The organism is Kitasatospora sp. NPDC051702 (assembly GCF_040681575.1).
Lineage (GTDB): Bacteria > Actinomycetota > Actinomycetes > Streptomycetales > Streptomycetaceae > Kitasatospora.
The window spans coordinates 1-56,383 of sequence record NZ_JBFAZB010000043.1 but is presented as its reverse complement, the minus strand read 5'-3'; the positions used below and the strand labels follow the sequence as shown (position 1 = coordinate 56,383).

The 56,383-nt window shown below is 75.3% G+C and carries 48 protein-coding genes and 1 pseudogene (1 of these 49 cut by a window edge); 24 read left to right on the top strand and 25 right to left on the bottom strand.

Going from position 1 to position 56,383, the window contains the following annotated elements:
• Positions 1 to 268, bottom strand: partial view of a glycosyltransferase family 4 protein gene (locus AB0N04_RS29405; RefSeq protein ID WP_360222289.1) — the start only. 878 nt of this gene lie to the left of the window's left edge; only the first 268 of its 1,146 coding nucleotides appear in the window; its start codon is at positions 266 to 268; its stop codon lies off the left edge, out of view.
• Positions 269 to 646: 378 nt separating this feature from the next.
• On the opposite strand from AB0N04_RS29405, the gene AB0N04_RS29400 reads away from it, so the two are divergent.
• The 3 genes and pseudogenes from AB0N04_RS29400 to AB0N04_RS29390 all read left to right on the top strand — a co-directional run.
• Positions 647 to 1,861, top strand: coding sequence for a glycosyltransferase family 4 protein (locus tag AB0N04_RS29400; RefSeq protein WP_360222292.1), 1,215 nt, complete (start codon positions 647 to 649; stop codon positions 1,859 to 1,861).
• Positions 1,862 to 2,084: 223 nt separating this feature from the next.
• Positions 2,085 to 2,759, top strand: coding sequence for a thiol:disulfide interchange protein DsbA/DsbL (locus tag AB0N04_RS29395; RefSeq protein ID WP_363365572.1), 675 nt, complete (start codon positions 2,085 to 2,087; stop codon positions 2,757 to 2,759).
• Positions 2,641 to 2,976, top strand: a pseudogene (locus AB0N04_RS29390) (alpha/beta hydrolase); the annotation flags it as partial. The gene AB0N04_RS29395 and the pseudogene AB0N04_RS29390, both read left to right, overlap by 119 nt.
• A 53-nt stretch (positions 2,977 to 3,029) precedes the next feature.
• Here AB0N04_RS29390 and AB0N04_RS29385 read toward each other — a convergent pair.
• Positions 3,030 to 3,776, bottom strand: coding sequence for a class I SAM-dependent methyltransferase (locus AB0N04_RS29385; protein ID WP_360222295.1), 747 nt, complete (start codon positions 3,774 to 3,776; stop codon positions 3,030 to 3,032).
• A 78-nt stretch (positions 3,777 to 3,854) separates the two neighbouring features.
• Positions 3,855 to 5,003, bottom strand: coding sequence for a glycosyltransferase (locus AB0N04_RS29380; RefSeq protein ID WP_360222298.1), 1,149 nt, complete (start codon positions 5,001 to 5,003; stop codon positions 3,855 to 3,857).
• Positions 5,004 to 5,060: 57 nt separating this feature from the next.
• On the opposite strand from AB0N04_RS29380, the gene AB0N04_RS29375 reads away from it, so the two are divergent.
• Entirely contained in the window at positions 5,061 to 5,834 is a 774-nt protein-coding gene (locus AB0N04_RS29375) for an aspartate/glutamate racemase family protein (protein ID WP_360222301.1), read from the top strand.
• Between the two features lie 1,399 nt (positions 5,835 to 7,233).
• Here the strand turns inward: AB0N04_RS29375 and AB0N04_RS29370 are convergent.
• Complete coding sequence (locus AB0N04_RS29370) at positions 7,234 to 8,316, bottom strand: polysaccharide deacetylase family protein (RefSeq protein WP_360222304.1); 1,083 nt, start codon at positions 8,314 to 8,316, stop codon at positions 7,234 to 7,236.
• 349 nt (positions 8,317 to 8,665) lie between these two features.
• Between AB0N04_RS29370 and AB0N04_RS29365 the strand changes: the two genes are divergently transcribed.
• The 3 genes from AB0N04_RS29365 (at position 8,666) to AB0N04_RS29355 (ending at position 10,227) form a co-directional block, all read left to right on the top strand.
• On the top strand, positions 8,666 to 8,938 hold the full coding sequence (locus AB0N04_RS29365; protein WP_360222307.1) for a hypothetical protein: 273 nt from the start codon (positions 8,666 to 8,668) through the stop codon (positions 8,936 to 8,938).
• Positions 8,939 to 9,163: 225 nt separating this feature from the next.
• Positions 9,164 to 9,712 carry a sugar transferase gene (locus AB0N04_RS29360; protein ID WP_363365569.1) on the top strand — a complete coding sequence of 183 codons (549 nt, stop codon included), beginning with the start codon at positions 9,164 to 9,166 and terminating at the stop codon, positions 9,710 to 9,712.
• Between the two features lie 26 nt (positions 9,713 to 9,738).
• Positions 9,739 to 10,227: an NUDIX domain-containing protein gene (locus tag AB0N04_RS29355; protein ID WP_360218614.1), complete on the top strand. Its 489-nt coding sequence runs from the start codon at positions 9,739 to 9,741 to the stop codon at positions 10,225 to 10,227.
• 168 nt (positions 10,228 to 10,395) lie between these two features.
• Here the strand turns inward: AB0N04_RS29355 and AB0N04_RS29350 are convergent, their stop codons facing one another.
• Complete coding sequence (locus AB0N04_RS29350; protein WP_360218617.1) at positions 10,396 to 10,932, bottom strand: PTS fructose transporter subunit IIA; 537 nt, start codon at positions 10,930 to 10,932, stop codon at positions 10,396 to 10,398.
• A gap of 317 nt (positions 10,933 to 11,249) precedes the next feature.
• Between AB0N04_RS29350 and AB0N04_RS29345 the strand changes: the two genes are divergently transcribed.
• From AB0N04_RS29345 to AB0N04_RS29335, 3 genes are all read left to right on the top strand, one after another.
• Positions 11,250 to 11,489, top strand: coding sequence for a DUF397 domain-containing protein (locus AB0N04_RS29345; protein ID WP_360218712.1), 240 nt, complete (start codon positions 11,250 to 11,252; stop codon positions 11,487 to 11,489).
• Positions 11,490 to 12,358: 869 nt separating this feature from the next.
• Positions 12,359 to 12,853, top strand: a complete 495-nt coding sequence (locus tag AB0N04_RS29340; RefSeq protein ID WP_360218620.1) for a hypothetical protein — start codon at positions 12,359 to 12,361, stop codon at positions 12,851 to 12,853.
• A gap of 317 nt (positions 12,854 to 13,170) precedes the next feature.
• A complete protein-coding gene (locus AB0N04_RS29335; protein ID WP_360218623.1) occupies positions 13,171 to 14,631 on the top strand; it encodes an acyl-CoA dehydrogenase family protein in 1,461 nt (486 codons plus the stop codon).
• A 10-nt stretch (positions 14,632 to 14,641) separates the two neighbouring features.
• Here the strand turns inward: AB0N04_RS29335 and AB0N04_RS29330 are convergent, their stop codons facing one another.
• Positions 14,642 to 15,856, bottom strand: coding sequence for a phosphotransferase (locus AB0N04_RS29330; protein WP_360218626.1), 1,215 nt, complete (start codon positions 15,854 to 15,856; stop codon positions 14,642 to 14,644).
• A gap of 471 nt (positions 15,857 to 16,327) precedes the next feature.
• On the opposite strand from AB0N04_RS29330, the gene AB0N04_RS29325 reads away from it, so the two are divergent.
• Entirely contained in the window at positions 16,328 to 17,809 is a 1,482-nt protein-coding gene (locus AB0N04_RS29325; protein ID WP_360218629.1) for a hypothetical protein, read from the top strand.
• Between the two features lie 123 nt (positions 17,810 to 17,932).
• On the opposite strand, the gene AB0N04_RS29320 is transcribed toward AB0N04_RS29325, so the two are convergent.
• Positions 17,933 to 18,574, bottom strand: coding sequence for a hypothetical protein (locus tag AB0N04_RS29320; RefSeq protein ID WP_360218632.1), 642 nt, complete (start codon positions 18,572 to 18,574; stop codon positions 17,933 to 17,935).
• 288 nt (positions 18,575 to 18,862) lie between these two features.
• Here AB0N04_RS29320 and AB0N04_RS29315 point away from each other — a divergent pair, with 288 nt between their 5' ends.
• On the top strand, positions 18,863 to 20,350 hold the full coding sequence (locus AB0N04_RS29315; protein WP_360218635.1) for a HEAT repeat domain-containing protein: 1,488 nt from the start codon (positions 18,863 to 18,865) through the stop codon (positions 20,348 to 20,350).
• A 223-nt stretch (positions 20,351 to 20,573) separates the two neighbouring features.
• On the opposite strand, the gene AB0N04_RS29310 is transcribed toward AB0N04_RS29315, so the two are convergent.
• From AB0N04_RS29310 to AB0N04_RS29300, 3 genes are all read right to left on the bottom strand, one after another.
• Complete coding sequence (locus AB0N04_RS29310; RefSeq protein ID WP_360218638.1) at positions 20,574 to 21,419, bottom strand: undecaprenyl-diphosphate phosphatase; 846 nt, start codon at positions 21,417 to 21,419, stop codon at positions 20,574 to 20,576.
• Positions 21,420 to 21,604: 185 nt separating this feature from the next.
• Positions 21,605 to 22,453, bottom strand: coding sequence for a class I SAM-dependent methyltransferase (locus AB0N04_RS29305; RefSeq protein ID WP_360218641.1), 849 nt, complete (start codon positions 22,451 to 22,453; stop codon positions 21,605 to 21,607).
• A gap of 66 nt (positions 22,454 to 22,519) precedes the next feature.
• Entirely contained in the window at positions 22,520 to 23,056 is a 537-nt protein-coding gene (locus AB0N04_RS29300; RefSeq protein ID WP_360218644.1) for a PadR family transcriptional regulator, read from the bottom strand.
• Between the two features lie 175 nt (positions 23,057 to 23,231).
• On the opposite strand from AB0N04_RS29300, the gene AB0N04_RS29295 reads away from it, so the two are divergent.
• Positions 23,232 to 24,023 carry an alpha/beta hydrolase gene (locus AB0N04_RS29295; protein WP_360218715.1) on the top strand — a complete coding sequence of 264 codons (792 nt, stop codon included), beginning with the start codon at positions 23,232 to 23,234 and terminating at the stop codon, positions 24,021 to 24,023.
• Between the two features lie 55 nt (positions 24,024 to 24,078).
• Positions 24,079 to 25,005 (top strand): aminoglycoside phosphotransferase family protein, encoded by a 927-nt coding sequence (locus AB0N04_RS29290; protein ID WP_360218718.1) that lies wholly within the window; start codon positions 24,079 to 24,081, stop codon positions 25,003 to 25,005.
• A gap of 115 nt (positions 25,006 to 25,120) precedes the next feature.
• Here AB0N04_RS29290 and AB0N04_RS29285 read toward each other — a convergent pair whose 3' ends face one another.
• The 5 genes from AB0N04_RS29285 to AB0N04_RS29265 all read right to left on the bottom strand — a co-directional run bounded on the left by AB0N04_RS29285 (position 25,121) and on the right by AB0N04_RS29265 (position 29,472).
• Entirely contained in the window at positions 25,121 to 26,011 is an 891-nt protein-coding gene (locus AB0N04_RS29285; RefSeq protein ID WP_360218647.1) for a biotin-dependent carboxyltransferase family protein, read from the bottom strand.
• Positions 26,012 to 26,026: 15 nt separating this feature from the next.
• Positions 26,027 to 26,665 (bottom strand): 5-oxoprolinase subunit PxpB, encoded by a 639-nt coding sequence (pxpB, locus tag AB0N04_RS29280; RefSeq protein WP_360218650.1) that lies wholly within the window; start codon positions 26,663 to 26,665, stop codon positions 26,027 to 26,029.
• A complete protein-coding gene (locus AB0N04_RS29275) occupies positions 26,662 to 27,438 on the bottom strand; it encodes a 5-oxoprolinase subunit PxpA (RefSeq protein ID WP_360218653.1) in 777 nt (258 codons plus the stop codon). Before AB0N04_RS29275 ends, pxpB begins: the two co-directional genes overlap by 4 nt.
• Positions 27,439 to 27,570: 132 nt before the next feature.
• On the bottom strand, positions 27,571 to 28,143 hold the full coding sequence (locus tag AB0N04_RS29270; RefSeq protein WP_360218656.1) for a hypothetical protein: 573 nt from the start codon (positions 28,141 to 28,143) through the stop codon (positions 27,571 to 27,573).
• Between the two features lie 291 nt (positions 28,144 to 28,434).
• Positions 28,435 to 29,472 carry an IPT/TIG domain-containing protein gene (locus AB0N04_RS29265; protein ID WP_360218659.1) on the bottom strand — a complete coding sequence of 346 codons (1,038 nt, stop codon included), beginning with the start codon at positions 29,470 to 29,472 and terminating at the stop codon, positions 28,435 to 28,437.
• 183 nt (positions 29,473 to 29,655) lie between these two features.
• On the opposite strand from AB0N04_RS29265, the gene AB0N04_RS29260 reads away from it, so the two are divergent.
• From AB0N04_RS29260 to AB0N04_RS29245, 4 genes are all read left to right on the top strand, one after another.
• A complete protein-coding gene (locus AB0N04_RS29260; RefSeq protein WP_360218721.1) occupies positions 29,656 to 31,185 on the top strand; it encodes a hypothetical protein in 1,530 nt (509 codons plus the stop codon).
• A gap of 145 nt (positions 31,186 to 31,330) precedes the next feature.
• A complete protein-coding gene (locus AB0N04_RS29255; RefSeq protein ID WP_360218661.1) occupies positions 31,331 to 32,206 on the top strand; it encodes a hypothetical protein in 876 nt (291 codons plus the stop codon).
• A gap of 37 nt (positions 32,207 to 32,243) precedes the next feature.
• Positions 32,244 to 36,827 carry a hypothetical protein gene (locus tag AB0N04_RS29250; RefSeq protein ID WP_360218664.1) on the top strand — a complete coding sequence of 1,528 codons (4,584 nt, stop codon included), beginning with the start codon at positions 32,244 to 32,246 and terminating at the stop codon, positions 36,825 to 36,827.
• A 104-nt stretch (positions 36,828 to 36,931) separates the two neighbouring features.
• Positions 36,932 to 37,696, top strand: coding sequence for a metallophosphoesterase (locus AB0N04_RS29245; protein ID WP_360218667.1), 765 nt, complete (start codon positions 36,932 to 36,934; stop codon positions 37,694 to 37,696).
• A gap of 52 nt (positions 37,697 to 37,748) precedes the next feature.
• Here the strand turns inward: AB0N04_RS29245 and AB0N04_RS29240 are convergent, their stop codons facing one another.
• Entirely contained in the window at positions 37,749 to 38,102 is a 354-nt protein-coding gene (locus tag AB0N04_RS29240; RefSeq protein WP_360218670.1) for a hypothetical protein, read from the bottom strand.
• A gap of 205 nt (positions 38,103 to 38,307) precedes the next feature.
• The gene (locus AB0N04_RS29235; RefSeq protein WP_360218673.1) at positions 38,308 to 39,003 is read right to left on the bottom strand and encodes an FCD domain-containing protein; all 696 of its coding nucleotides are present in this window, start codon (positions 39,001 to 39,003) and stop codon (positions 38,308 to 38,310) included.
• 154 nt (positions 39,004 to 39,157) lie between these two features.
• Between AB0N04_RS29235 and AB0N04_RS29230 the strand changes: the two genes are divergently transcribed.
• Positions 39,158 to 39,712 carry a gluconokinase gene (locus AB0N04_RS29230; RefSeq protein ID WP_360218676.1) on the top strand — a complete coding sequence of 185 codons (555 nt, stop codon included), beginning with the start codon at positions 39,158 to 39,160 and terminating at the stop codon, positions 39,710 to 39,712.
• Positions 39,712 to 41,100, top strand: a complete 1,389-nt coding sequence (locus tag AB0N04_RS29225) for a gluconate:H+ symporter (RefSeq protein WP_360218679.1) — start codon at positions 39,712 to 39,714, stop codon at positions 41,098 to 41,100. The genes AB0N04_RS29230 and AB0N04_RS29225 overlap by 1 nt, the downstream gene beginning before the upstream one ends.
• A 163-nt stretch (positions 41,101 to 41,263) precedes the next feature.
• Here the strand turns inward: AB0N04_RS29225 and AB0N04_RS29220 are convergent, their stop codons facing one another.
• Positions 41,264 to 41,884 carry a TetR/AcrR family transcriptional regulator gene (locus AB0N04_RS29220; RefSeq protein ID WP_360218682.1) on the bottom strand — a complete coding sequence of 207 codons (621 nt, stop codon included), beginning with the start codon at positions 41,882 to 41,884 and terminating at the stop codon, positions 41,264 to 41,266.
• 61 nt (positions 41,885 to 41,945) lie between these two features.
• Between AB0N04_RS29220 and AB0N04_RS29215 the strand changes: the two genes are divergently transcribed.
• Positions 41,946 to 43,166 carry an amidohydrolase family protein gene (locus AB0N04_RS29215; protein WP_360218685.1) on the top strand — a complete coding sequence of 407 codons (1,221 nt, stop codon included), beginning with the start codon at positions 41,946 to 41,948 and terminating at the stop codon, positions 43,164 to 43,166.
• Positions 43,167 to 43,467: 301 nt separating this feature from the next.
• On the opposite strand, the gene AB0N04_RS29210 is transcribed toward AB0N04_RS29215, so the two are convergent.
• The 5 genes from AB0N04_RS29210 to mmuM all read right to left on the bottom strand — a co-directional run bounded on the left by AB0N04_RS29210 (position 43,468) and on the right by mmuM (position 49,665).
• The gene (locus AB0N04_RS29210; protein ID WP_360218688.1) at positions 43,468 to 45,063 is read right to left on the bottom strand and encodes a glycerol-3-phosphate dehydrogenase/oxidase; all 1,596 of its coding nucleotides are present in this window, start codon (positions 45,061 to 45,063) and stop codon (positions 43,468 to 43,470) included.
• A 152-nt stretch (positions 45,064 to 45,215) separates the two neighbouring features.
• Positions 45,216 to 46,736, bottom strand: a complete 1,521-nt coding sequence (glpK, locus tag AB0N04_RS29205) for a glycerol kinase GlpK (protein WP_360218691.1) — start codon at positions 46,734 to 46,736, stop codon at positions 45,216 to 45,218.
• A 90-nt stretch (positions 46,737 to 46,826) separates the two neighbouring features.
• Positions 46,827 to 47,546, bottom strand: coding sequence for an MIP/aquaporin family protein (locus AB0N04_RS29200; RefSeq protein WP_360218694.1), 720 nt, complete (start codon positions 47,544 to 47,546; stop codon positions 46,827 to 46,829).
• Between the two features lie 291 nt (positions 47,547 to 47,837).
• The gene (locus tag AB0N04_RS29195) at positions 47,838 to 48,602 is read right to left on the bottom strand and encodes an IclR family transcriptional regulator (protein ID WP_360218697.1); all 765 of its coding nucleotides are present in this window, start codon (positions 48,600 to 48,602) and stop codon (positions 47,838 to 47,840) included.
• Positions 48,603 to 48,720: 118 nt separating this feature from the next.
• On the bottom strand, positions 48,721 to 49,665 hold the full coding sequence (gene mmuM, locus AB0N04_RS29190; RefSeq protein ID WP_360218700.1) for a homocysteine S-methyltransferase: 945 nt from the start codon (positions 49,663 to 49,665) through the stop codon (positions 48,721 to 48,723).
• 159 nt (positions 49,666 to 49,824) lie between these two features.
• Here mmuM and AB0N04_RS29185 point away from each other — a divergent pair, with 159 nt between their 5' ends.
• The 3 genes from AB0N04_RS29185 (at position 49,825) to AB0N04_RS29175 (ending at position 53,474) form a co-directional block, all read left to right on the top strand.
• Positions 49,825 to 50,727, top strand: a complete 903-nt coding sequence (locus tag AB0N04_RS29185; RefSeq protein ID WP_360218703.1) for an NUDIX domain-containing protein — start codon at positions 49,825 to 49,827, stop codon at positions 50,725 to 50,727.
• Between the two features lie 34 nt (positions 50,728 to 50,761).
• The gene (locus AB0N04_RS29180; RefSeq protein ID WP_360218706.1) at positions 50,762 to 51,310 is read left to right on the top strand and encodes an NUDIX domain-containing protein; all 549 of its coding nucleotides are present in this window, start codon (positions 50,762 to 50,764) and stop codon (positions 51,308 to 51,310) included.
• 127 nt (positions 51,311 to 51,437) lie between these two features.
• Positions 51,438 to 53,474 carry an acetoacetate--CoA ligase gene (locus AB0N04_RS29175; protein ID WP_360218709.1) on the top strand — a complete coding sequence of 679 codons (2,037 nt, stop codon included), beginning with the start codon at positions 51,438 to 51,440 and terminating at the stop codon, positions 53,472 to 53,474.
• A gap of 188 nt (positions 53,475 to 53,662) precedes the next feature.
• Here the strand turns inward: AB0N04_RS29175 and ptsP are convergent, their stop codons facing one another.
• Both ptsP and AB0N04_RS29165 read right to left on the bottom strand, forming a co-directional pair.
• Positions 53,663 to 55,333, bottom strand: a complete 1,671-nt coding sequence (ptsP, locus tag AB0N04_RS29170; RefSeq protein WP_360223429.1) for a phosphoenolpyruvate--protein phosphotransferase — start codon at positions 55,331 to 55,333, stop codon at positions 53,663 to 53,665.
• Positions 55,334 to 55,430: 97 nt separating this feature from the next.
• Positions 55,431 to 55,880 (bottom strand): PTS glucose transporter subunit IIA, encoded by a 450-nt coding sequence (locus tag AB0N04_RS29165; protein WP_360223427.1) that lies wholly within the window; start codon positions 55,878 to 55,880, stop codon positions 55,431 to 55,433.
• Positions 55,881 to 56,383 lie beyond the last annotated feature (503 nt).

Below are 56,383 nucleotides of genomic sequence, written 5' to 3'. Positions count from 1 at the left end.
TGTGGCGGGTGGTGTGGAGGAGGTCGGGCCGGCGTTCGCGGACCAGGCGGCGCAGCGCCGCGGCCGTCCCGGCGCGGCTGAGCCGGCCGACGGCGAACACGGTGGCGCCCGCCGCCGTCAGCTCCGGCTGCCAGCCGCCGGGGGAGTCGTGCAGATGGGCGACGTCCAGGGTGACGCCGGCGCGCACCAGGTGGGGCGCCATCTCGACCAGGGCGCGCTCGGCCCCGCCGGTCCGGTTGACGCTGTCGAGCAACACGAGTACCTGCACCGGCCACCCCCGCCCGCTGCGGGCGCGCCCGTTCTCCCGTGCCGGACGCCCCCTGACTGGCGATCAGCATCGCAGGTGACCGACCGGCCCGCCAGCGATTTGGCCCGCCCGGGTGGCGAACTCCCGTCGTGCGGGCGAAGGTTGGGGGGTGGCCGGGTTACGCCGCGGGGTCGGCCGGGGTGGTGCCGGGGTGGTGCCGGGGACCGGACGCGACCGACGGCTCGGGGGTGGTGCGTGTCACGGGGCGCACAGCGGTCGCAACCGGCGCACGGCCGCGGCCGACCCGCGCACGACAGGTGTATTCGCGCGGGCGCACGGGCCACCACCAGGTTGCGCGAAGGGGCTGTACCGCGCGGGGCGCTGTGCCAAGGTCGGTCCATGCCCGACCATACGTCGGCCGATCCGGCCGGAGCCCGTCCCCGTGTCCTGCACCTGATCAGTGATCCACGCCGCGGCGGCGCCCAGAACCTCGCCCGTGACCTCCACCGGGAACTGCGCCGCCGGGGCCAGGCCTCCGCCCTGTGCGCCCTCGCCCCGCAGCCCGCCGCGCCGCCCGCGCGGTTCGCGGCGCCCGCGCTGCCCGGGCCCCGCGCCGAGGACGGCGGCGAGGACGAGCCGGACATCCTCCCCGGCGCCTGCGCCGGGCTCCCGGGCGCGGCCAACGCCGCGGTCCTCGGCGCCGGGCGCCTGCGGCCCGGCACCCTGCGCTCGCTGCGCGCCGCCGCCCGCGCCGCCGACGTGGTCCTCGCGCACGGCTCGGACACCCTGGCCGCCTGCGCCCTCGCCCTGGCCGGCACCCGGACGCCCTACGTCTACGTCTCCGTCGGCCACCCCCGCTACTGGACCGCGACGCGGCTGCGCCGGGTGCGCGGGGGTGCGCTGATGCACCGGGCGGCCGCCGTCACCACCCTCACCGACGAGGCCCGGATCGTCCTGGAGGAGCAGTTCCAGCTGCCCGAGGGCAAGGTCCGGGTGATCGCCAACTCCCGTGCCGCGGAGAGCTATCCGCCGGCCGGCGGCCGGGACGACAGACGTGCGGCCCGGCACGAGCTCGGCCTGCCCGCGGACGTCCTGCTGGTCGCCTGGATCGGGGCGATCGCCCCCGAGAAGCGGCTCGACCTCGCCCTCGACGTCCTGGACCGCCTGCCGGACGTGCGGATGGCCGTGGCCGGGGACGGCCCGCTGCGCGAGGCGCTGGCCCGCCACCCGGCGGCCGCCCGCGCACACTTCCTCGGCGCCCTGCCCGACCCGGCCCCGCTCTACCGGGCCGCCGACGCGCTGCTGCTCACCAGCGACAGCGAGGGGGTGCCGGGCGCGCTGATCGAGGCGGCGCTGGCCGGCGTGCCGGCGGTGGCCACCGACGTCGGCTGGGTGCGCGAGGTGGTCCGGGACGGCGCCACCGGCGCGCTGGTGGCGCCCGGTGACCCGCTGGCCCTCGCCGAGGCGCTGGCCAAGGTGCTGGCCTGCAACCGGGCTGGCCTTGGCGCGGCCGCCCGGGCGCACGCACTGGAGAACTTCGAGCTGGGCGCGGTGGTGGACGACTGGCAGCGGCTCGTGGCCGAGGTGTGGGCGGGATCGGGGCCGGGCTCCTGACGGTGCCGGCGGGGCGGCCCCGGCGGTCGGTGGCGGACGGCGGCGGACGGCCCTCCGCGGGCGGCGGCGGCCGGGGCGGTTCCCCTCGGCCGGGCCCGGTTCCCGTCGACCGGGCCCGGTTCCCGCCGGTCGGGCGGTGGGGGCTGCGCCGTTCGGGCGAATCCGGGCCGCCGGCCCGGGGCCGACTCGACGGTAACGAACCGTCACCGGCACACTGCCCGGTGTGAACTCGAAGTCGCTGCTGCGGTCCGCCGTCCTGCTCGCCGTCGCCGCGGGGATCGCCGCATTCCCCGTCCAGGCCGGCGCGGCGTCCCACCAACCCCCCTCCGAGGGGGCCCAGTTCGTGAGGCTCGACCATCCGCAGCCGGTGCGCGAGAGCGCCCGCGCCGAGGCGGTCGAGTTCTTCTGGTACGACTGCGGCCACTCCCAGCAGCTCGAACAGCCCCTTCAGGCCTGGGCCGAGAAGCACCGCGCGGACGTCGACCTGCGCCGGGTGCCGGCGATCTGGCCGGGCAGTCCGGAGGAGGCCGTGCAGCGCGGCCACGCCCGGCTCTACTACACGCTGGAGCGCCTGGGCCTGGTCGAGCGCCTGCAGGTCGCCGCCTTCCGTTCGGTGCACACCGACAAGGCCGACCTCACCTCCGAGGTCACCGCCACCGACTGGGCGGTGCGCCACGGCGTCGACGCCGAGGTCTTCCGCACGGCGTACCGCTCGCCGGAGGTCAGGCGCGCGGTGGACGACGCCGCGGCCCAGTTCATCCGCTACGGGATCAACGAGCTGCCGACGGTGGTCGTCCAGGGCGAGTACCGGACCTCGCCGAGCAAGGCCGGTGGCGTCGACGCGATGCCCGAGGTGCTGGACTACCTGGTGCAGCAGGAGCAGCTCCAGCACAACTGACCGTGGACGAGGCGGTGGTGACGCGGGATCGGTGGATTCGCTGGTGCTCTGGGGCCGCAACGACCCCTTCTTCACCGAGGCCGGCGCCCGCGCCTACCTGCGCGACCTGCCCGCGGCCGAACTCCACGTCCTCGACACCGGGCACTTCGCCCTCGAGGAGAAGCTGCCCGAAATCGCGCCGCTGATCGACGACTTCCTGGCCCGCACGCAGAAGTAGGCACGTCCGGGCGGGCGTTCGGCCAGTACGGGCCGTTCCGGCCGGCCGGCCGTTCAGTTCCGGCGCAGCAGGTAGGTGACGAAGCCCAGCGTCCCCCGGTAGCCGTGCAGCCACTCCCGGCGGTGCCGGTCCACGGCCTCCCGGGCGGCCGGCGCGTCCGGGTGCTCCGGGTGGTCCAGCACCCACTCGGCCAGCGAACCCGTCCAGGCGAACTCGTAGTCGTCCCACTCCTGCGGGCTGCTCACGTACCCGGACACCGGCGTCCAGCCGTCCGCCAGCACCCGGTCCGTGGTGGCCGCCAGGTCCGCGTAGTCGTCCCGCTCGGCACCCAGCCCGTCCAGCACCGCCCGGGACGGCTCGCGCTCCCAGAACGCCTCGCCGACCATGACCAGGCCGCCCGGGGCCAGGTGATCGCGGGCCGCCGCCAGGGTCGGCGACAACCCGCCGAAGGCGTGCGTGGAGCCGACGCACAGCACCAGGTCGAAGGGCTCGACGGCGGTGAACTCCCGGGCGTCCAGGTGGTGCAGGCCGAGCCGGCGCACCACGCCGAGCGCGGTCGCCGTCTCGCGGGCCCGGGTCAGCGCGGCCGGGTCGAGGTCCACTCCCACCGCCCGCCAGCCCGGGCGCGCCGCCAGCGCGCGGACCAGCCACGCGCCCTCGCCGCAGCCGAGGTCCAGCGCGCGGCCGGCCTCCGTCCGCGCGGTCGCCCGGTCCAGCAGCCGGGCCACCGACTCGTCGGCGATCGGCGCGGCGATCGGGTGGTGGGCGTGGGCGAGGCGCGAGATCGTCTGACGGTCCATCCGAGCAGTATGGAGCGGACCGGCCCGCGGCGCCCGGCTTTGCGCCGGGTCCGGCCGACGGGGAACCGCCGGCGGGGCTCAGGCCTGCGAGTACGTCCGGCCCTTCCACGCCGCGCCCCGGCCCCGCCAGTGCTGCACCGCCGAGTCCACCGTCATCAGCAGGTAGAGCGCGGCCGTGAACGGCAGCAGCAGCACGGCCGCCGCCGGCTGCCGGTAGTAGCGGACCATCGGCAGGTACGTCCCCGCCATCAGCGCCCAGGCCGCCCCGCCCGCCACCGCCACCGCCGGCACCCCCGCCACCAGCCCGGCCACCGTCGCCAGCGGTGGCACCAGGTACACCAGCCCCAGCCCCAGCACCGTCCCGGCCAGCAGCAACGGCGAGTGCCGCAACTGGGCGTAAGCACTGCGCGACACCATCCGCCACAGCTGCTCCAGCCGCGGGTACGGGCGGACGCTGTCCACCTCGTCGGCCAGCCCCAGCCAGGTCCGCCCGCCGGAGGACTTCACCGCGCGGGCCAGCGAAACGTCGTCGATCACCGCCCCGCGGATCGCGGCCACCCCGCCCGCCCGCTCCAGCGCCTCCCGCCGCACCAGCGAACAGCCGCCCGCCGCGGCGGCCGTCCGGCCACCCGGGCGGTTGCTCCGGCGGAACGGGTACAGCTGGGCGAAGAAGTAGACGAAGGCCGGCACGATCAGCCGCTCCCAGCCGGTCTCCACCCGCAGGCGCGCCATCTGCGACACCAGGTCCAGCCCGTTGGACTCCGCCGCCGCCACCAGCTCCGCCAGCGACTCCGGGCCGTGCGCGATGTCGGCGTCCGTCAGCAACAGGTACTCCACGTCCGGACCGGCCAGCTCCACCCCGTGCCGCAGCGCCCACAGCTTGCCCGTCCAGTCCGGGGGCAGCGGGGGCGGCGTCGTCACGGTCAGGTCCAGTCCGTCCAGCGTCCGCAGCTCCGCCGCCAGCGCGCCGGTGCCGTCCGAACTGTGGTCGTCCACCAGGATCACCCGCGCTCGCCCGGGGTACTTCTGCGCCAACAGCGTCGGCAGGCTCACCGGCAGCACCTGCGCCTCGTCCCGGGCCGGCACCACGACCACCGCCTCCGGCCATCGCACCGGCGGACGACGCGGCGGCAGCCGCACGTCGGTGCGCCAGAACGACCCGTGGCAGCACGCCAGCCAGAGCCAGACCAGCAGGGAGGACGCGGCGATCCACAGCAGGACGGTCACCCCGGCAGTCTGCCGCAGAACCGGCCCGGACGGGCGGATCGACTAGAGTCTTGCCCCGTGAAGATCGCACTGATGGACTCCGGAATCGGCCTGCTGGCCGCCGCCGCCGCCCTTCGGAAGCTGCGCCCGGACGCGGATCTGGTGCTCTCCTCCGACCCGGCGTCGATGCCCTGGGGGCCGCACACCCCCGAGGAGATCACGGACCTCGCCCGCGGCTGCGCCCTGGCGGCGGCCGCGCTGGAGCCGGACGTGCTGATCATCGCCTGCAACACCGCCTCCGTGCACGCGCTCGCCACCCTGCGGGCCGAGCTCGAACCCGCACTGCCCGTCATCGGGACGGTCCCCGCGATCAAGCCGGCCGCCGCGCTCGGCGGCCCGGTCGCCATCTGGGCCACCCCGTCCACCACCGGCAGCGCCTACCAGCGCGGCCTGATCCGGGACTTCGGCGGCACGGCCGAGGTCACCGAGGTCGCCTGCCCCGGGCTCGCCGACGCCGTCGAGCACGGCGACGAGGAGGCCATCACCGCCGCCATCGCCCACGCCGCGGCCCGGACGCCCGAGGGCACCGCCGCGCTGGTCCTCGGCTGCACCCACTACGAACTCGTCGCCGACCGCATCCGCGCAGCCGTCGCCCCGACCGCCTCCCCGGCGCTCGTCCTGCACGGCTCCGCCGAGGCCGTCGCCGCCCAGGCCCTGCGGCGCGTCGCCGACCCCACCCGCACCGGCTCCGGCACCCTCACCGTGCTCCACGCCGGCGCCCCGGCCACCCTCCCGGCCGCCGCCGCCCTCTACCCCCAGGGCCGCGCCCTCCCCAACCCCCTCCCCGCCTGACCCGCCCCGCGCGGCCCCGGCCCCGCAGGGGACAAATCTTGGCCCCCGCTCTCCGGCACCTCGCCTGAGCCCCGGCGGCCCGCGGGACGTGTCCCACCTCAGAAAGCCGGCCGCAGCGCGAGGCTCCGTCTCCGGAGGTCGTCCGGGCCGACTTCATACGCGGGACGTGACGCCTCGGGCGAAAGGCGCCCTCTGTGCTCCCCCCCCACCCGTAGCCGACGCAGGCTGCCCCCACCGCAGGCTCCCGTCACGGGAAGTCGGCGGCCCGACTTCCTGCGCCGCGAGCCGATCCCGCCACACGACTCCCCGGGGCCCTGCGGGCCGAGGGGTTGGCTTCAGCGCGGGTGTTCGCCTCCGGAAGTCGACGGAGCCGACTTCCCGTGCGCAGCGCGATGCCTCGGGCGCCGGGCGCCCTTCGCGTGCCCACGCCCGTAGCCGACGCGGGCTCCCCGCACGGCAGGCTCCCGTCACGGGAAGTCGGCGGGCCCGACTTCCTGCGCCATGCGCCTGCGCGGCCCCGGCCCCTCCACACAAGAGGTCGACCGGGCCGACTTCCCGGGCGAGACGCGCTGCCGGGGGCACAGGGCGGCCTTCAGTGCCTTGAGCCCGTGGCCGTTCGTGAGCGGAGGGACTGGCTGTAGCACCGGTGTCCCGCATGGGAAGTCGATGGGGTCGACTTCCCGGGGCGGTGAGTCGGCGTGGCGCCGTTTCCTCCGTCGGGGAGGTCGATCAGACCGACTTCCCACGTGGGATGCGCTGCCTCAGGCGCATGGCCGCATGCGGCGCCTCTCGCTCGCGCCTGTCAGTGGCCCGAGGAGGCCGGCTGCAGTGCAGGTGCCTGTCGCCGGAAGTCGGCGGGGCCGACTTCTGGAGCGGTGAGTCCGAGTGGCTTCGATCCCTCTGCGTGGGAGGTCGGTCGGGCGGACTTCCCGGGCGAGGTGCGCTGCCTCGGGCGCATGGCGGCCTGCGGTGCCTTGCGCCCATGCCCCTCCGCGGTTGTCCGCGACGCAGGTCGTCTCCGCCGGAAGTCGGCGGGGCTGACTTCCTGCGCGGGATGTGACGCCTCGGGTGCGGGGTGGCGCCTCGGCGCCTGGCACCTTGGCTGGAGGTGGTTGGCCGCAGGGTGGGGGTTCGGCACGGGAAGTCGGCGGGGCCGACTTCTGGGGGTGGCGGCTTTGCGTGGCCCCGTGCCCGTGTGGGGTGCCTTGGGTCGGGCGCCTGGCGTCGCCGGTTGCAGCGCAGTGCCTGCGGGATGCGCTGCCTCAGGCGCATGGCGGCATTTCGGTGCTTCGTGCAGGTGGTGGTCACGGGAACTCGGTGGGCGTGGCGCTGGCCGCTCCACGGGGGAGTCGGGTGGGCCGACCTCCCCCGTGGAGGGGCACATGTTGGCCCCTTGGGGTCAGGCCACGGCCTGGCGGCGCCAGCGGCGGTAGGCGGGTTCGAGGCCGGAGAGGATGGTGTCGAACCGGCGGGTGCTGGTGGTGGAGTCGACCTGGAGGCGGCTGATCTGGAGCGGGTGGGAGGGGATGCGGGGGCCGAGGCGGTGGTCGGAGAGGAAGCCGAGGCGGTAGCCGAGCTCCTGCAGGACGGCTTCCGCACGCGGGTCGTGGCCCCCGTCCGGGTAGGCGAAGGCGATGGGCGGCTCGCCCAGCCACCGGGTGAGGGCCTCGTGGGCGCCGGTGATCTCGGCGCGGACGGTGGCGTCGTCGCAGCGGCCGAGACAGGGGTGCCCCTGGGTGTGGTTGCCGATGGCGACCCCGCCGTCGCGCAGGGCGAGCAGGTCGGCGGGGGTGAGCTGTTCCTGGCTGGGCGGTGTGCGGTGGGCGCTGACCCGCAGTTCGTGCAGGCTGCGCCGCCGGTCGGGGTCGGGCATGGCCTTGAGCCGGGGGAGCAGCTGGGAGGGGTGTCCGCAGTCGAGGGAGCGGGCGCGGCCGCCGTGCCGGGCGAGGAAGTCGGCCTCGTGCCACCAGAACGGGCGCTCGGTGCCGATGAGCTCGGAGATGACGAAGGCGGTGGCGGGGATGGAGCGGGCGTCGAGGGCGGGCAGGGCGTGGGTGAGGACGCTGCGGTCGGCGTCGTCGAAGGTGACCAGGACGCTGCGGGGCGGTAGCGGCCGCCGTTCGGTGACGGCCTGGAGCACGGCGTTGAGGGAGACCGGGGTGGCGAGTCTTCGGAGCCGGTCCAGCTGGGCGCCGAACGACCGGTGGTCGGTGACGCCGTGGTAGGCGAGCACGGCGAGGCGCTGTGCGGCGCGGGCGCGGAAGATCGGCTGGACGGGGGCGAAGCGCAGCCACTCGCCCCGTGCGTCCGGCCGGCAGCCGTCGACCGGCGGCCGGCGGAGCCCGGCGGTGGTGGCCGTGACAGTGGTGGCCGTGGCAGCGGTGGTCGTGGTGGTGGCCGCCGCGGGCGGCAGCGCGCGCACGCGTGGGGCGGGCCTGGTGGGGGCCATGGAGATCGACGTGGTGGACTGGGACTGCGGCACGGTTCCCCCTCGGTCGCCGAGCGGCGTGGCGGTACCGCCGGAGGGCGGAGCCCGGCCTCCGACTCCAGGGGACGGCGGCTCCGCCCCCTGGGTATTCCTGTTCGCGGTGGGGGCTCGCGCCCTCCCGTGAACGGCTCCTGGATCGCTCAATGCCATTGAGACCGCTGCACCGAGCGGATGGTTGTACCGGGGGGACGAGGATTTTTCGTGGACTGATTGTGGAGCCGTAATGCGCGTGCGCGGCCGGATCGGACCGGGCCCGAACGGCTTGGCGGCCGGTGGCGCAGGGTGGCCGAATGTTCACTCCCTGCGGGCTGCCCGCGGCACCGGCCCGGGGTACCTTGGGCTCATGGCAGATGCGGACCGTGATCCCTTCCACCTGCACGGCGCGACCAGGATGGCCCGTGCCTGGAGCGGCGGCGCCCTGGTCACCCACCAGCTCCCGCTGGCCGTGGTGGGTCTGGCCTGCCTGGCGCTGGGCATCGTGGTGGCCGTGGTGGTGCCGGACAACGACGGCCCGGCCTGGGCGATGGCCGTGGCGGGTTGCCTGGCGGCCGGGGTGCTGCTGCTCGGACGGATCGCTTTCGGCCTGTTGCGCTACCGGCGGGGCGCCACGCTCTGACTACTTCGATTGCCCTCGGCATTACGAACGCAGATCGAGCGATATTGGTCAGATCGACCGAATTTCGGCCTGTCGGGCAATGTTCTGCCCACTTCTTTCACTATTTCCGGGTGGCGGCACACCGGCCCCACTTACAGTGAATGCGTTCTTGTGCCGGACGAGGCCGTGGAGGGGAACGATGGGCGGGGAGCCGGGCCCGATACCGCGTGCCGCCGTGTCCGTCTCATGAGACGCGGTGGGGACCTCGCCCTCGCCGCCCTGGCGGGGATCGTCGCGCTCCCGCTGGCCCTGGCGATCGCCGCGCTGCTCCGCTGCACCGACGGCGGCCCGGTGCTGCTGAGGCAGACCCGCGCCGGCCGGCACGGCCGGGAGTTCCAGGTGCTCCGGTTCCATACCCGCAGGACCGGTCCGGGCGGACGGCTCGGCGCACTGCTCCGCCGGACCGGCCTGGACGAGCTGCCGCGACTGTGGAACGTCGCCCGCGGCGAGATGGGGGTGATCGGCCCGCGCCCCGCCCGCCCGGACCAGGTGGTCCGCTACTCCCGCCGCGAGCGCGGTCGCCTCGACGTCCGCCCCGGGCTGACCGGGTGGGCCCAGCTCCAGGCCGGCCGCCCGCTCGCCCGCGCGGACTGGGCCGAACTCGACCTCTGGTACGTCGAGCACCGCTCGCTCCGGCTGGACCTGCGGATCCTCGGGCTGACGGTGCTGGCCCTGCTGCGCCCGGGCCCGCCCCCCGCGCACCGCCCCGGGGGCCCCGCGGTGCCGCCGACCTGACGCCCCGTCTCGGTAGGCTGCGGCGCATGGCCATTCCCGCGTTCCTCGCCGACCTCCGCACCCTCGTGGGCCACCGCCCGCTCTGGCTGAGCTCCGTCGTCGCCGTCGTCCTGGACGACCGCGACCGGGTGCTGCTCGTCAAGCGGGCCGACGACGGCCGGTGGGCGCCGGTCGGCGGCATCCTCGAGCCGGGGGAGCAGCCCGCCGACGGCGTGGTGCGGGAGTGCCTGGAGGAGACCGGGGTGACGGTCGTGCCCGAGCTGCTCGCCTCCGCCACCGTCCCGCCGCCCGTCTCGTACCCGAACGGCGACGTCGCGCAGTACCTGGTGCTGACCTTCCGGTGTCGGGTGGTCGGTGGTGAGGCGAGGGTCAACGACGACGAGTCGCTGGAGGTCGGCTGGTTCCCCCTGGACGCGCTGCCGCCGATGATCGACGTCGAGCAGGACCGGCTGCGCCACGCGCTGGAGTGCGAGGGGCCGGCGGTCTTCGCGTGGGAGGGCAAGGAGCGGCCCTGACCTGCGTGCCGCGGGCGGTCCCGGGCATCCCCGCCTCCCTTCCCCAGACGGCACCGGGGCCGGCGCCGCGTCCGTGCCGATGGTAGCGGCCCGGTCACACCGTGTGGAAGAGGGTCGTGGGCGAATGCCGTGGCACCGGCCCGGTGGGGGCCGGACCCTGGGGCTGCCCTAGTCCTTGTGCTGCCGGTAGGCCTCCTCCGCGGCGTCCAGCACGGCGGCGAGGTCGCCGCCGGCCGTGGCGGTCGCGGCGGCGGCCACCGCCCCCTCGACGAACGGGGCGTTGGCGAAGCGGACGGGGAACGGGAGGCCGTGCTCGTCGGCGTCGGAGAGCAGCGCGCGGACCGTGGTGACCGCGCTGCCGAGGTCGGCCAGCACCACCACGCCGTGCCCCTGGTCGACCCGGCGGGTGGCGGCGGCGACCAGGACGGCGCTGATGCCCGGCCCGGCCGGATCCCCTCCGGTCGCGGCGACCGGGGCGGGGGTGTCGGATCCGGTCAGCGCGAGCGCCACGGAGCGGACGGCGGTGGCCAGTTCCTGGCTGTGCGACACCAGGACGACCCCGACCCGCCCGTGCGCGGGGGGCCGGCCGGGGGTGGGACGCGGCAGGGTGGCCGGCGAGGGCGGGGTGCGGGGCGCCGGGGGGTGGGCCGAAGGGGCGTCCGAGATGGGGATGACGTCGGCGCGGGTGCCGTCCCGGCGGCTCATCGGCTGCTCCTGGGGGTCTCGGTGGGCGGGTTCGGGCGGAGGCGCGGACGGAGGCACGAGCGGAGGTGCGGACGGGCCGTCGGTCGCCGGGCCCGTGGACGGCCGGCGGGGGCGTGTGCGCGCCCTGTCGAGCACTCTGGCAGCTCCGGTGTCCCGCGCCCGGCGGGACACGCGTTGAGCGGGCCTCCGGCGGCGCCCGTTCCCGGCTGGGGCGGTCCTCGTCAACCCGCTGACCGGGGCGGGTGGGTGTGGCTAGGCTGGACGTGGAACCGCCGTCGGGAGGAGACCGGATCGTGGCAGTCAACAGCGGGATCGACGTGGAGGCGGCCGGCGTGCAGCCCGGACCGGCGCCGAGCGGCAAGCCGAAGGTGGACTTCACCGGGGCGACGTGGCTGTGCAGCAGCCAGGGTGTGGGGGACGTCCAGATCGCGTTCGTGGACGGGTACATCGGGATGCGGGACGGCCGCCAGGAGGACGGGCCGGTGCTGGTGTTCACCCCGGGGGAGTGGCGTGCCTTCGTGCTCGGCGCCAGGGACGGCGAGTTCGACCTCACCTGAGGGTGTGTCGGGCCCGCCGGGATCCGTGAAGGCCCGTCGGGAGCCCGGTGAGGGCCCGCGCCCGGGCGGCGCCGGCGGCGCCGCCGTCACCCGGGATTCGCCCGGAGGTCACGCAGGGGTCGCCCCCGCGTCGCCAAGGATTCATCCGACGTTCGCCCGGGCCGTGGTCCGACGGCTGTGGAGCGGTCCCCGGGCGGGGGTCGCTCCACAGGTGATTTCGGGCCCGAACATCACAAGTGATGATCTATTGAGCGTGCCCCGTCAGAATTTCTGTTGACTGTTAGACAAACGCAGCTCAGAGTATGAGCACAGGCAGACGCCGTGCCCACCGCCCCCACGCGGCCAGACACGGCGCCTGCTGTGCGGCCCGGCAGCAATGCCAGGCCATCCTCCCAGTCATCCCCTGCGCACCGGGGGTGCGTCGGCCGGTCCCGGCCCACGAAGGGCCGGCAGTCGCCGGGAGGCTGGCGCCGAAGCCGAGAGCGACTCGGCGACGACACCGTTTGCTCGGGACCCGCACGCCCCCACGCGGCGGCGTCCCGAGCAGATCCACGGGAGCGACGGGCCGGGGCCCCGCGGATCTGGCTTGTGGTACGTGGAACTGTTGGCTTGTGTGCTGTGCTGTGTGCGACGACGAAGCTGGGTGCTCGGCAGTTCGGCACGACAAAGTGCACAGTGAGGGATACGCGTGTAGGGCCGCGTTGCGACATGCCGTCCCCCCGGAGGGTGAAACCCAGAACGGCTGTCGTGCTGAACCGAACGTAGCCCGGACGGTTGCTCAGAGTCAACATTGGTCTCTGAGCGTCGATCTCCCGCCGGTGCCCCACCCACCTCGCGAGCGTGGTGTGCCGGGCACGTACGATGTTCCCATGTCTTTTCTCCGCCGTCGCTCCGGACAGCCCGCCGGCCCGGACTTCGACGTGCTCGCGATGGACCCGGGCGACTGGCCCGGTGACTTCGGTGCGGCCATGATGACCGGCCCGGACGGCTCCTGCCAGGGGATTTTCCTGCGCTACGACCTGTTCGGCGGCAGAGGCCCGGCGATGTTCATCGGCAACCTGCCCGAGGGCTCGCCGGCCCGGGACACCGGCGACGAGGTGCCCTTCGAGGTGCGGCAGCTGCTCGCGGCGCTGGAGAACGACGAGCCGGTCGAGTTCGTCTCGGCCGAGGACTTCCCGGTCATGCTCGGGGACGACCTGCTGATCGTGAAGAAGGTCAAGGTCAGCGAGGAGCGGGTGTTCTGCGCGCAGTTCGGGCGCAGCGACGGCGTCCAGGTCACCATCGCGTCCTGGGACCGACCGATTTCGGACGACCTGTATCAACTGCTGAAGCCGCTCCCCTCGGACATGTTCCAGCAGGGCTGACCGACCCCTGCCCGGGGCCCGGACGCCGCTTGACGGTTTCGATCACCGGTTCGTACAGTCGCGAACATGTCGTGCCGTCTCCCGCTGCTGACCCGCCGCAGCTATCTGGACCTGCGGCGCACCGCCAGCGCGGTGTGTCCGGGCCGCTGAGGGGGATTCGTCCCCGTGGCGGCGGGTGCCGGGCCGAGTGCGGTCGGTGCCCCATCCGGGGGCGGGCAGCGACCTGACCTCCGGGGCCGCCCGCCGGTACCGCGCGCCCGTCCGGCGTGCCGCCCGCACCTGCCGAGCCCACGCTGCCGCCCGGAGGCCCCACCGCCATGACGACCACCACCGCCGACCGTTCGCCTGCGGACCGCCCCTCCGCCCCGTTGCGGGGCACGGCGGGACGGTCGGATTCCGGCCAACCCGCATCCGGCCGAAGCGCCGCAGCGGACGCCGCACCCGAAGCACCGGCGACCGGCCAACCCGCATCCGGCCGGACCGCATCCAGCCGGACCGCGGCCGGCGATGCCGCGACCGGCAGCGCCGTCGCCGCCGACGCCGCGCCCGACCGCACGGCGGTCACCGCCGCCCTCGCCGGCCTGCCCCGGGTGGTCGACCTGCTCGCGGCCCGCGCCGAGGAGCACGACCGCGACGCGACCTTCCCGTACCAGGGCATCGAGGCGGTGCACGAGGCCGGGCTGCTGACCCTGACGGTCTCCCGGCGCTACGGCGGGCCGGGCGGCACGCTCGCCGACGTCGTCCGGGTGCTCGCCCAACTCGGGCGCGGGGACGCCTCGGTGGCGGTGGTGACGGCCTTCACGCTGCTCCAGCACGCCGAGCAGGCCCGCCGCGGGGCCTGGCCGACCGCGGGCTACCGGCGGCTGCTCGTCGAGTCCCGGCGCGGGCCTGCGCTGGTCACCACGCTGAGCGCGGAGCCGGGCGGCCGGCCCGGCGAGCTGCCGGGGACGCTGGCCCGACGGGACGGCGACGGCTGGTCTTTGACGGGCCGGAAGACGTACTGCACCGGTGCCGAGGCGCTGGCCTGGATGGCGGTCACCGCGCGGACCGACGAGCCGGAGCCGAGGGTCGGGACCTTCCTGGTCCGCGGCGAGAGCGAAGGGCTGGAGATCGACCCGACCTGGGACCAGCTCGGTCTGCGGGCCAGCGCCAGCCACGACGTGGTGCTGGAACGGGTCCGGGTCCCGGCCGATCTCGCCCTGGGCCTCGGTCCGGCGCGGCCGATGGGTGCGAGGGCGGGTGCGGCGGGCGCGAGGTCGGGTGCGGCGGCGAAGGCGGACGGGCCGGCGGGGGCGGACGCCCAGGAGGCCGGGGCCGCCGAACTCACCCGGGCCTGGCACGACCTGGCGCTCTCCGCGGTGGCGATCGGCGTCGCCCGCGCCGCCGAGGCCTGGCTGGTCGGCTTCCTCAACCAGCGGACTCCGGCCAACCTGACCGAGCCGCTCGGCACCCTGCCGCGCTACCGCTGCGCCCTCGGCGAGATCGAGGCCCAGCTGATCGGCGCCGAGGAGCTGGTGGCGGGCCTGGCGCCCCGGGTGGACCGGGGCGAGCCGGACGCCGTCGCCCGGACCGGCCCCGCCCACCTGCTGGCCACCCGGGCCGCCACCGCGGCGGTCCAGCAGGCGGTGGCGCTCACCGGCAACCCCGGCCTGAGCCGGCGTCACCCGCTGGAGCGCTACCTGCGGGACGTGCTCAGCAGCCGGGTGCACCTGGCCCCGGACGAGGCCGTCCTGGAGGCCGCGGGCCGGGCCGCGCTGGAGCGCGGGGGCCGGCCCTGAGACTCCGTCCTCAGCGGGTGCCGACCGCCGCGCGGACGGCCCGCCGGGCGAGCGCGGCGTCGTCGTAGAGCCGACGGATCATGATCCGCTGCTCCTCGCCGGCGCCCGGCACGTCGTACAGGCGGATCTCCCGCATCAGCACCAGCACCAGGTTGACCAGGAACGCGTCCCGGGCCATCGTGCCGCCGCTCTGCGCGAGTTGGCTGATCTGGCGGCGGGCGGCGGTGTCGCCGGAGAGCACGCTCCACAGCACCGCCAGGTCGTAGCCGGGCAGGTACCAGCCGGCCTGCTCCCAGTCGACCAGCACCGGGCCGGACGGCGCCAGCAGCATGTTGCTGAGCAGGGCGTCGCCGTGGCAGAGCTGGAGCGGGGTGTGGCCGAGGCCGTGCAGCAGGCCGCGAAGGTCGCCGGCGTCCCGGTCGGTGAGCTGGCCCACCGAGTGGTAGCGGGCGACCTCCAACTGGTAGTCCATGCGCGGCTGGAACACGTCGGTCGGCGGCCGCCACAGGTTCAGCGTCCGGACGGCGGTCAGCAGCGCCCGCACCTCGCCCGGGGTGGGCGCGTTGACGGGGTGGCGCTCCCGGGCCGCCGGGCGGCCGGGGACGCGCTCCATGACGAGCACGCAGCGGTCGTGGTCGGCGGCGACCAGCCGGGGCAGCCGCACCGGCGGGCGGTGCCGGACGAACGCCCGGTAGACCGCGACCTCGTGGTGGAAGTCGGCCACCAGCTGCTCGAAGTGCCCGCTGCGCACCGCCTGCGGGGCCAGGCACTTGGCGACCACCGGGGCCCGCCCGATGGTGCCCGCCACCAGGATGTGGCGGCTCCCCTCGCGCAGCACCTGGCGCGGGGTGAACGCGGGACATATCCGCGCGACGCTCGCCAGGGCGGCCCGTACCGCCGGGGTCTGCAGCGCCGACGGGTCGATCCGTTCGGGGCCGCCGACCTGGCCGGGCCGGTGCGGCTGGCGCAGCACCCGGCCGTCGGCCTGCCGGGCGAGCGGGACCCGGCCGCCGGCGGGCGGGGCGGTCTCGGGGCCGCGCAGCCCCAGCGCCGTACGGCCGGCCGGGACCCGGGCGTCCGTGGACCGGCCCTCGGTGCCGCGCGGAGCCACCGGGCGGCTCGACGGGGGCACCTGCTTGGGGCCGGGACGGCCGGCGGCTGCGGTGGGGGGGCGCAGCGCGGTGCGGGTCGCGGTCGGCGTGGGGGTCGTCGCTGAGGAGTACATGGGGTGAGGGTGGTCCCTTCCTGTCCGTCGGCGGGTGCGCCCCGCGGTGCGGGGAGGGCCGGTGCCGCGTGCTTCCTGGCGTGACGGCGGCCCTGGCTCGGAGCGGTGGGTGGTGCGCGGGCGCCGGGCACGGACGCGGGGGTCGGGGGACCCCTCCTGCGGCGGTCCGCCCGTCCGCACCCTGGGGAATGCGGTCGGTCGGACTGCCGTGGCCGTGCCCGGCGCCCCCGCGCCACCCGGCCGCGCCACCCCCTCGGGTGAGGACCGGAGGCGTCCCGTGCCACGGACGGGGGACTGCCCCGACGCTGGTGGGACGCCGCCCGACCCTGGGGCGAGGTGGCGCACCCCTACAACACACCCGCCGTGCACTGGCTTAGTAGTCTGGCGGGCCCTGGCGAACGGTGGCGAATGCTCGCCTGGCACTTGCCCGAGCCTCTAGCCTCGAACCAGCCGAGGATCCTGGGGGCTTCATTGAGCAGGGGACCCAACACCCGACTCGCCGACCTGTTCGTCCTGACCGGATGGTCGAAGGGCGAACTGGCACGGCTGGTCAACCGTCGGGGTGCCGCGATGGGACAGCAGCAGCTGTCCACCGACACGTCGAGGGTACGGCGCTGGATCGAGCAGGGGGAGGTCCCCCGCGATCCGGTCCCGAGGGTGCTGGCGGCCGTGTTCACGGAGCGGCTCGGCCGTGTCGTCACCACTGAGGACCTCGGTCTGGAACGACACCGGCCAACCAGGTCCGGAGCGGCACCGTCCGCAGCAGTGCCATGGTCGCCGGATCGAACGGCCGCGGTCCTCACCGAGTTCACGGGAATGGACCTCATGCTGAACCGACGTGGATTGGTGGGCGCGGGCGCCGCGCTCACGGCCGGAACGGTCATCGCCGACTCCCTGAAGGGCTGGCTGGGCGGGGACGCCGTCGCGTACGCGGCCTCGGTGCCCGGACCGCGCCAGGTCATCACCGCCGGCGGTGCCCGCCCGGTGGTGGACGTGTACGACGCGGGCCCGGTCGGGCTCGACGAGGTGGAGTCGCTGGAGCACTCCGTGCAGGTCTTCCGGGCCTGGGACGCGGCCCGCGGCGGCGGGCTGCAGCGCAAGGCGGTGGTCGGTCAGCTCAACGAGGTGGGCGGCCTGTTGACGCACCGGCACGCCGCGGTCGTGGAACAGCGGTTGTGGCTGGTGGCGGCCAACCTGGCCGTGCTCGCGGGCTGGATGTCCCACGACGTCGGCCTGGAGCCCACCGCGCAGCGGTACTTCATGATCGCGGCGGAGGCGGCCAAGGAGGCCGGCGACCGGCCGCGGGCCGGCGAGGCGATCTCGCGGGCCGCCCGGCAGATGGTCCACCTGGGCCGGGCCGACGACGCGATCGACCTGATGGGGGCGGCCAAGGCGGCCGGCGGCCGGGTGCTGCCGAGAACGCGGGCCATGCTCAACACCGTCGAGGCGTGGGCGCACGCCTCGATCGGGCACTCGCAGGACACCTGGCGGCTGCTCGGCGAGGCCGAGGACCTGTTCGCCGAGGACGCTCCGGAGCCGCCGCCGTCCTGGATGCAGGTCTTCGACGAGGCCGAACTGCGCGGCATGCAGGCGCTGGTGCTGCGGACGCTGGCCGAGCACGACCCCTCGGCGGCCCCGCAGGCGCAGCGGCACGCGGAGCGGGTGATCGCCCTGCGGGAGGGCACCGGGCAGCTGCGCTCGGCGCTGTTCGACCGGATCACCCTCGCCTCGGTGCACTGGCTCACCGGCGAACCGGACGCGGCGGACTTCCAGGCGAAGATGGTGATGAACCTGATCGGCCAGAACTCCTCGCACCGGACCTGGGACCGGCTGCGCGAGATGTACCGGCTGACCGCGCGCTACCGGGGGCTGCCGCTGGTGGACGAGCTGCGGGCCGAGCTGGGGCGGGAGCTGCGGGCGGCGGACGCCAAGAACCGGCCGAAGCCGTCCTGAGGAGGCCGTCGTCGGAGGGGCACCCGGCGGGCCCCCGGCGGGAGCGGCCGTCGGGGCTCCCGGCCGGGTCTGCGCGGAAGGACGGGCCTGCGGGGAAGGACGGGCCGGGCCCGGCCGGACGGGTCAGCGCGCCGGTCGGAGCAGCATGCGCAGGGCGGTGACGGTGCCGTCCGCGCCGAGGACGGGCTCGCCCGCGCACTCGACGTCGGCGGGCCGGCCGCCTCCCCGGTGGATCCGCAGGGTGCCGGCGGAGGTACGGCCGTGGATCAGGGCGTCGGTCATCATCCGGCGCAGCAGCGGCCGGTCGGCCTCGGGGAGGCGGTCGGGCAGCCGGTCGAGGCTGAGCGGTCCGTCGCCCGGGTCGCAGCCGAGCAGGAGGTACGCCTCGGCGGTCCAGTGGACGCGGTCGGTGACGAGGTCCCACTCGGCCGAGCCGACGACGTCGCGCGGGCCCGTGTCGCGCTCGCGACCGCGGGGGGAGCGACCGTCCCGGGAACGGCCGTCCTGGGAACGGCCGTCGGGGGAGCGACCGTCCGGGGCGGGGTCGCCCGGGGCGGGGCCGTCGGGGGAGGGAACGTCCTCTTGGCCGAGATCGGGGCCGGACGGCTCCCGTGCCGTGCCGTCCACTCTGCCGTCCGTTCCGCTGTCCGCGTCGCCCGCGTCCCCGGAGCCGCCGTCGTGGGCGGTGCGGTCCGTCGTGCCCGCCGGGGCGCCGTCCACCGTGGCGGTGTCCGGCGGGCGGGCGGCGCCTAAGGGCATGTTCATGACCGGCCCATCGCTCGGGTGCGGCCCGTTCTGCACGGGCTCTCGGGTGGTGAGAAGACTGTCGCACAGCGTGCCCGCCCCTTGCGGGCGATTTGGACAGAACGCAGGCAAAATTCCTCTGGCATATGCCACCCTGGCGGGAGCCTTCGTCGCCCTGTGTGCGGCGGGGGGCCCGAGGCGGTAACCTTCGGTGATTCCGGCGCCCGGGCGCCCACCGCAGTACCGACCAGAGACCCCGGCGACGGAAATCCCGTTGCCACTACGACCGCCGCAACGGATGCTGACCTCATGTTCGAGCCAGTGATAGCACCTAGCGCCAGCCTCCTCGGCCTCCTGCAGCGAGGCCGCGGTGACGGGCAGCTCCACGCGCTGGCCGCCGACCGTACCGAGGCCGTCGCCGCGCTGGAGGAGTGCGTCACCAGGGATCCGCGAGCCGACTGGCAGGTCGAGAGCCGCTCCCTCTACTACGCCCGCCTCTACATGGAGCTGGAGGCGCCCCTCGACGGCATCGAGGACCACCTCCACTCCGCCGAGGACCTCGTGACCGACGACGAGAGCCGCACCGGCCTCGCCCTCTCCGTCCTGGGCCACCTCGCCGCGTACGGCCGGCGCGACGCGCTGCTGATGCTGCGCGAGTACGCCGCCACCGGCGCGAACTGGTCCTGGGCCCTCGACGAGCTCGCGCTGCGCGACGACGACCGCGGCCTGCTGCTGCTCGGCACCGCGGTGCTGGACCACTTCGCGCCGGGCCCCGAGGGCGACGCCGAGCTGCGCGAGTTCATCCGCAACGCGTACGAGCCCCGGCCCTGGCGGCTGTGGGCGGCCTACCACCCGAGAGTGGCCGCGGCCAGCGAGCAGTCCCCCTTCGACCTCTGGCAGCGCCAGCTCAACCGCGGCGGCGTGACCCCGGGCTGGTCGACCGCCGACGTGCTGGCCTGGGCCGACCAGGGCGACCTCGGCGGCCTCGGCGCCGGCGCCTTCCTCGGCCGCCCCGAGGGCCGGCCCGAGCCCGCCGCCGACCCGTCCGCCCCCGACGCCGTGGACCGCCGCGCCGCCGCGGCCGCCCGCTGCCTGACCGCCGTCGTCCGGCCCGAGGACCGCCCCCTCCTGCTGGAGACCGCCCGCGACGGCCTGCCCGGCGCCCGCCGGGCGGCCCTGCGCTACCTCGTCGACCAGCGGGACTCGGCCGCCGTCGAGCTGATCGAGGCCGCCGCCGCCGACGTGGACGACCGGGTCGTGCGCGCCGCCCTGGAACTGCTCGGCCGGATGCGCGGCCCCGAGGTGCTGGCGCAGGCCCGCCGCTGGGCCGACCCGGCCACCGGCGGCGCCGACAGCGCGCTCGGCGAGGCCGCCGTCAAGCTGCTCGCCGACGCCGGGGAGCCGGCCGACGCGCCGCTGGTCGTCGACGGGCTGCGCCGCTGGATCTCGGTGCGCGGGGTCAGCGGTACCGGGCTCGGGTCGCTGGTCGACGGTGCGGGGCGGCTGGCCGCCGCCGACGCCGTGCCCGTCCTGCGCCACATCTACGGCGAGGCCGCCTCCTCGGAGCTGCGCGGTCGCGCCGCCCGGGCGCTCGCCGCGACCGACGTGCACTTCCCGGAGGGCCCCGCCGTCGAGTGCCTCTGGGACTGCGAGGAGTCCACCCGCGAGCTCGCCGCGCGCCACGTCGCCACCACGGGCGACGCGCGCGTGCTGGAGCGCCTGCGCCGGCTCGCCGCCGACCCGGCCGAGGAGGCCGAGGTCCACGCCGCCGTCCGCGGCCGGCTGACCGCCGGTTAGCCACCCGGTCCGACGGGCCGTGGGCCGGACACCTCGAAACGGTGTCCGGCCCACGGTCGTTCCCGGGTGCGGGTGCGGGTGCGGGTGCGGGTGCGGGTGCGGGTGCGGGTGCGGGTGCGGGTGCCGGGTGCCGGTGGCCCCCCTCCGCCGCGCCCGGGCCTCCGCAGCCGTTCCCGTTCGGTCGCCCGCGGGTCGCTCCCGGGTGTTTTTCTGAAACGCCGTTCTACTTCACCACGCCCGCGTCCGGGGCCAGGACGCCGCCGGCCACCAGTCCGATGATCAGGACGCCGAGCAGCACCCGGTAGACCACGAACGGCAGGAAGCTGTGGTGCGAGATGTACTTGAGGAACCAGGCGATCGCCGCGTAGCCGACCGCGAACGCGATCAGGGTGGCCAGGACGGTCGGCCCCCAGGCCGGGGCCGGCCCCTCGCCGATCTTGAACAGCTCCAGCGCCCCCGAGGCCAGCACCGCCGGGATCGCCAGCAGGAAGGAGTAGCGGGCCGCCGCTTCCCGGCTGTAGCCGAGCAGCAGGCCCGCGCTGATCGTGCCGCCGGAGCGGGACACCCCGGGGATCAGCGCGAGCGCCTGGGCCAGGCCGTAGACGCCCGCGTGCGGCAGGGTCAGCTCGGTGATCGGCCGGGCGTGCCGGATCGCGCGGGTGCGGTCGGCGAGGGCCAGGATCACGCCGAACACGATCAGCGTGGTGCCGATGATCCGCAGGTCGCGCAGGTGGGTCTCGATGGTGTCCTGGAACAGCTTGCCGAGGATCCCGATCGGCAGGGTGCCGATGATCACGAACCAGCCCATCCGGGCGTCCGGCTCGGAGCGCAGCGCCGGGCGGAACAGTGACAGCGTCCAGGTCCGCACGATGGCGGCGATGTCCCGGCGGAAGTAGATCAGCACCGCGGTCTCGGTGCCGAGTTGGGTCACGGCGGTGAAGGCCGCGCCCGGGTCGTCCCAGCCCAGGAGGGCGGAGAAGACCCGCAGGTGGGCGCTGGAGGAGACGGGCAGGAACTCGGTCAGCCCCTGGATCAGGCCGAGCACGGCCCCGTGGAACCAGTCGATCACCGGACACCCGTCCGGGGTATCCGTGGGTCGTCGTACATGTGGGGTCCTCGCAGGTCGGTACGGGCGTACGGGCATGCCGCGGCGCTCGCCCCCGGCATGCGGACGACCGTGCCCGCCCGTCCCTCGGGTCGCGCGCGGGCCCGGCGCGCGGCCGATGGTACGGGGTCAAAGTGACGACTTGCCGTTCACCTGTTCGGCGGACCCTCCGGAGGCTCGGTGGACGGCCTGGCGAGGACCCAGGTGCGGTCCGCGGTCAGGTAGCGCTCGACCGTCAGGCCGGCCTCCGCCAAGGCCTGTTCGAACGCCGCCGTGCTGAGCGGACGGGCCAGGAAGGTCTGCGTCCAGCGGCCGCCCGGGAACTCGTACTCGGCGAGCACGGAGTTGACGCCGTCCCCGACGGGGGTGGCGGAGAGGATCCGGCCCCACCCGTCCCCCAGCCGGCGCTCCCGCGGCACGGTGCGGTGCCAGTCCTCGCCCTCGCGCTGCACCAGCACGCAGCCGTCCTCGGCGACGTGGCGGCGGCAGGTCTCCAACAGCCCCTGGCGGACCGCAGGGTCGCCCGCGTGCACCAGGAAGGAGCCGAGCAGCACCACGTCGAAGCGCTCGCCGAGGTCCAGCCGCTCGATCGGGCTGCGCACGGTGCGCACGTCCGGGCGCACCCGCGCCAGCATCTCGGCGGACTCGTCGACCGCGGTCACGGCGAAACCCCGGTCGGCCAGCGGGTGCGTCACCCGGCCGACGCCGCAGCCCAGTTCGAGGAGGGTGGCGCCGGCCGGCACCGCGGCCCCGATCACGTCGGGCTCGTCGCGGACGGGCAGCAGTGACCACATCTCGACCGCGCAGCCGTCCGGGGTGATCGCGCCGGGGCCGGTGCCGTCGTACCCCGGGCGCCGCGCGTCGCCCGCCTGCGTGCCGACACCGCGCGCCTGCCCGTCGTGGCCCGTCCGTCCGTCGTGGCCGGTCTGTCCGACGTCGCTCGTCCGCTCGTCGTCGTCCGGATTCCTGCCGTCGCCGCTCTCCGTGCCGTTGCCCATCGGGCCATCGGAGCACGCGCGGCGTGGCGGGGGAAGGGGAGGGCGACCGGCCGGGGCGGGTTTCGGTCAGTCCGTCAGTGCACCCTCGAGTTCGGCCAGGGTGGCGCGCAGCCAGGCGAGTTCGGCCTCGCTGGTGGCGCGGGCGATCAGCAGCAGCCCGCGCCGGAACGGGTCGGTGAACTCCTCGGCGCCGACCGGGCGGTCCCCGTCGTAGAAGAAGCTGGCCGGCTCGGTGAGGAAGGCCAGCCGTCGGTGGAGCACCGCGGCCTGGGCGGCGGGGTCGTCGAGGTGGCGCAGGAAGGCGAGCAGGGTGAACCAGCGGTTCTCGTCGCTGATGTCCAGCGCCTCGGGTTCGCGCAGCCGTGCCAGCAGGGCGCCGCGGCCCTCCTCGGTGAGGTGGAGGGTGTGCCGCGGGGCGGCGGCGCTGCCGGGCTCGGTGACGCGGACCAGCAGGCCGTCGGACTCCAGGCGCTTGATCGCCGGGTAGAGCGTGCCGTCGCTGATCGGGCGGACGTGTCCGGTGAGCGCGGCGAGGTGGCGGCGCAGCTGGTAGCCGTGCAGCGGGCGGTCGTAGAGGAATCCGAGGATCGCGAGCTTCAGCATGGGGCCACTCTCTCAGACCCGTCCCTCGGGGCATCGGTATATCGCTTCCAGGGTACCTCGTTGTCGAGGTATGGTCTCGATGGTCCGAGTCGAACGACGTCCCGCGTCGAGCGACGTCCGGCGTCGGAGCTGTTCCGAGTCGAACGACGTCCCGCGTCGAAGGAGGAGTCCCGTGCTGCGCCACGCCCCCGTCACCCCGAACGGCGACCTGATCCGCTGGGTCGAACTGCCGGGAGCCGAACCCGCCCGGCTCTACCTGCACGGCCTGGGCGCCAGCTCGCCCGTCTACTTCGCGGCCGCGGCGGCCCACCCGGTGCTCGCCGGTCGCCGCTCCCTCCTGCTCGACCTGCTCGGCTTCGGCATCAGCGACCGTCCCGCCGACTTCGGCTACACCCTGGAGCAGCACGCGGACGCCGTCGCGGCCGCGCTGGCCGCGGAGGGGCTCACCGGTGTGGAGGTGGTCGGCCACAGCATGGGCGGCGCGGTCGCCGTGGTCCTCGCCCACCGGCACCCGCGGCTGGTCTCGCGGCTCCTCCTGGTCGACGCCAACCTGGACCCCGCCGCCCCCGGCCCGCGGCCCGGCGGCAGCGGGATCGCGGGCTTCACCGAGGAACAGTTCCTGGCCGGCGGCCGGGAACTGGTCGCCGAGCGGGTCGGCCCGTCCTGGTGGTCGACGATGCGCCTGGCCGGGCCCGAGGCGCTCCACCGCAGCGCCGTCCACCTGGCCCGGGCGACCACCCCCACGATGCGCGAACTCCTGGTCGGCCTCGACCTCCCGCGCACCTACCTCCACCCGCAGGCCGACGGGGAGCCGCGCGACGCCGACGGGCTCCGGGCGGCCGGTGTCCGCGTGGTGGCCGTTCCGGACTGCGGGCACAACATCATGCTCGACAACCCGGAGGCCTTCGCCGACGAGGCCGCGGTGGCGCTCGGGCTCGACCCCGCCGCCGGCCCCGGCCCCCGCTGAGGGCCCGGACTCGGCCCCGGCTCAGGGCTCGTAGCGTGAAGGCGTGACGAGACCGATGACGGGAATCGAGGCCCCGCCCGCGCTGGCCGCCTCGCTAGACCGGTTCCTCGGGCCGGCCGGGCGGGCCTGGGCCGCCGGACTCCCGGCCCTCGCGGACGGCCTGCTGGACCGCTGGGAGCTGCGCCCGGACGGCCCGGCGGCACACGGCGCGGTCGGGCTGGTCCTGCCGGTGCTGCGGGCCGACGGCAGCCCCGCGGCGCTCAAGCTCCAGCCGGTGGACGAGGAGACGGCCGGCGAGCCGCTCGCCCTCCGCACCTGGGCGGGGTGCGGCGCCGTCCGGCTCCTCGGCCACGCGGAGGACTCCGGGGCGATGCTGCTGGAACGGCTCGACGCGGGGCGGTCGTTGCTCGACGTGCCGGACGAACGCGCGGCGCTGCGCGCGCTCGCCGAGCTGCTGCGGGAACTGACGCAGCGTCAGGCTCCGTCGGGTCTGCGCACGCTGGCCGAGGTCGCGGACGACGTGCTCGCCCGGGCCCCGGCCGCGGTCGCCGCCCTCGCCGACCCGGTCGAACGGGGGCTGCTCGCCGGCTGCGCCGCCGCCCTGCGCGAGGCCCGCGCCGAACCCGGCGACCGCCTGCTGCACTGGGACCTGCACTACGGCAACGTGCTCGCGCCGCTCGACGGCGCGGACCGCGGCGACTGGCTGGCCATCGACCCCAAGCCGCTCGCCGGACACCCCGGCTTCGAGCTGCTCCCGGCGCTGCGCAACCGCTGGGACGACGTGGTCGCCACCGGCGATGTCCGGCGGGCCCTGCGGCGGCGGTTCGACCTCCTGACCGAGGCGCTGGCGTCCGACCGGCAGGCGGCCGCGGCCTGGACGCTAGGGCGGGTGCTGCAGAACGCGGTGTGGGCGGCCGAGCAGGGCGAGGCGGCATTGGACCCGGCGCAGCGGGTCCTCGCGGAGCTGCTGTCGGGGCGCTGACCGGACCCCCGTCCGTTGCGGCAGTGCCCCGTCTCGGCGCCAGCCTCACCGCTCCTGCCTCAGCCTCCCCGCGTCACTGCTCCCGCGTCACTGCTCCCGCGTCACTGCTCCCGCGTCACCGCTCCCGCAGTGGTGCGAAGCGCAGCGGCGTGCCGGGCCGCGCCTGGGCGGCGGCGGCCAGGTCGGCGGTCGGGACGACCCCGATCACGGGGTAGCCGCCGGTGGTCGGGTGGTCGGCCAGGAAGACCACCGGCTGTCCGTCCGGCGGGATCTGCACGGCGCCCAGCACCATTCCCTCGCTGGGGAGTTCGCCGGTCCGGACGCGGGCGACGGCCGGGCCCTCGGTGCGCAGGCCGATCCGGTTGCTGGCGGCCGCGACGCGGTACCCGTCGCAGCCCAGCCGGGTGACGGCCGCCGGTGCGAACCAGTCGGCGCGCGGGCCGAGTCGCAGACGCAGCACCAGTTCGGCCGGGGGAGCGGGCAGCGGCACCAGGTCCGGCCGGGCGCCGGGGGTCGGGGGAGGGCCGACGGGCAGCCGGTCCCCGGCGGCCAGCGGGGCCGGGCCGAGCCCGGAGAGCAGGTCCGCCGAGCGGCTGCCGAGGACCGCCGGGACGGCGACCCCGCCCGCCACCGCCAGGTATCCGCGCACGCCGGCGGTCGCCGGGCCGACCTCGACGAGGGCGCCGGCCGGCACCGCGACCGGGGCGCCCCACGCGGCGGCCCGCCCGTCGACGCGCACCGGGGAGGGGGCGCCGGTGACGGCGACGACCACCGGCCCGAGGGCGCGCAGCGCGACCCCACCGAGCGTGGTCTCCAGGCCGGCGGCCTCCGGGCCGTTGCCGACCAGCCGGTTCGCGGCCCGCAGCGCAGGCTCGTCCAGCGCCCCGGCCCGGGGCACCCCGAGGTGGGCGACACCGCGCCGCCCGAGGTCCTGCACGGTGGTCAGCGGCCCGGGCCGCACCACCAGGAGCCCGTTCGCCGGATCCGTCGCCGGTGCCCGTGTCACGTCCCCGCTCCCTCCCTACGCCCGTACCGCGGTGAACCGCACCCGTACGCCCGGGGCCAGCAGCGCCGCCGGTTCGCGCCCGGTGTCCCAGAGCGTCAGCGCCGTCCGCCCGAGCAGCTGCCACCCGCCGGGGGAGGATCGCGGGTAGACGCCGGTGTACGGGCCGGCCAGGGCGACCGACCCGGCCGGGACGGCGCTGCGCGGGGTGGCCCGGCGGGGCACCCCGTACCGCGGCGGCAGGCCGGTGAGGTAGCCGAAGCCGGGGGCGAAGCCGCAGAAGGCGACCACGTACGCGGGCGAGGTGTGGATCCGGACGGCCGCTTCCTCGGACACCCCCCACAGGGTGGCGACCTCGGCGAGGTCGGCGCCGTCGTACACGGTCGGGACCTCCACCGGCGGGCCGCTCGTCGCGGCCGCGGCCGTCGGCCGGGCGGTGCGCAGCAGGGCGGTCACCGCGTCGATGTCGGCCACGCCGTCCAGCAGTACGGTGCGGGCGGCGGGCACGATCTCCTCCACCGCGTCGAGTGCGCCGGGGGCCTCGCCGGCCTGCCGTTCGCGCAGCCAGCCGTACAGCGCGGCGACCGCGGCCTCGTCGGCGAGCTCGACCAGCAGGGACCGCTCGCCGACCCGGCGCACCGTGGCGGGCGCCGTCACGTGAACGCCTCCACCCGGACCCCGGCGGAGGCCAGCGCGCCGCGGATCCGCCAGGCGAGCTGTGCGGCGCCGGGGGTGTCCCCGTGCACGCACAGGGAGCGGGCCTCCACGGAGATCCGTTCGCCGCCGACGGCCTCGACCGAGGCGTCCCGGGCGATGCCGACGGCGCGGGTGATCACCGCTTCGGGGTCGTGCACGACGGCGTCGGGCTCGCGGCGCGGGACGAGGGTGCCGGCCCAGGTGTACGCCCGGTCGGCGAAGGCCTCGGTGACCACGGGCAGTCCGACGCCCTCGGCGACGGCGAGCAGCCGCGAGCCGGGCAGGCCGAGCACCGGCAGCGGCCCGTCGCAGACGGCCCCGGCCCGTAGCACGCCGGCGACGACGGCCTCGGCCTGTTCCGAATCGGCGACCACGCGGTTGTAGAGGGCGCCGTGCGGTTTGACGTAGGAGACCCGGGAGCCGGCGGCCCGGGCGAAGACCTGGAGGGCGCCGATCTGGTACGCGATCTCGTCGGCCAGCTCCTCCGGTGGGACGTCCATGGCGCGCCGGCCGAAGCCGGCCAGGTCGCGGTAGGAGACCTGGGCGCCGATCCGGACGCCGCGTTCGGCGGCCAGCGCGCAGACCCGGCGCATCGTGGACGGATCCCCCGCGTGGAAGCCGCAGGCGACGTTGGCGCTGGTCACCACGGACAGCAGCGCCTCGTCGTCGGTCAGCGTCCAGCGTCCGAACCCCTCACCGAGGTCCGCATTGAGATCGATCACCGCATCGGCCACGCCCGTCCGCCTCCCAGCAGCTGTTGAGCCAGATGGTAGGGCCTGCGGATGAAGGCCGTTGCCCGTGACCCGGGCCCCCGGCGGGCGCCCCGGCGTGCGGGCCCGCCGCGCACGCCCCGGGACGGCTCCGACTCAGCCCGCGGCCACCGGTCCCCGGAAGGAACGTTCCAGCGGGCGCAGGGCCCGCAGCACGATCAGCAGGGGGATGACACCGATGACCCCGAACGACATGTCGATGAATCGCCAGGCGAGCGGGATGCCCCGGATCGGGCCGCAGACCAGGGCCAGCGGGATGACGGCGCCGCAGGCGAGCACCGCCCAGCGGATCACCCAGACGTTGCGGACCGGGTCCTTGATCGGGCCCCAGAAGGCGGCGGCGATGACCAGGTGGGCGAAGGCCAGCCAGTCCGTGCCGTAGGCGAGGAAGGGGTAGCGGGCGTCGGTCTCGGCCACTCCCGTGCGGACCCGCTCGATCCAGTCCAGTGCGCCGGGCACGCGCTCGACCAGCGGGGCGGCCGGTCCGCTCGCGAGGTCGGCCAGCCAGCGGGTCTCGGCCACCAGGGGGAAGGCCGTCAGGCCGCTCAGCACCAGGCAGACCACGAAGGTCCGGAGCCACCGCCGGACCCGCCGCAGTGCCGCCGCGGTCTCGGTGCCCGGCGCGGTGCCCGTCGCGCGGTCCGTGCCGTGGTCCCGCTCGCTCTCCATGGTGCGAACCTCCAGGTCGAAGGGCAGACGGGGCCGTGTCCCGACTGTGCGGAACCGACTCTAGACCTTCGATTTGAACGCGTTCAACTCGGCCCCGCGCCCCGCGGAAGGGTCCCGGCGTCCCGCCGACCCGGACCGCGGGCCCGCCGCAGGGCGCCCAGCCCCGACCGGCTGCCCACCCCCGACCGGCTGCTGACCGCCGACGGCTGCCGACCGCCGACCGGCCGGCCCCGGACGCGACGGTGCCCGGACGCCGAAGCGCCCGGGCACCGGGGGAGGCGGTCGCCGCGGCTACGCGGTGTACGTGTAGGTCACCGGGGCGCTGGTGCCGCCCGCCGTGGTCACCGTGACGCCCACCGGACCGGGCCCCGCCGCCGCCGGCGCGGTGGCCGAGCAGAAGGACGGTCCGCAGGAGACGTGCGCGGCCGGCACCCCGCCGAACGCGACCGTCCCGTAGGTCAGGTTGCTCCCCTGGAGGTAGACCTGGGTGCCGCCGGCGGCCGGGCCGCTGGTGGTGGTCAGGTTGGTGACCGCCGGGGCGGCCGGCGGCGGGGGCGGGGCGCCCGTGTAGTCGAAGGTGACCGGCGCGGTGGCCGTGCCGCCGGGCGTGACCACCGAGACGGGCACGCTGCCGGAGCCGCCCGGGGTGGTCACCGTGCACGCGGTGTCGGTGCAGCCGCCGCCCGCCGGGACGCCGCCGACCAGCACCATGCCGTGCGCCAGGTTGCTGCCGTTGACGGTGACGGCGGTGCCGCCCGCGCCCGGACCGGTGGTGGTGCCGAGGCCGGTGACGGCGGGGGCGGCCTGGGTGGTCGGCGGCTGCGGGCCGGTGCCGAGCAGGTAGGTCGACACGTGGCCGGTCGGGTCGGTGTCGTTGGGGTTGCCGACCGTCACGGTGATCGGGCCGGTGGCCGGCGCCGTCCCGTTGGTGGCGACGTAGACCTTCATGAAGTTGCTGACGCCCGGCTTGCGGGTGCCGGTGAAGACGGCCTCCAGGTGCCGGCCGTCGGGCGAGACGGTCTCGGTGAAGGTGTAGTCGTACGGGGTGTTGTAGAAGGCCGCGCCGCTGGTGGTGACGCCGGGCGGCAGGTCGACGGTGAGGTGGGTGGGACCGGTGAGGTCGGCGGTGCCGGCCGAGGTCCAGGTGACGGAGAAGTTGGTGCTGTCGTGCGCGAAGATCGGGTAGTTGCCCGCCTGCGACACGGTGACGTGCTGGGCCGAGGCCGAGCGGACGGCGGCCGGGGCGGCGGTGGCACCGGCGGCGCCGGCGGCGAGGGTGGTCACGGACAGCGCGGCGGCGAGGCCCACTTTTGCCAGTCGGGTGATCATAGGCCGATCATCACCGAACTACCGCGCCGCCCTCACGGTTTTCTCGAATGCCGGTTCGAGAATGGCGAAATCCCGTTCCGAATTGGCTCTGCGCGCCACCCGTGGCCTGCCGCTGCGCCCGCCCGCAAGGCTCGTTTCGGTCGATGTCGGTGCGAACCTCTAATCTTGTCCACCGTGACCGCCATCGCTGACCCGCCCACCGAGCACGGCACCCGGCCGCCCGCCGGGCCCGCCGCCGCCCGGCCCGCGCCCGGCCCCGCCGCCGACGAGGGCCTGGCCCGCCGGCTCAAGGCGCTGGCCTGCACCGCCCCGCTGCACGACCTGGACAACCGCAAGGTCAACCTGGCCGGCGAGTACGGCGGCTACGCGATGGCCGAGGTCGGCCTCGCCGCGATCGACCTGGTCACCCTGCACATGGACTTCGACACCGGCGCCGACCGCGACATAGTGCTCGCCCGGCTGCTGCCCAGGGTCGCCGCCCAGGCCGTCGGCCGGCCCGGCACCGAGCACGAGCGGGTCGCCCGCTGGGTGCTGGAGTCGCTGATCAACGTCGGCAGCGTGGACCGCGGCTTCCGCGCCGTCTACGGCACCTTCGGGGCGGACGGCGAGTACGTCCGGCGCGACTACGACTTCAAGCTGATCGAGGAGGTGCCCGGCCCCGACGGCGGCGTCTACCTGCGCACCACCGACGAGGCGGTGAACGTCCTCGTCGGCGCGCTCGACACCGACGTCACCTCGGCCCAGATCGCCGCCGAGGTCAAGCTGGAGGTGCTGATCCGCCGCGGCCGGCTGGCCGACGCCCAGCTCGCCGCCGAGCAGGCCCGCTACCGCACCGTCCAGTACGCCGAGACGCTGCGCCGCGCCCTCGACGCCACCCGCCGCAACGTCCGCGCCGTCGACTGGATGCGCGCCGTCCCCGACCTCATCGACGAGGCGCTGGACCACATCGCCGACCGCTACCGGCACGAGAACGCGATTCTCACCAACATCCGCAAGGCCCGCGACGAGGCCGAGGAGCCGGAGCACAAGCGCCGCGCCGCCGAGCTCGTCGACATCGTCAAGGACTGCATCCGCCGCCACACCCAGCTGCAGACCCGGCTGCTGGAGGCCGGCCCGCTGTTCCGCGCCGAACAGGACCGGCAGGCCTTCGCCACCCCGGGCGCCCGCAGCGGCATCGACCTCTACGGCCAGCTGCTCGCCCCCGTGCTGCGGCTGCCGCTCGAACAGGCCGTCCGCCCCACCGACGCCTTCTTCGCCCGCGGCACCGGCCTGCGCACCCCCGCCTCCGTCCGGGTCGCCGACCTGGTCGACCTGCTGCTCACCCCGCCGGTCGAGCGCGAGCACCTCGGCGCCGAACTGCCCGACCCGGACCTCGTCGCCACCCCGGACGACAGCCGCTTCTCCGAAGCCCAGCTGGAGGCGGCCCTGGTCCTGCTGGACCTGCCCGCCGACGCCCCGCGCCGGCTCTCCGGCCTGCTCGCCGAGGCCCGCGAACAGGACCGCGAGCTGCCCTACCTGGTCGCCCTGCTCGCCGTCCACGCCGCCAGCCCACCGGTCGGCACCGCCTACCGCCAGGGCGAGGAGCGGCTGCTGTTCGCCGTGGACGACGGCACCCCGCTGCAGGACGAGGAGTTCGGCGGCGCCGACCTGATCGTCGGCAGCGCACTGCTGGACGCGGCCGGCATGGCCGCCGACCGCAAGGACGCCGGCTGAGCGGCCGGCCCCCGTCGACCGCCCAGGCCCCGCCGCCCGCGCCCCGGACCGCCCCGGCGACGGCCCCCCGTCCCGGAACCCGACGCACCACCCGAACCCGATGCACCGCCCGTACCCGACGCACCACCCGCGAGGAGCACCGCCCGTGACGACCCACCACGACACGTCCTGGGCGGCCGAGACCGAACCCGCGGCCCCCACGCCGATCACCCCCGCCGACGTCGCCGACGCCGCCCGGCTGGTCTCCTTCGGCCTGCAGGCCAAGCTGCTCCCCGCCCGCGACGCCGAGTACGCCGAACTCGTCCGCCGCCACCGCGAGGACCCGCCGTTCGCCCGGCTCGCCGACGCCGTCGCGACCGGCATGGGCCTGGTCGTCCTGGAGGTCTCGCCGCGCGCCGGCATGGCCGTCGCCGCCGCCGAGGACTCGCTGTTCGCCGTCCGGATGGGCGACTACTCGCGCCGCGCCGCCTCCGAGTCCACCGACCGGTTCCTGCACGGCCTGGCCCACCTCGCCGTCGCCGCGATGGCCTTCCCCCGCCCCGAGGACCTCGCCGACGACGGCTACCTCGGCCGGATCACCGTCAACGGCGTCGACGCCTTCGTCCGCCAGGCCTGCCGCCGCCTCGAGGAGCAGGCCGACGCGGAGGGCGCCAACACCGACCCGCAGTCCGACGCCCCCGGCCTGGAGGCCGCCTGGCGGGTGTGGGCCCGGCGCACCGCCACCGGCGCCACCAAGGACGCCCGCCGGCTCTCCGGCTCGACCACCGGCATCGTCGCCAAGGCCGTGATGTTCCTGGTCGACTCCGGCTTCCTGCAGAAGGTCGCCGACGACGCCGGCGGCACCTACCGCACCACCGCCCGCTACCAGCTCCAGGTCCGCGACCTGGCCGGCAGCGCGGCGATGGCCGAACTGCTCGACCTCGGCGTCGTCCCCGTCTCCGACGGCACCGCCAGCCTGCTGCCCCCGGACACCGGCGACGAGCTGGTCGCCGACGCCGGCCTGCCGTTCCACTCGCTCTGACGCCCCCTCCCACCACCCTCACGGAGAACCGCCGCACATGTACGAGCTCAACCGGGTCCGCCTCTACTCGATCGGACCGGCCGGCGCCCGATACGCCGACACGGTGCTCGACCTGCGCGGCGTCGGCGAGCCCGTCGCCGACCCGGCCCCCCAGCAGATCGGCCTCTTCGGCGAGGACACCGACGGCCCGGTCCGCCGCCCCGCCCCGGCCGGCGTGCTCTTCCTGGAGAACGGCGGCGGCAAGTCCGTCCTGCTCAAGCTGATCTTCTCGGTCATGCTCCCCGGCCACCGCAACACCCTCGGCGGCGCCAGCTCCGGCGTGCTGCGCAAGTTCCTGCTCGCCGACGACTGCGGCCACGTCGCCCTGGAGTGGCAGCACACCGTCACCGGCGAGTTGATCGTGGTCGGCAAGGTCAGCGAGTGGCGCGGCCGCCAGGTCTCCTCCGACCCGCGCAAGTTCGCCGAGACCTGGTACTCCTTCCGCCCCGGCCCGGGCCTCACCCTGGACTCGCTGCCGGTCGCCGAACGGGTCAGCCTGGCCGGTGACCAGAAGGTCCGCGGCCGCCGCCGCACCATGAAGGGCTTCCGCGACGCCCTCACCGAGGCCGGCAAGGCCCACCCCCACCTCGACCTGGTCTTCGAGGACGGCCACGACCGCTGGACGGAACACCTCGGCGAGCTCGGCCTCGACCCCGAACTCTTCCGCTACCAGCGCGAGATGAACGCCGACGAGGGCGAGGCCGCCGGCCTCTTCGCGGTCAAGCACGACAGCGACTTCACCGACCTGCTGCTGCGCGCCGTCACCGACACCCGCGACACCGACGGCCTCGCCGACCTCGTCCACGGCTTCGCCGCCAAGCTCGGCCGCCGCGCCGAACTCACCGCCGAACGCGACTTCACCGCCGGCTCGCTGGACCTCCTGGAACGCATCGTCGAGGCCACCGGCGCCCGCGAGACCGTCCGGGAGGCGCACCGCACCGCCGAGCGCCGCACCCGCCGCCTCGCCCACGCGCTCACCTCCCGCGCCGCCGCCGAACGCGACCGCGCCCAGGACCTCGCCATCGAGGTCGCCGCCGCCGCGGGCGCCGTCACCGCCGCCGAGGCCGACCGCACCCGGCACACCCTGATCACCGCCGAACTCACCCACCGGCACGCCACCCTGGGCCTCACCGCGGCCACCACCGAGGCCGCCGCGCTGCGCCGCGAACTCATCGAGGCCCGCACCCTGCACTCCGCCTGGCAGGCCGCCGAGGCCGTGCTGCGCCAGCGCGCCGCGGCCGACCGGGTCGCCCGGGTCGCCGTCGCCATCCGCGAGGCCGAACTCGACGCCGCCCCCGCGCTCGCCGCCCGCGCCCGCGCCGCCACCGCCCTGGCCCGCGCCCTGGAGGCCGCCGCCGCGGCCGCCGAAGGCCGCGCCGACACTGAGGAACAGCGCGCCGGGGAGCTCCAGGAGGACGGCGCCAAGGCCCAGTCCGACGCCACCGAGGCCGCCACCGCGGCCCAGAAGGCCCGCAGCGAGGCCGAGCACCTGCGCCAGCGCCTCGCGGAGGTCGAACAGGAGACCGCCGCCGCCGTCGAGGCCGGCTTCATCGACGCCGACGGCGACGTCGATCCGGCCCGCGCCGCCCTGCACGCCGCCGACGTCGAGAAGGCCGCCTGCGCCGCGCTCGCCCAGGCCCGCGCCGCCGCCGAGGCCGGCGCCACCCGGCTGCGCGAGGCCGCCGCCGCCACCGGCCGCGCCGAGCTCGCCGCCGAACGCGCCGGGGACGCCCGCCGGGCCGCCGACCGGGCGCTCGCCGCCGAACGGCGCACCGCCGCCCTGCTCGCCACCGAGCAGCGCCTCGCCGACCTGCTCTCCCTGACCCCCGCCCCCACCGAGTGGAACGAGGACGGCGCGGGCGTCGAGGAGGACGCCGGCTTCCTCACCCCCGACGTCCTGGACCGCAACGCCGAGTACCTGCGCGAACTCCTCGACGAGTCCATCGCCACCGCCGAGCGCACCCTGTTCGACCTGCGCACCGCCGCCGCCGACGACTCCCGCATCCTCGCCGCCCTCGGTGACGGCGGCCTGCTGCCGCCCGGCCCGGACGTCCTGGCCACCGTCGAGTACCTCGCCGAGCACGGCATCCCCGCCCTGCCCGGCTGGCGCTACCTCGCCCAGTCCGTCGACCCGGCCGACCACGAGGCGATCCTCGCCGCCCGGCCCGAACTCGTCGACGGCGTCGTGGTCACCGACCCGAGCTCGCTGGAGCGCGCCCGCGAGGCCCTGCAGGCCGCCGCCCTGCTGCCCCGCTCCACCGTCGCGGTCGGCGCCGCGGCCTCGCTGATCGCCCCGATCACCGACCAGCCCGCCTTCTTCCTGGTGCCGCCGAACCCGGCCATGCACGACGAGTCCGCCGCGGACGGCGAGCGCCGCGAGCTGCGCGCCCGGGCCGGCGCCCGCGAGGAGCACATCCGCGAACTCGCCGCCCGCCTCGGCGCCGACCGGGCCCTCGCCGCCCGCCTCGCCTCCTGGCACGCCTCCTGCCCGCCCGGCACCCTCGCCGAGCTCGCCGCCGCCGCCGGGGCCGCCCGTGAGCACGCCGAGCAGGCCGCCGCCGCCCTCGCCACCCTGCGCACCGACCACGACGAGGCCGAGACCGACCACGCCGTCGCCGCCGCCGCCCACGAGGAGCACAGGGAGAGCGCCCAGCGCGCCCGGCGCCGCGCCGACGCCCTCTCCGGCCTGGCCTTCCGGCTGCGCGAACGCCCGACCTGGGCCCGCCGCCAGCGCGAACTCGCCGAGGACGCCGCCGAGTGCGACCGCCGCCAGGCCGTCTGCGCCGAGCGCGCCCGCACCTGCGACGAGGACCGCCGCGCCGCCCAGCGCGCCGCCGACGACGCCCGGCGCACCGCCCGGACCCTGCGCGCCGAGCGCGCCGAGATCCCCGCGGCCGAGCAGACCGACGAGCCCGCCGATGCCGCGCCCGCCGCCCTGCCCGCCCTGCGCGAGGCCTACCGCGCCGCCTCCCAGCTGTACGAGAAGGTCGGCGTCGGCGCCGACCTGCGCGCCGAGCAGGCCCGCGCCGAGGGCGACGAGGCCGCCGCCGCGACCGAACTCGACCGCCTCACCAACAAGGTCCGCACCCGCGCCGAGGAGCTCCTCGGCAGCCCCGACGGCGCCGACGGACCGGCCCGCCAGGCCGCCGCGGCCCGCGCCGAGGACCTGGTCGCCACCATCGAGGCCCGCTCCGCCGCCGCCAGCGAGCAGCTCGGCCGGCTGCGCGGCGAGGCCGAGCGCTCCGCCCCCGCCGACGGCGAGGCGCACACCGAACTGCCCGAGGACCTCGTCCCCGCCGACCCGGAGCACGCCCAGGCCCTGCTGCGCACCGCCACCGGCCGGCTCGCCGAACGCCGGGAGGCGCTGGACGCAGCCCGTACCGCGCACGCCGACCTCCAGCGCACCTTCGACGCGGCCCAGGCCGCCGCCGCGGACTTCGACGAACTCGCCGGCCAGCTGCGCGACGGCCTGCGCGAGCACCAGGAGGACGACGGCCGGCCCGTCGAGCCGCACCTCGGCTCGCTGCCCGAGGCCCGCAGCACCGCCACCGAGGCCCGCCGCGCCCTGCGCACCGCGGCCGGCGAGCTGTCCTCCGCCGAGCTCGCCGTCCGCGACGCCTCCGACGCCCTCGTCCGGCACGCCAACGCGGCCCGGTACGAGGCCGTCCGCACCCCCGCCCGCCAGCAGATCCGCGAACTGCCCGCCGCTGCGCTGCCCGAGCACGCCGCCAGCTGGGCCGCCGCCTTCGCGCCCCGGCTGCGGGTGCTCACCGACGAACTCGCCCAGCTGGAACGCAACCGCGGGTCGATCGTGGACCGGCTGCGCGGCCTGGTCGAGTCCTCGCTCACCACCCTGCGCGCCGCCCAGCGGCTGTCCCGCCTCCCCGAGGGCCTCGGCGAGTGGTCCGGCCAGGAGTTCCTGCGGATCCGCTTCGAGGATCCGGACCACGCCACCCTGGTCGAGCGCCTCGGCGAGGTCATCGACGAGGCCACCCGCGCGGCCGTCAGGAAGAACAGCGACCTGCGCCGCGACGGCATGTCGCTGCTGCTGCGCGGGGTCGCCGCGGCGATCGGCCCCAAGGGCGTCAGCGTCGAGATCCTCAAGCCCGACGCGGTGCTGCGCGCCGAGCGGGTCGGCGTCGGCCAGATGTCCGACGTGTTCTCCGGCGGCCAGCTGCTCACCGCGGCCATCGCGCTCTACTGCACGATGGCGGCGCTGCGCGCCAACGACCGCGGCCAGTCCCAGCTGCGGCACGCCGGAACGCTCTTCCTGGACAACCCGATCGGGCGCGCCAACGCCACCTACCTGCTGGAGCTCCAGCGGGCGGTGGCCGACGCGCTCGGCGTCCAGCTGATCTACACCACCGGCCTGTTCGACACCACGGCGCTCGCCGAGTTCCCGCTCGTCATCCGGCTGCGCAACGACGCGGACCTGCGGGCCGGCCTCAAGTACATCTCCGTCGAGGAGCACCTGCGCCCGGGCCTGCCCGCGCCGCAGGACCCGGACGGCCCGGCCGTCCACGGCGAGATCACCGCCACCCGGATGTTCAAGCGCCCGGCGGAGGTGCCGGCCCAGGCCTGACCGGCCGGAACCGGTCCGGGCCCGGCGGCGCCCGGGCCCGGCGGCCGGTCCGCGCCGCCCCGGCCCGGTACCGGCCCCGCCCCGAACTGGCTAGCGTGACGGGCATGCTGACGATCGCGCACTTCAGTGACATCCACCTCGGCCAGCAGCACCGTCGGGACCGCGGCCGGCGGGCCAGGCGCCGGGCCGAGCAGGTCATGGCGTACCTCGACGCCCTGCCCGGCCCGCTGGACGCCGTGCTGGTCACCGGCGACCTCGCCGACCACGGCCTGGCCGCCGAGTACCAGCAGGTGGTCGAGGTGCTGGACTCCCGGCACCCGGTGCTGATCTGCCCCGGCAACCACGACCGGCGCGGCCCCTACCGGGAGGTGCTGCTCGGGGAGGCACCGACGGAGGAGCCGGTCAACCGGGTGCACCGGCTGCCCGGCGCGGACGTGCTGATGCTCGACTCGTCGATACCCGAGCGGGACGACGGCCTGCTCACCGACCGGACGCTGGACTGGCTGGACGCCGAACTGACCGCCGGGCGGAGCGATCTGCCGGCACTGGTGGCCTTCCACCACCCGCCCGTCGTGCTGCACCTGCCGACCGTCGACCGGATCCGGCAGTTCGAGGAGGAGCGGCTGGCCGCGGTGCTGCACCGGCACCCCCGGGTGGCGGCGCTGTTCTGCGGCCACTCCCACACCGCGGCCGCGGCCTCCTTCGCCGGCCTGCCGCTGCTGGTCGCCCCCGGCGTGGTCTCCACCGTCACGCTGCCCTGCGAGGGCGGGCGCGGCATCTCCTTCGGCCAGCCGCCGATGCTGGCCTTCCACGTCCTGGGCGACGAGCGCGCCCTGACCACCCACTACCGGGTCGTGCCCCAGGAGTAGATCCGCCGGACAGAACCTAGGGGCTCCGAGGCACGACCGGGCCCCGCCGGCCTCAGGCGGGCAGCCGGGGCCGGTGCTGCGGCGGCTGCCCGCCGGGCCGGGGGAGGGGTCGGGGGGCGAGCGGGTCGGGAGCGCGGCTGCCCGCCATCGGGTACGCGGAGCCCGGTGCGCGCAGCCGTTGGGCGGCGACCTGGCGGGAGATCAGGATCTCCAGCAGGCACCACATGGTGCCGAACACCCCGAGGCCCATCGCCATCAGCGCGGGCGTCATCAGCCAGCTGTCCGCGTACGAGGCCAGGGTCGCGACCATCACCCCCACCAGGGTGAAGGAGAGGCAGAGCACCGCCCGGACGGCGGCGGCGCGCACCTCGTCGGGAAGGCGGCGACGGCGGCGTGGCACGGACATCGAGCGACCCCCAGGCGCGGACTCGGCGGCGGGCACGGGACGGGCGCACACGAAACGCGCCCCCTCGCGACACTCTGCCCCGTCGCACCCGGACTACGCGTCAGAATCGACCGAACTGCCGCCAAATCGTGTGATCCGGGCCGATTCACCCGGCACCCGCGGCCGGGGTACCGCGGCCCGGCACCTCCCGGCCCGTCGACCGCGCTCAGCCCAGTTGCTGGTTGAGCTCCTCCAGCGCGCCGGTCACGATCGTCCGCATCCCCTGCTCGGCCCGGACGGCGTCCCCCGCGCAGATCGCCTCCGCGACCTCGCGGTGCAACCGGATCGCGTACGGCTCCGGTTGATGGGGCATCAGATGGTACTCGGTCCGCCCGGTGAGCACCGCCCCCACGGTGTCGCCGAGGTGGGCGAACATCTCGTTGCCGGAGGCGCGCAGCACGGTGGCGTGGAAGTCGATGTCGTGCCGGAGGAAGGTGGTCAGGTCGGCGGCCCGGGCGGACATGGTCAACTCGACGGCGAGCGCGCTGAGTCGTCGCCGGTCGTCGTCGCTCGCGTGGGCCGCGGCGAGCGCGGCGGCGGCCGGTTCGACGGCGACCCGCAGGGAGCCGAGGGAGCGCAGCTGGGCCGAGCGGTCGGCGCCGGCGAGGCGCCAGCGGATCACCAGCGGGTCGAAGACGTCCCAGACCGACTTGGGCTGCACGGTGATGCCGACCCGTCGGCGGGAGGCCACCAGGCGCATCCCCTCCAGGATCCGCACCGCCTCCCGGACGACCGTCCGGGAGACGCCGAAGCGGTCCTCGAGTTCCTCGCCGCGCAGTACCGCGCCCTCGGGGATCTCCCCGGACGCGATCGCCGGCCCGAGTTCGTCGAGCAGCCGGCCGGGCAGTCCCTGGATCTCCATCCGTCCAGCCTAGGGCCCGCCCCCGGCCTCCTCCCGGCCGCCTCCACTGCGACCCACTCCACAGCCCAAAAGTATGACGATTTGGTTTCCGAGACTTGAATACGTCATATCTTTGGGGCGATAGTGACGGCCAGGCAACGAAGGAGCACCACCCATGGCTCTCAGCGTCGAGAACCACGCCGTCCCGGAAGGCCCCCTCACCGTCGTGGTGATGGGCGTCTCCGGTGTCGGCAAGACCACCCTGGCCCGCCTCCTGGCCGACCGCCTCGGCCTCCCCTACGCGGAGGCGGACGACTTCCACCCGCCGGCCAACATCGCCAAGATGTCGGCCGGCGTCCCGCTGGACGACGAGGACCGCGGCCCCTGGCTGCAGGCCCTCGGCGCCTGGCTGGGGGAGCGGGCCCGGGCCGGCACCGGCGGCGTGGTCACCTGTTCGGCGTTGAAGCACCGCTACCGCGACACCCTGCGCGCGGCCTGCCCGGGCGCCTTCTTCCTGCACCTCAGCGGTGGTCACGAGCTGGTCGAGGACCGGCTCGTCCACCGCACCGGCCACTTCATGCCGCCGTCGCTGCTCGAATCGCAGTACGCCGCCCTCGAACCCCTGGGCGTCGACGAGCACGGCGCCGTCCTGGACGTCGGACCGTCCCCAGAAGAACTCGTCGAGATGGCCGTGGCGCTGCTGCGGCCGGTCAATGGAGACCTCGCGTGATGTCCCCCACCCTCCTCGCGGCCGCCCCACCGGCCCTGCCGCACACCGACAGCGACACCCAGCTGCTGGTGGCGGTCCTGCTCAGCATCGGTGCGATCGTCCTGCTGATCACCAGGCTGAAGCTGCACCCCTTCCTCGCCCTGACGCTCGGCTCGGGCCTGCTGGCCGCCGTCGCGGGCGTTCCCTTCGACAAGCTGCTGAGCAGTTTCTCCACGGGCTTCGGCGCCACGGTGGCCGGCGTCGGCCTGCTGATCGGCCTGGGCGCGATGCTCGGCAAGCTGCTCGCCGACTCCGGCGGCGCCAACACCATCGCGGACACCGTGCTGGCCCGGTCCGGGAACCGGGCGCTGCCCTGGGCGATGGCGCTGATCGCCGCCGTCCTCGGCCTGCCGCTGTTCTTCGAGGTCGGTGTCGTCCTGCTGATCCCGATCGTGCTGCTGGTCGCCCGCCGCGGCAACGTGCCGCTGATCCGGATCGGCATCCCCGCGCTGGCCGGGCTCTCGGTGCTGCACGGCCTGGTGCCCCCGCACCCGGGCCCGCTGGTCGCCGTCGACGCGCTGAAGGCCGACCTCGGGGTCACCCTGGCGCTCGGTCTGCTGATCGCCGTGCCGACCCTGATCGTCGCCGGCCCGCTGTTCGCCCGGGTCGCGGAGCGCTGGGTGGGCCCGTTGGAGATCCCGAAGGCCACCGCGCCGGAGGAGACGGCCCGGCCCGAGCGCACGCCGTCCTTCGGGGCGGTGCTGGCCACCATCCTGCTGCCGGTCGTGCTGATGCTCGGCAAGGCGCTCGCCGACGTGGTGATCGACGACCCGAAGGCGATGGTCCAGCGGGTGTTCGACTTCGTCGGCTCACCGCTGATAGCACTGCTCGCCGCGACCCTGCTCGGCATGCTGACCCTCGGCCGGGCGGCCGGGTTCGACAAGGCGCGGATCTCCGAGACCGTCGGCAGGTCGCTCGGCCCGATCGCCGGCATAGTCTTCATCGTCGGTGCGGGCGGCGGCTTCAAGCAGACCCTGATCGACGTCGGCGTCGGCAACGCGGTCAGCGAGTGGTCGAGCAAGTGGCACATCTCCGCGCTGCTGCTGGGCTGGCTGATCGCGGTCCTGATCCGGCTGGCCACCGGGTCGGCCACGGTCGCCACGATCACCGCGGCCGGCATCGTCGCCCCGCTCGCCGCGGACATGTCCTCGACCCACGCGGCCCTGCTGGTGCTCGCGATCGGCGCCGGCTCGCTCTTCCTGTCGCACGTCAACGACGCCGGCTTCTGGCTGGTGAAGGAGTACTTCGGGATGAGCGTCGGCCAGACGCTGAAGTCCTGGTCCGTGATGGAGACGGTGATCTCGGTCGTCGCGATCGCCCTGATCATGCCGCTCAGCCTGATCGTCTAGGCCCGTCCGCAGGGCCTGTCCGGTGCCCGGCCGTGGGGCCGGGCACCGGCTCGCGCAGGAAGCGCCGCCCGGGGGCGGCACCCGTACCGTACGGGTGCCGCCCCCGGGCGCGTCGCGGGCCCGGCGTCGCGGTCGGGGCCCGGCGTCGCGGTCCGGGCCCGGCTCAGCCCAGCAGCCCGGCGAGCACGGCCGCCGTCGCGTCCAGCAGGTCGTCGGCCACCGCGCCGCCGGCCGCCGTCCGGGCCAGCAGCCCCTCGCGCGCGGCCAGGATCACGGCGGCGGCCTGCCGGGCGGTGGCGCCGGGCGGCACCAGTTCCGGCAGCGCCCGCTCCAGCACCTCGGCCAGCGCCGCGGAGACGGCGTGGTCGTGCGCGGCGACCTGCTCCGCCAGCCCCTCGCTGCGGGCGGCGACCAGCCGGAACTCCAGGAAGAGCAGGATCCACCCGGTTTCCGCCGGTTCGACCCTCAGCAGCGCCTCGACCAGCACCCGGGCCCGTTCGGCCGGGGTGAGCGCGGCGCGGACGGCGGCCAGTTTCTCCAGTTCGGCCATCCGCTCGGTGGCCTGGTCGTCGAAGAGCGCCAGCAGCAGGTCCTCCTTGCCGGCGAAGTTCGAGTAGAAGGCGCCGCGGGTGTATCCGGCTGCGGCGCAGACGTCCTCGATGCTCGTCCGCGCGAAGCCGACGGTGAGGAAGAGTTCGCCGGCCGCGGCCAGCAGCCGGGCCCGGGTGTGGACGCGGCGGCGGGGCGGCTTGGGGGCGGTGGCATCGACGGGGGGCGGGTTCACAGCAGAACGATACATGGTGTATTCAATACAGGTCGTATTGAAACCGGGGAGGACCACCGCCATGAGCCGACTGCTGATCACCGACGCCCACCTGCTCCACCCCGAGGACGGCACCCGCACCGACCGCGGCTGGCTGGAGGCCGCCGACGGCCGGATCACCGCCACCGGCACCGGGCGACCGCCCGCCGCGGGCGAGGACGTCCGGGTGCTCGACGCCGCCGGCGCAACCGTGCTGCCCGGCCTGATAGACGCGCACGTCCACCTGCTGGTCACCACCCTCGACCTGCACGACGTCGCCAACTGGACCCCCGGCTACGCCACCGTCCGCGCCCTCGCCGAGGCCGAACGCATGCTGCGCCGCGGTTTCACCACCGTCCGCGACGTCGGCGGCGCCGACCACGGCATGGCCCGCGCCCTGGACGAGGGGCTCGCGCTCGGCCCCCGCCTGCTCCACGGCGGCAAGGCGCTCTCCCAGACCGGCGGCCACGGCGACCTGCGCCCGCGCGGGGACGACGCCCTGCCCTGCTGCGAGTCCCGCCCGAACTTCGGGCGGATCGCGGACGGCGTCGACGCCGTCCGCACCGCGGCCCGGGACGAGTTCCGCAAGGGCGCCCGGCACCTCAAGGTGCTGCTCTCCGGCGGCGTCGCCTCCCCGCACGACGAGATCGCCGCCGTCCAGTACAGCGAGGAGGAGATCCGCGCGGCCGTCGAGGAGGCGGAGAACCACAACCGCTACGTCACCGTGCACGCCTACCACCCGCGCGCGATCGACCGCGCCCTGCGCGCCGGGGTGCGCTGCGTCGAGCACGGCAACCTGCTGGACGACGGCACCGTCGCGCTGCTCCTGGAGAAGGACGCCTACCTGGTGCCCACCCTGGTCGCCTACGAGCAGACCGCACGGCTCGGGGCCCGCTCCGGCCTCCCGCCCGCCTCCCTCGGCAAGCTCGCCGAGGTCCGCGACCAGGGCCTCGCCGCCCTCGAACGCGCCCACCGCGCGGGCGTCAACCTGGTCTACGGCAGTGACCTGCTCGGCCCGCTGCACCCCGCCCAGCTCGAGGAGTTCACCCTCCGCGCCCGGGTGCAGCCGGCCGCCGACGTGCTCCGCTCGGCGACCACCACCGCCGCCCGGCTGCTCGGCCTGGAGGGCGAGATCGGCACCCTCGCCCCGGGTGCGCACGCCGACCTGCTCGTCGTGGACGGCGACCCGCTCGCCGACCTCGCCGTCCTCACCCGCCCCGACCGCCACCTGCGCCACGTGATCAAGGCCGGCACGCCCGTCTGACCGAACCGGAAGGGCGGACACCACCCTCGGGGCGTCCCTTGCTGCCCCGGCCCCGCTACCTCAGGACGACCTGCCAGCCGTCCCCGCCGTCCCGCCCCGCCGGCCGGAGCAGCAGCTCCTTGACCTGGCCGGTGGGAACTTGATGCGATCGTGACGGACGGCGCACCCGCCACAGCGGAAGGGCGGACACCCGGGAAACCCCGGAGTGTCCGCCCTTGGCACGGATCCGTCCCGCCCACGCGGTCGGCGCGCTTCGCGAGGCTGCGCCTACTCGCCTCCGCGCTTCGCCGCGAGGCTGCTCCTACTTGGTTCCGCGCTTCGCGAGGAAGGCCTCGACCTCGTCCCGGATCTCCGGCGTGTCCAGCCCGCGCACGGTCATCGTGGTGCGGCGGCGCAGCACGTCGTCCGCCGTGTACGCCCACTCGTTGTCGGCCGCGTAGGCGACCTGCGCCCAGACGTCCGGCCCGTCCTCGTGGATCGGGCGGCCCAGCTCCGGGTTCTCGTCGATCATGCGGGCGATCTCGAAGGAGAGGGTGCCGTAGTGGCTGGCGAGGTGCTTGGCCACCAGCGGCTCCATCCGCGAGCCGGGCTCGCGGTCGATCAGCAGCCGGTGCGCGACGGCGTTCGGCGCACCGACGCCCGGCAGCGGCACGGTCGCGGCGATCGGGGACATGTCCTCGCCGAGCGTGGTGCCCGGCACGTGGGCCAGCTTCTCCAGCACGGTGCGGCCGATGTGCCGGTAGGTGGTCCACTTGCCGCCGGCGACGGAGAGCATGCCGCCCTTGCCCTCGGTGACGACGGTCTCGCGCTTGGCGGCGGCGGTGTCGCCGGGGCCGCCGGGGAGCACCCGCAGGCCGGCGAAGGCGTAGGTGATCAGGTCGCGGTCGAGGTGCTCGTCGCGGATGGCGTGAGCGGCCTCGCCCATGATCTGGTCGATGTCCGCGTCGGTGGCCCGGACGTCCTGCGGGTCGCCGGTGTACTCCTCGTCGGTGGTGCCGAGCAGGACGTGGTCCTCCCACGGGATGGCGAAGGAGACGCGGTACTTGTCGATCGGGATGGTGAGCGCGGCGCGCCACGGCGAGCGGCGCTTGACGACGACGTGGGCGCCCTTGGAGAGGCGGATCGACGGCGCGGCGCCAGCGTCCTCCATCCGGCGCAGGTGGTCGACCCACGGGCCGGTGGCGTTGAGCACCAGGCGGGCGTCGACGCCGAACTCGGTGCCGTCCAGGCGGTCGCGCACCTCGGCGCCGGTGACCCGGCCGCCGGTGAAGCGCAGGCCGGTGACCTCGGCGTGGTTGAGCACCACGGCGCCGGCGTCGACGGCGGCGCGCACGGTCATCACCGCGACGCGCGAGTCGTTCATCTGGTGGTCGCCGTAGACGGCCACCGAGCGCAGGCCCTCGGTGCGCAGCGCGGGCACCTGCTGGGCGGCGTGGGCGGCGGTGGAGACCCGGCCCATGCCGTCGCGGAAGGCGGACAGCGCGGAGTAGAGGAAGACGCCGGCGCCGAGCTTGGGCGCGCTGTGCGGGCCGCCCTTGTAGACCGGCACGAAGAAGGTCAGCGGGTTGACCAGGTGCGGGGCCACGTCGGTGGCGAGCGCGCGGCGCTCCTTGTGGTTCTCGGCGACCAGCTTGACGGCGCCGGTCTGCAGGTAGCGCAGGCCGCCGTGGACGAGCTTGGAGGAGGCGCTGGAGGTGGCGCCGGCGAAGTCGCCGCCGTCGACCATGGCGACCTTCAGTCCGGCCTGGGACGCGGTCCAGGCGACGGCCGTGCCGAGGATGCCGCCCCCGATCACCAGCAGGTCGTAGGTGGCCTTGCCGAGCAGCTCGCGGGTCTCGGCGCGGGAGGCGGTGCGGCCGGCGAAGCGCTCGGCGCCCAGGGTCGGGATGGTTGCCATGGTGGTTGTGTACGGCGCGCGCGGGTCGGGCGGCGCCGTTACTCCTCTCGTGTGCGGTGCGGCCCCTGCGGGAGAGGCCGGTCGGCCCGGTGCGGCGGGCCGGTGAAACGGAACTTGCCGGTCGGGGCCCGGGGCCCCGACCGGCTCGTCGATCAGTCGGTCTCTTCCTCCTCCACCCAGCCCATGGTGCGCTCCACGGCCTTGAGCCACTTCTTGTACTCGCGCTCCCGGGTGGCCTCGTCCATGCGCGGGGTCCACTCGGCGGCGCGGTGCCAGTTGGCCCGCAGGGTGTCGAGGTCGTTCCAGAAGCCGACGGCGAGACCGGCCGCGTAGGCGGCGCCGAGGGCGGTGGTCTCGGCCACGTACGGGCGCTCGACCGGGGCGTCCAGGACGTCGGCGATGTTCTGCATGAGCAGGTTGTTGCTGGTCATGCCGCCGTCGACCTTGAGGGCGGTGAGCTCGACGCCGGAGTCCTTCTGCATGGCGTCGACGACCTCGCGGGTCTGCCAGGCGGTGGCCTCCAGGACGGCCCGGGCCAGGTGGCCCTTGGTGACGTACCGGGTGAGGCCGGCGATCACACCGCGGGCGTCGGAGCGCCAGTACGGGGCGAACAGGCCGGAGAACGCCGGGACGAAGTAGGCGCCGCCGTTGTCCTCGACGGTGTTGGCGAGGGTCTCGATCTCGGCGGCGGTGGAGATGATGCCGAGCTGGTCGCGCAGCCACTGGACGAGCGAGCCGGTGACGGCGATGGAGCCTTCCAGGGCGTACACCGGGGCCTGGTCGCCGATCCGGTAGCCGACGGTGGTCAGCAGGCCGTGGTACGAGTTGACGATCTTCTCGCCGGTGTTGAGCAGCAGGAAGGTGCCGGTCCCGTAGGTGGACTTGGCCTCGCCCTCGTTGAAGCAGGTCTGGCCGAACAGGGCGGCCTGCTGGTCGCCGAGCGCGGACGCGACCGGGACGCCGGCCAGGTCGCCGACGGCCTCGCCGTAGACCTCGGCGGAGGAGCGGATCTCCGGCAGGACGGCCATCGGCACGCCCATCGACTCGGCGATGCTCTCGTCCCAGGCCAGGGTCTTGAGGTTCATCAGCATGGTGCGGCTGGCGTTGGTGACGTCGGTGACGTGCTTGCCGCCGTCGACACCACCGGTGAGGTTCCAGATGACCCAGGTGTCCATGGTGCCGAACAGGATGTCGCCGGCCTCGGCGCGCTCGCGCAGGCCCTCGACGTTGTCCAGCAGCCAGCGGATCTTCGGGCCGGCGAAGTAGCTGGCCAGCGGGAGGCCGGTCTCGCGGCGGAAGCGGTCCTGGCCGACGTTGCGGCCGAGCTCGCGGCAGAGGCCCTCGGTGCGGGTGTCCTGCCACACCAGCGCGTTGTGCACCGGCTCGCCGGTGTTCTTGTCCCACAGGACGGTGGTCTCGCGCTGGTTGGTGATGCCGATCGCGCGGATGTCGTCCTTGGTCAGACCGGCCTTCTCCAGCGCGCCGCGGACGACGGACTGCACCCGGGTCCAGATCTCGGCGGCGTCGTGCTCGACGTAGCCGGGCTGCGGGAAGATCTGCCGGTGCTCCTGCTGGTCGACGGAGACGATCCGGCCGTCGGCGCCGAAGATGATGCAGCGGCTGGAGGTGGTGCCCTGGTCGATCGCGGCGATGTAGTTGCCAGTGGAGGTCATGGAGGGTCCTCGGCTCGGGGTTCGGGGGATACGGGGTGGGTGGGCCTGACGCAGGGGTCAGTCCCCGTGCTCGGCGGGTTCGAACCCGGCCTAGAACATCGCGTTGTACAGACCGCCGGCGAGCGCGCCGCCGATCAGCGGGCCGACCACCGGGACCCAGGCGTACGACCAGTCGGAGCCGCCCTTGTTGGGGATCGGCAGCAGGGCGTGCGCGATGCGCGGGCCCAGGTCGCGGGCCGGGTTGATGGCGTAGCCGGTCGGGCCGCCCAGCGAGAGGCCGATGCCGACGACGGTGAAGGCGACCATCAGGGTGCCGGTGCCGGTCTGCGAGAGCCCGGTGTTGGTGCCGATGGTGAGGATCGCGAAGCAGAGCACGAAGGTGCCGATGACCTCGGTGAGCACGTTCTGGACCGGGTTCCGGATCTCGGGACCGGTCGAGAAGATGCCGAGCGTGGGCTCCTGGTTGGCCTGGAACTGGCCGAGGTAGGTGGCCCAGACCAGAACGGCGCCGATGATCGCGCCGAGCATCTGGGAGCCCAGGTAGAGCGGGACCTGGCTCCAGTCGCCGCTCTTGATGGCGAGGGCGATGGTGACGGCCGGGTTGAGGTGCGCGCCGGACTTCGGAGCCGACATGTAGGCGGCGATCAGGACCGCGAAGCCCCAGCCGAAGGTGATCGCCAGCCAGCCGGCGTTGACGGCCTTCGACTTCTTGAGGGTCACAGCGGCGCAGACGCCGCCACCGAGAAGTATCAGGGCGGCGGTGCCGAGGGTTTCGCCGACGAAGACGTCGCCGTTGGAGAACGCGGACACAAAGACTCCCTTGTCCATATGGCCCGGAGGTGCGGGTGGGGGAAGGAGGCCGGGCGATCGCTGTGCGGGTGAGCGCATCGTGGGAGTGATCTTCCCGGCCATCGTTCGACAATGTCGACCGTCATGCGGAAGCTTCCTCCCCAGGTCGGCTCCGCGTCAAGCAGGGGTTACGCAGCTGTGACCCTTGCCTCGAAGTTACCCAGCGGAGCGCCCCGAACCGGGGCAAAACGCCAAGGCGCGGACAGGCCTCCAGCCCGTCCGCGCCTCAGCGTGACGAAAACGCCCCGGGTGTCAGAACCGCCCGGCGCCCAGATCGCGGGAGATCGCCCGCGCCGCGCTGCGCACCGAGGCCACCAGCGAGGGCTTCACGAAGCCGTCCTCGCAGACCCGCTCCACCGGGCCGCTGATGCACACCGCGCCCACCGGGTTGCGCCGCCGGTCCTGGATCAGCGCGCCGATCGAGGCGACGCCCTCCCAGGTCTCCTCCACCGAGTCCGCCCAGCCACGTTCCCTGGTCAGCGCGCTCTCGGCGTCCACGTCGGCCGCCTCGGTGAGCGTGCGCAGCGTGTACGGCTGGTACGGCCCGTCGCCCAACTCGCCGCGCGCGACCGGGTCGTAGGCCAGCAGCACCTTGCCCAGCGCGGTGCTGTGCAGCGGCTGCATCGAGCCCACCTCCAGCACCTGCCGGGTGTCGTCCGGCCGGAACACGTGGTGCACGATCAGCACGCCCTGCTGGTGCAGCACCCCCAGGTAGACGGTCTCGCCGGCCGCCCGGGCCAGGTCGTCGGCCCAGACCAGGGCCCGTGCCCGCAGCTCGTGCACGTCCAGGTAGCTCTGCCCCAGCCGCAGCAGCTCGGCGCCCAGCTGGTACTTGCCGCTCTCCGGGTCCTGTTCGACGAACCCCTCCTGCTGCAGCGTGCGCAGGATGCCGTGCGCGGTGCCCTTGGCGAGGTCCAGCGCCGTCGCGACCTCGGACAGGCCCAGACGGCGCTCACCGCCCGCCAGCAGGCGCAAGATGGCGGCGGCCCGGGAGAGCGACTGGATCGGGCCGGGCATGGGTACCTCCGCGCTGACAGGCGGTCGACATTGTCGACCGCAGTGGTGACGGGACGAGTCTGCCAGGCCCTCGGCCGTCCGTGCACCTTCCCCCTCGGTGATCCGCGTCGGATCCCCGTCAACCTGCGGCCCGCGCGCGCTGCGTCCGGAGCACCGCCACCTCCGCCGCCAGCGCGGCGATCCCGTCCGGGCCCACCCGGCAGCAGCCGCCCACCAGCCGGGCCCCGTCCGCCAGCCAGCCCCCCACCCGCGCCGAGCGGAACGTCGGCTCGCCGCGCCAGTCGCGCCCGGCGGCGTCCCACTCCTCCCCGCTGTTCGGGTAGACCACCACCGGCTTCCCGCTCACCCCGGCCGCCAGCGCCACCGCCCGGTCGGCGTCCTGCGGCGTGCAGCAGTTCACCCCCACGGCCAGCACCTCGTCCACCTCCGCCGCCAGCGCGAACGCCTCCTCCAGCGGCTGACCTGCCCTGGTCCGCCCGCCCGCCACGCTGAACGACAGCCAGGCCGGCACCCCCAGCCCGCGCACCACCTCCAGCAGCGCCCGCGCCTCCTCGGCGTCCGGCACCGTCTCCAGCGCCAGCACGTCCGGCCCCGCCGCCGCCAGCACCTCCATCCGCGGCCGGTGGAACGCCACCAGCTCCGCGGTGCTCAACCCGTACCGGCCCCGGTACTCCGAGCCGTCCGCCAGCACCGCCCCGTACGGGCCGACCGAGGCCGCCACCCAGCGCCGCCGGCCGCCCGGCTCGGTCCGGGCCGCCTCCCGGGCCAGCTCCACGCTGCGCGCCAGCAGCCGGGCGGCCTCCGCCCGGCCGGCCCCGCGCCGCGCGAAGCCCTCGAAGCTCGCCTGGTAGCTCGCGGTGATGGCGACCTCGGCCCCGGCCGCGAAGTACGCCCGGTGCGCCGCCACCACCGCCTCCGGCGCGTCCGCCAGCAGCCGGGCCGACCACAGCGCGTCCGACAGGTCGTGCCCGGCCGCCGCCAGCTGGTTCGACAGCCCGCCGTCCAGGACCAGGGGACCGGCCGCGAGCGCCGCGGCGAAGTCCGACGGGGGAGCAGTGGGCACGGCGGCCTCCTCGACGGTCGTTCCTGCTCACAGCCTAGGAGCCGGACGGCCCCGCCGGCCCGGAAAACCATTTGCCGCCCAGGAAAGCAGTCGCTACGTTGTGCTCAGCCAGAGAACGACAGCACCCCGTACGGCGGCGAGCGCGGAGAGGAGCCGGCCATGGCAGCGGACGACGCGTCCACCCAGCCCCCGACCGCGCCCGAGAACGAGCAGGAATGGCTCGCCGCCTACGACCCGCGCGCCTACGCCCCGATCGCGGTCACGGTCGACGTGGTCGCCCTGACCTTGCGCCGGGGCAGCCTGCACGTCCTGCTCGTCCAACGCGGCGCCCCGCCGTACCAGGGCTGCTGGGCCCTGCCCGGCGGCTTCCTGCGCGCCGGGGAGGAGAGCCTGGAGCAGGCCGCCGCCCGCGAGCTCGCCGAGGAGACGGGCCTGCTCGGCGGCTCCGAGGTCGAGGCCGCGCTCTGCCGCGTCCACCTCGAGCAGCTCGGCACCTACGGCGCCCCCGACCGCGACCCGCGCATGCACGTGGTCTCCGTCGCCTACCTCGCCTTCGCCCCCGACCTGCCCGACCCGGAGGCCGGCACCGACGCCGCGGCCGCCGTCTGGCACCCGGTCGCCGGCCTCGACCTGGGCGCCCCGTCCCCGGGCGGACCTCAAGCCGCCGGTGGGCCCGCCGACACCCACGGGGGTGGTGTCGGCGGCCCCACCGGCCCCTCCTCCCGCACGCTCGCCTTCGACCACGCCCGCATCCTGGCCGACGGCCTCGACCGGGTGCGCGCAAAGCTCGAGTACAGCCCGCTCGCCACCGCCTTCCTGCCCCACGACTTCACCATCCCCGACCTGCGCGCCGTCTACGAGGCCGTCTGGGACGAGAAGCTCCACCCCGGCAACTTCCACCGCAAGGTGCTCTCCGTCCCCGGCTTCGTCGAGAGCACCGGCGCCACCACCACCCGCGGCGGCGCCCGTGGCGGCCCCCGCGCCCGCACCTACCACGCGGGCGGCGCCAACCTCCTCCACCCCGCCCTGCTGCGCCCCACCCGTGAGCCCGAGCTCCCCTGACGGTCCGCCACCGGTCGGCCGCTACCATCCGGGCATGACCACCGACGACGCCGCCCAGCCGGTCAACCACCCCTTCTCGCACTGCCACTTCTGCGGCACCGCCTACCCGCCCGGCACCCGCGACTGGCCGCGCACCTGCCCCGGCTGCGCCGAGATCAGCTACCGCAACCCGCTCCCGGTCGCGATCACCGTCCTCCCGGTCACCCGGCCCGAGGCCGACCCCGCCCTCGTCGTCATCCGCCGCACCATCGAACCCGGCTACGGCGAACTCGCCTTCCCCGGCGGCTACGTGGACTTCGGCGAGACCTGGCAGCAGGCCTGCGTCCGCGAGCTCCGCGAGGAGAGCGGCATCCTCGCCGACGCGGCCGACGTCACCCTCTTCTCCACGGCCTCCGACCCGTACGGCCGCTTCGTCTTCCTCTGCGGACTGCTCCCCGCCCGCCCGCTCGCCGAGCTGCCGCCCTCGCACCCCACCGAGGAGACCGACGGCTGGCTGCTCGCCACCCCCGACACCCCGCTGGTCTGGGACTTCCACACCAACGTCTCCCGCTCCTGGTTCGCCGGCCTGCCCAACGCCCTCTGACCGCCCGACGCCCCCGGCCGACCCTGGCGCAGCGGCCGCTCACATGGCATGGTCTGCACCGACAGCCCAACCGGACGGGCCTGCCACAAGCACTCCCGTCCCCACCACCGGCCGGGAGACCACCACCGTGAGCACCCCCACCCAGGACCAGCCGCTCTGGCGCCCGAACCCCGCTCGCGCCGCCGCCACCAGCCTGGTGGCCTTCCAGGCCTGGGCCGCCGAACACCACGGCGCCCCGGCCGCCCCGCTGGCCCCGGCCGACGACGACCAGCAGGCCGCCCAGCGCTACGCGGACCTGCACGCGTGGTCCACGGCCGACCTCGACCGCTTCTGGACCGCGGTCACCCGGTGGTTCGACGTCCGCTTCACCGAGGCCCCCGAGACGGTCCTCGCCGACCCGGCCATGCCCGGCGCCCGCTGGTTCCCCGGCGCCCGCCTCAACTACGCCGAGCACGCCCTGCGCGCCGCCGAGCCCGGCCCCGACGGGGCGAAGTCGCCCGACGCCGACCGCCCGGCCGTCCTGCACCTCGACGAGACCACCGAGCAGCCGACCGTCCTCACCTGGTCCGAGCTGCGCCGCCAGGTCGGCTCGCTGACCGCCGCCCTGCGGGCCCGGGGCGTGCGGCCCGGCGACCGCGTCAGCGCCTACCTGCCGAACGTCCCGCAGGCCGCCGTCGCCCTCCTGGCCACCGCCGCCGTCGGCGCCGTCTGGACTAGCTGCGCCCCCGACTTCGGCGCCCGCAGCGTCCTCGACCGCCTGCAGCAGATCGAGCCCGTCGTCCTGTTCGCCGTCGACGGCTACCACTACGGCGGCAAGGACCACGACCGCACCGAGGTCGTCGCCGAGCTGCGCCGCGAACTCCCCAGCCTGCACACCGTCGTGCACGTGCCGCTGCTCGGCGCCCCGGCCCCCGAGGGCGCGCTGCACTGGGACGACCTGGTCGCCGACGACGTCGAACCGGTCTTCGAGGCCGTCCCGTTCGACCACCCGCTCTGGGTCCTCTACTCCTCCGGCACCACCGGCCTGCCCAAGGCCATCGTCCAGAGCCAGGGCGGCATCCTGCTGGAACACCTCAAGCAGGCCGGCCTCCACCTCGACCTCGGGCCGCGGGACCGCTTCCTCTGGTACACCTCCACCGGCTGGATGATGTGGAACTTCCTGCTGGCCGGCCTCCTGGTCGGGGCCACGATCGTCACCTACGACGGCAGCCCCGGCCACCCCGACACCGGCGCCCTCTGGTCGGTGGCCGCCCGCACCGGCGCCACCGTGCTCGGCACCTCCGCCGCCTACGTGATCGCCAGCCGCAAGGCAGACCTCCACCCCGGCCGCGACCTCGACCTCTCCGCCGTCCGCTGCATCGGCACCACCGGCTCCCCGCTGCCGCCCGACGGCTTCCGCTGGATCTACGACGAGGTCAAGGAGGACGTCTGGCTCGCCTCCGTCAGCGGCGGCACCGACGTCTGCTCCTGCTTCGTCGGCGGCGTCCCCACCCTCCCGGTGTACCTCGGCGAGATCCAGGCCCCCTGCCTGGGCGCCGCGGTCGAGTCCTGGGACGTCCGGGGCGAACCGCTCACCGACGCCGTCGGCGAACTCGTGGTCACCAAGCCGATCCCGTCCATGCCCACCGGCTTCTGGAACGACCCCGAGGGCACCCGGTACCACGACAGCTACTTCGACATGTACCCCGGCATCTGGCGCCACGGCGACTGGATCACCGTCACCTCCCGCGGGACCGTCGTCATCCACGGCCGCTCCGACTCCACGCTCAACCGCCAGGGCGTGCGGATGGGCTCCTCGGACATCTACGAGGTCGTCGAGCGCCTCCCCGAGATCGCCGAGTCCCTGGTCATCGGCCTCGAGGAGCCCGACGGCGGCTACTGGATGCCGCTGTTCGTGGTCCTCGCCCCCGGCGCCGCCCTCGACGACGACCTGATCGGCCGCATCCGGACCTCGCTGCGCACCGAGCTCTCCCCGCGCCACGTCCCGGACGAGGTGATCGCCGTCCGCGGCCTCCCGCACACCCTCACCGGCAAGCGGATCGAGGTCCCGGTCAAGCGCCTGCTCTCCGGCACGCCGCTGGAGCAGGCCGTCAACCCCGGATCCGTCGACAACCTCGACCACCTGCGCTTCTTCGAGCAGCTCGGCCGCGACCGCCGGTCCTGACCCACCCCGGGCGCGGCCGGTCCGCGCCGAGGAACGCCGAGAGGGGCGCCCCCACCGTCGTGGTGGGGGCGCCCGCGCCCGCGCCCCCCCCGCCCGGGCGCGCCCCCCCCCCCGCGGGGGGGGGGGCCCCCCCCCCCTCTCGGCGTTCGCTCCGGACGGGTGCCCGGGTCCGGACGGCCCGCAGCGGGCTACTCGCCGGACAGCACCTGCTGGGCCGCGGCCCGCGCCTCCTCGGCGCTGTCCGTGGCCCTGGCCGCCTCGGCCGCCCGACGGCACTGCGCCAGCGTGTACTTGGCGAGCGTCGACCGCACGTACGGGATCGAGGCCGAGCCCATCGACAGGCTGGTGACGCCGAGACCGACCAGCACCACGGCCAGCAGCGGATCGGCGGCGGCCTCGCCGCAGACGCCGCAGCTCTTGCCGGTCGTCCGCGCCGCGTCGGCGGCCGCGGCGACCAGGTCGAGCAGCGCCGGCTGCCACGGGTCCTGCAGACGGGCCAGCGCGCCCACCTGACGGTCGGCGGCGAAGGTGTACTGGGCGAGGTCGTTGGTGCCCAGCGACAGGAACTCGACCTCCTGCAGGATCGCCCGCGCCCGCAGCGCGGCCGAGGGGATCTCCACCATCGCGCCGAACTTGGCGTCCAGCCCGGCCTCCCGGCAGGCGTCCGCGAAGTCCTTGGCGTCCTTGCGGTCGGCCACCATCGGGGCCATCACCTCGAGGTGCACCGGCAGCCCCTCGGCGGCCGTGGCCAGCGCGCGCAGCTGGGTGCGCATGACCTCGGGGTTCTCCAGCAGGGTGCGCAGACCGCGCACGCCGAGCGCCGGGTTCGGCTCGTCCGCGGGGGTCAGGAAGTCGAGCGGCTTGTCGGCGCCCGCGTCGAGCGCCCGGACCACGACCCGCCCCTCCGGGAACGCCTCCAGCACCTTGCGGTACGCCTCGACCTGCTTCTCCTCGCTGGGAGCCTTCGCCGAGTCGTCCAGGAACAGGAACTCGGTGCGGAACAGGCCGACGCCCTCGGCGCCGTTCTCCAGCGCCGCCGGCACGTCCGCGGGGCCACCGACGTTGGCCAGCAGCGGCACGCGGTGCCCGTCCGAGGTCTGCCCCGGCCCGGAGGACGCGGCCAGCGCGGCCTTGCGCTCGGCGGCGACCGCCCGCAGCTCGTCCTGCTTCTCCCGCGAGGGCTCCAGCAGCACGTCACCGGAGCTGCCGTCCACCGCGACGACGGTGCCCTCGGCCACGTCGCTCGCCCCGGGCAGCGCGACGACGGCCGGCACGCCCATGGCCCGCGCGAGGATGGCGCTGTGGCTGGTCGGCCCGCCCTCCTCGGTGACGAAGCCGAGCACCAGCGTCGGGTCGAGCAGCGCGGTGTCGGCCGGCGCCAGGTCCCGCGCGAACAGCACGTACGGCTCGTCGCTGTCCGGTACGCCCGGCATCGGCACGCCCAGCAGCCGGGCCACGATGCGGTTGCGCACGTCGTCCAGGTCGGCGACCCGGCCCGCCAGGTAGTCCCCGGCGGAGGCGAGCAGCGCCCGGTAGGCGGCGAAGGCGTCGTAGACACCGCGCTCGGCGCTGCTGCCGACGGCGATCCGGCGGGACACGTCGGCCATCAGCTCGGGGTCCTGGGCCATCAGGGCCTGGGCCTCCAGGACGGCCTGCGCCTCGCCGCCGGCCAGGTTGCCGCGGGCGATCAGGTCCGCGGCGACGGCGTCCACGGCCGCCTGGGCACGGGCCTGCTCGCGCGGGGCGTCCTCGGTCGGGATCCGGGTCGCGGGGGGTTCCAGGACCGCGGTCCCCATGTGCCGGACCTGGCCGATCGCGACCCCGTGGCTGACACCCACGCCGCGCAGTGTCTTCTCCATATAGCTGTCTCCGCTGAGAGGAGCGGCCCCGCCGGGAACCGCTGAGTGCCGGGCCGCCCCGCAGGAGCTGCCGGGGCGGACGTGTGAGAGGAAGGGGTCAGCTCCAGCTGAACAGGGGGTCGCCGGAGACGGCCTCGCCGTCCTCCCGCAGGCCACCCAGCGAGTCGGCGTTCGCCTCCAGGGCCACGATCGGCGAGATCGGCGACTTGCCCGCGGCCTCGACGGCCGACGGGTCCCACTTGATGACGGCCTGGCCGCGGGTCACCGTGTCGCCCTTGTTGACGAGCAGCTCGAAGCCCTCGCCGTTCAGCTGCACGGTGTCGATGCCCAGGTGGGTCAGCACTCCGTGGCCCTCGGCGTCCACCACGACGAACGCGTGCGGGTGCATGGAGACGACGACGCCGTCCACCGGGGCGACCGCCTCGGTCGGGCGGCGCACCGGGTCGATCGCGGTGCCGGGGCCGACCATGGCGCCGGAGAAGACCGGGTCCGGCACGCCGGCGAGCCCGACGACCTTGCCGGTCAGCGGCGACGTCACAGTGGTCATGGTTGTGCCTCCCAAGTGCGCAGTACAGCGAGCGGCCGCGAGCAGCGGCGCGACGATCAACTGAAGCCTAAATCATGTCAACTTCGGACATCTGCTGACATTCCCGGGCGAAGAACCACGCCCTGCCCGGCCTGTCGGCGGGCGGCCCACCGGCCGCTAGTGGTCTAGTCCTCTGGCCGATGCGCCGCACTCTACAGGCATCTTGGCGAATCGGGACCATTGCTGTATATGCTCGCGAGAGCAACAAATCATGCCGCCGACCGGGTGACACCCGGTGCGCCTCGATTCGCACTCCGGCGGACGACCCGCTATGGTTGGTCGAGTCGCCGCGAGTCGGCGGTTAACACCAGGTTTCAGATGTGAAAACGTCCGGTAAACGGAACGGAAAGCATCTGGTAGGCTGGGAATCACGAAAGAACGAAGCGCCCGGAGGGCCTGCTGGAAGGCAGACCGAAGGAAGTGTCCGTTCCTTGAGAACTCAACAGCGTGCCAAAAGTCAACGC

What these genes read in the sequence shown, in the direction of transcription:
- ptsP (WP_360223429.1), bottom strand. Translation starts at nt 55,333, where the DNA reads ATGGAGAAGACACTGCGCGGCGTGGGTGTCAGCCACGGGGTCGCGATC.
- AB0N04_RS29270 (WP_360218656.1), bottom strand. Translation starts at nt 28,143, where the DNA reads ATGGAGAGCGAGCGGGACCACGGCACGGACCGCGCGACGGGCACCGCG.
- AB0N04_RS29230 (WP_360218676.1), top strand. Translation starts at nt 39,158, where the DNA reads ATGGCTCTCAGCGTCGAGAACCACGCCGTCCCGGAAGGCCCCCTCACC.
- AB0N04_RS29215 (WP_360218685.1), top strand. Translation starts at nt 41,946, where the DNA reads ATGAGCCGACTGCTGATCACCGACGCCCACCTGCTCCACCCCGAGGAC.
- AB0N04_RS29250 (WP_360218664.1), top strand. Translation starts at nt 32,244, where the DNA reads ATGTACGAGCTCAACCGGGTCCGCCTCTACTCGATCGGACCGGCCGGC.
- glpK (WP_360218691.1), bottom strand. Translation starts at nt 46,736, where the DNA reads ATGACCTCCACTGGCAACTACATCGCCGCGATCGACCAGGGCACCACC.
- AB0N04_RS29330 (WP_360218626.1), bottom strand. Translation starts at nt 15,856, where the DNA reads ATGTACTCCTCAGCGACGACCCCCACGCCGACCGCGACCCGCACCGCG.
- AB0N04_RS29225 (WP_360218679.1), top strand. Translation starts at nt 39,712, where the DNA reads ATGTCCCCCACCCTCCTCGCGGCCGCCCCACCGGCCCTGCCGCACACC.
- AB0N04_RS29185 (WP_360218703.1), top strand. Translation starts at nt 49,825, where the DNA reads ATGGCAGCGGACGACGCGTCCACCCAGCCCCCGACCGCGCCCGAGAAC.
- AB0N04_RS29210 (WP_360218688.1), bottom strand. Translation starts at nt 45,063, where the DNA reads ATGGCAACCATCCCGACCCTGGGCGCCGAGCGCTTCGCCGGCCGCACC.
- AB0N04_RS29400 (WP_360222292.1), top strand. Translation starts at nt 647, where the DNA reads ATGCCCGACCATACGTCGGCCGATCCGGCCGGAGCCCGTCCCCGTGTC.
- AB0N04_RS29290 (WP_360218718.1), top strand. Translation starts at nt 24,079, where the DNA reads ATGACGGGAATCGAGGCCCCGCCCGCGCTGGCCGCCTCGCTAGACCGG.
- AB0N04_RS29315 (WP_360218635.1), top strand. Translation starts at nt 18,863, where the DNA reads ATGTTCGAGCCAGTGATAGCACCTAGCGCCAGCCTCCTCGGCCTCCTG.
- AB0N04_RS29320 (WP_360218632.1), bottom strand. Translation starts at nt 18,574, where the DNA reads ATGAACATGCCCTTAGGCGCCGCCCGCCCGCCGGACACCGCCACGGTG.
- AB0N04_RS29335 (WP_360218623.1), top strand. Translation starts at nt 13,171, where the DNA reads ATGACGACCACCACCGCCGACCGTTCGCCTGCGGACCGCCCCTCCGCC.
- AB0N04_RS29340 (WP_360218620.1), top strand. Translation starts at nt 12,359, where the DNA reads ATGTCTTTTCTCCGCCGTCGCTCCGGACAGCCCGCCGGCCCGGACTTC.
- AB0N04_RS29165 (WP_360223427.1), bottom strand. Translation starts at nt 55,880, where the DNA reads ATGACCACTGTGACGTCGCCGCTGACCGGCAAGGTCGTCGGGCTCGCC.
- AB0N04_RS29195 (WP_360218697.1), bottom strand. Translation starts at nt 48,602, where the DNA reads ATGCCCGGCCCGATCCAGTCGCTCTCCCGGGCCGCCGCCATCTTGCGC.
- AB0N04_RS29385 (WP_360222295.1), bottom strand. Translation starts at nt 3,776, where the DNA reads ATGGACCGTCAGACGATCTCGCGCCTCGCCCACGCCCACCACCCGATC.
- AB0N04_RS29245 (WP_360218667.1), top strand. Translation starts at nt 36,932, where the DNA reads ATGCTGACGATCGCGCACTTCAGTGACATCCACCTCGGCCAGCAGCAC.
- AB0N04_RS29355 (WP_360218614.1), top strand. Translation starts at nt 9,739, where the DNA reads ATGGCCATTCCCGCGTTCCTCGCCGACCTCCGCACCCTCGTGGGCCAC.
- AB0N04_RS29265 (WP_360218659.1), bottom strand. Translation starts at nt 29,472, where the DNA reads ATGATCACCCGACTGGCAAAAGTGGGCCTCGCCGCCGCGCTGTCCGTG.
- AB0N04_RS29365 (WP_360222307.1), top strand. Translation starts at nt 8,666, where the DNA reads ATGGCAGATGCGGACCGTGATCCCTTCCACCTGCACGGCGCGACCAGG.
- AB0N04_RS29235 (WP_360218673.1), bottom strand. Translation starts at nt 39,003, where the DNA reads ATGGAGATCCAGGGACTGCCCGGCCGGCTGCTCGACGAACTCGGGCCG.
- AB0N04_RS29240 (WP_360218670.1), bottom strand. Translation starts at nt 38,102, where the DNA reads ATGTCCGTGCCACGCCGCCGTCGCCGCCTTCCCGACGAGGTGCGCGCC.
- AB0N04_RS29350 (WP_360218617.1), bottom strand. Translation starts at nt 10,932, where the DNA reads ATGAGCCGCCGGGACGGCACCCGCGCCGACGTCATCCCCATCTCGGAC.
- AB0N04_RS29305 (WP_360218641.1), bottom strand. Translation starts at nt 22,453, where the DNA reads ATGGGCAACGGCACGGAGAGCGGCGACGGCAGGAATCCGGACGACGAC.
- AB0N04_RS29300 (WP_360218644.1), bottom strand. Translation starts at nt 23,056, where the DNA reads ATGCTGAAGCTCGCGATCCTCGGATTCCTCTACGACCGCCCGCTGCAC.
- AB0N04_RS29360 (WP_363365569.1), top strand. Translation starts at nt 9,164, where the DNA reads ATGAGACGCGGTGGGGACCTCGCCCTCGCCGCCCTGGCGGGGATCGTC.
- AB0N04_RS29180 (WP_360218706.1), top strand. Translation starts at nt 50,762, where the DNA reads ATGACCACCGACGACGCCGCCCAGCCGGTCAACCACCCCTTCTCGCAC.